Genomic DNA, 57,671 nt, shown 5'->3' on the forward strand with positions numbered 1-57,671 from the left:
GCCGATGGTACTGCACTCGGGAGGGTGTGGGAGAGTAGGACACCGCCGGACAATCTTTCAGTTCAGGGCCACCCTTCGGGGTGGCCCTGAACTGCGTTACGGCCCATTTTGGGGCTCACGAGCAGCCACCCGCCGCGCTCCGCCGCCGCCAACCCCGCTGACGCCCCACTTACCGGAGCAGCTTGCCGAGGGGTACACCGACTCACGGCGGCACGCACTCAGCGGGACCAACGACCACGGCGAGAGCCCCGACATTTCTGGTGGCGACGGGCGGTCAGGTTCGCCCGACCTAATTCGCCCCGAGCCCCATGCGGCCGCGCGGCGGTTGGCCGGTGACCTGCTCACGGCCCTGCCGGTCGCTGCCAACCAGCGCGGGTGGCCCCAGGTCGTTCGCCGGGTGGGGACCGGCTTGGCCTTCCCCGACAGCCGCGACCACGTCAACTCGGCACCTACGAGGGCCGTGACGCGGTGCGCGTACGACATGGGGAAGCCCCGCCGGCGACGTCGCCGGCGGGGCTTCCCTGAGCGGTAGTCAGGCGGCCGTCAGGACGGCTCGCGACCGCAGATGAAGCGCGGCTCGGCGGAGTAGCGCCAGGTGAACTTCTCCCGCTTCACGACCTTGCCGTCCTTCTTGAACACCCGGTAGGCGTCCTGGGTGAAGCCCTGGCTGCCGCCGGCCGGGATGCAGGTGGGGCCGGGCTCCAGGTAGACCGTCTTCGGCTGGGTGATGTTGCGGCGCGGGGTGTACTCGGTCTTCACGCTGTCCCAGATCTTCGTGCTCCAGATCGACACGGTGATCGAACTCGACGTGTAGGAGGTGTCGATCAGCACGCCGTGCTCGGTGTTGTTGCGGAACTTGAAGTCCAGGTCCGGCCAGAAGATGGTCGACTCGATGACCGCCGGGTAGCGGCTGAACCAGTACGAGTGCGGCTTGTGCTCGACGTCCTCCAGCCCGGCGTAGTACGTCGCGTTGAACAGCGTCGTGGTGAACTGCGAGGTGCCGCCGCCCACCCCCGGGACCAGCTTGCCGTCGAGGATGACCGGGGCGTCCCGGTAGCCCTGGGCGTAGCCGCGCTCGCCGGTGTGCCCGTTGAGGGAGAACGTCTCGCCGGGCAGCACCACCGTGCCGTCCACGTCCTTCGCGATCGTGACGATGTTCTGGCTGCGCGGCGAGGAGAGCCCACCGGTGAAGTGTGTGGTGAAGGTGGAGACCCGCTCCTTGATGCCCAACCCGCCCAGCTTCGCCGCGGTCAGCTCCGGCTCCGCCGGCTTCAGCTCGCCGGTGACCTTCCGGTCGTCCGCCCTCGGCAGGACGGCGAGCAGGTCGCGGCCGAGGGCCGCACTGTCGAGCTGCTGCCCGGGCTTGCCGTCGACGACCTTCGGCTTGCCGCCGGAGATGGTCATCCGGGCATCCCTCGGCGGCACCTCGATCGCGGCGAGGTCGTCGCCGAGCGCGGCCCGCAGCCGCTTCACGTCGACCTGCGGGGTCAGCTTGCCGGCCTTGTCGGCGGTGAACCGCAGGCTCCGCGCGATCGCCTTCGGCGGGATCTGCACCGAGCCCTTGCCGGTGGTCAGCGTGACCGGGGCGGCGACGGCCGGCTTCGCCAGCTCGGCGACCAGCCGGTCCACCTCCTCGGCGGTGGTCGCCGGGTGGGACTCGACCAGCGGCACGGTCACCGGCTGGCCGGCGAGCCAGCCCTCCCGCACCACCTGCGCGGAGCGTTCCGGATCGAGGGCGAGGCTCGGCTTCGGGTGCACCGCCTTCGGCGTGGTGCCCTTCCAGGTGATCGCCGGCATGGTCATCTTCCGGCCCTGGTCGCCGACGACCTTCTCGAGGGCGGCGTCGAGCCGGGCGGCGTCCACGGTCACCACCGGCTGCACCGCCCGGGACCCCACGAGCCGGTCGACGGCGTGCGCGTCGGCCTCGGCCGCCGCCGCCACGGTGGCGTCGACATCGACCGCCAGGCCGACGGTGGCCGAGTCGATCGTGGCGGTCCGCTCGCCGACGCGTACCGACAGCGGGGCGTTGAGCGCGGCGGCGCGGCGTTCGAGCTCCGTCCGCAACTCCCGGGCGGCGTCCGCGCGGCTCCGGCCGCCCAGCTCCGCGCCGAGCACCGTCGTCCCGCGCGGCACGTCACCGGCATACGCGTAGGCGCCCGCCCCCGCCACGGAGGCCAGCACCGCCGTGGCGGCCCCGGCGGCCAGCAGCAGGCGGACCCGGCGGGACCGTGACCCGCCCGGTCCGCCCGCCGGCGCGACCGGCTCCGGCTCGTCACCGGGCCAGGTCACAGCCTTGACCTGCACGGTGGGCCGGTCGTCGGCGGGTGGAGTCTTCTCGCCGTACAGCGTCACGGTCACCTCGATCGGACGTACCACAACGGGGGAGCGCGCCTCCTCCCGGAAGACACCTACGGTAACCGGCGCCCCGGCGGGGCGGGAGTCAGCGCCCCACCCGTCGCTCGCGGCGTGTCGCCCGGCGTGTCGGGGGACACCGGCCGGTGGCCGGGCGGGGCGGCGGGCATGGCACGGTAGGGAACATGGGAGCGGACGAGGCGGTCCTGGCGTACGGGGGCGGTTGGCTGGACCGGGCGGGGGAGCTGCGTGCCGACCCGGAGCGGCTCGCCGCCCTGCTGGCGGACCCGGCGAGCACCCTGCTGCCGCTCTGGCGGGACCGCTGCCTGGTCGCGGGGGACGTGCCGGTGCGGCTGACCGGGGAACGGGCGGCCAAGGCGCTCACCGTCGCCGACGAGACCGTCTTCCTGGGCATGGACGAGGGCTCGGCCGTCTTCGCCGTCGACCTCTCCGGGCTGCCCGAGGCCGCCGCCGTCGAGGTGGCGGCGGCGGGCGCCGCCGTGGACGTCCGGGCGCTGGTCGGCCGGCTCGACCCGGCCGGGGCGGCCGTCCAGGCGTACGCGCGGGGGCTGCTGCACTGGCACCGGCAGCAGCGCTTCTGCGGCACGTGCGGGGCGTCGACCGTCGCCCGGGGCGGCGGACACGTCCGGTCGTGCGCGCGGGCGGACTGCGGCCGGCTCCTCTTTCCCCGGATCGAGCCGGCCGTCATCGTGCTGATCGAGGCGCCCGGCGTCCCCGACCGTTGCCTGCTGGCCCGGCATGCGGGCGCGCCCGAGGGGGCGTACTCGACGCTCGCCGGCTTCGTAGAGGTGGGCGAGAGCCTGGAGGACGCCGTCCGGCGGGAGATGGCGGAGGAGGCCGGGGTGACGGTGACCGACCTGGCGTACGTGGGCTCGCAGGCGTGGCCGTTCCCGGCCGGCCTGATGGTGGGCTTCCGGGCCACCTCCGCGTCCGAGGAGGTGCGGGTGGACGGCGAGGAGCTGCTGGAGGCGCGCTGGTTCACCCGGGACGAGCTGCGCGAGCGGGCGGCCGCCGGACGGCCGCTGGGCCGCGCCGACTCGATCGACCACCACCTGCTGCACTCCTGGCTGACGGCCGGGGCCTGACCTGGCCAGCTCCCCCAGCGCGCCGTGCCCACCGCCGGTGTTTCAGCGGACGAGCACGGCGACGGGCGCGGACGGCGTGCCGGTGTCGATGCCGTCGGTGGCGGCGACCCGGAACTCGTAGCGGTGCCCACGGACCAGCAGCACGGCGGTGAAGTCCGTTCCACCCACCGGCACCGGGTCCGTCCGCCATTCCCCGCCGGCCGTGACGTCGCGGACCTGGACGCGGTAGGCGAGGCCCGGCCCCGCCGGACGCCAGCTCAGTCGCGCCTCGCCGTTGCCGGCCGCCGTCGCCGCCAGCCCGGCCGGTGTGGGCAGCCGGGGGATGGCCCGGACCGGCCTGCTCTGCCGCCCGGCACCGGCCTGGTTGGCCGCGGCGACCACGAACTCGTACTCGTGTCCGTTGCGCAGCTGGCGGATGGTGGCCTCGGTGCCCTGCACGGGCACCTCCTCCTCGGTGAACTCCCGCTCCCCGGCGGTGAGGTCCCGCCGGTAGACGCGGTGCCACCCGCCGGGACTGGTCGAGCGCCAGGTCAGCTCCACCTCGGCCGTGCCGACCTTCGTCACCCGCAGATCGGTCGGCACCACCTTCGGCGCGCTGAAGGTCGCCCGGGCCCGCACCGGCGGGGAGAGCGGTCCCTCGCGGTCGCGGTCCACCGCGCTGACGGTGAACTCGTAGTCGTGGCCGTGCTCGAGGTGGCGGGCGAGGTGGCTCGGTCGGCTCTCGAGTGCGGGTGGGCCGGGTCGGCTCTGGCCCGCCGTCACGTCGCGCCGGTAGACCCGGTAGGAGACGCCGGGACCGAGGTTGGCCCAGCCCAGCCGGATGTCGCCGTCCGGCTGGGCCTGTGCGGTCAGGCGGGCCGGCGCGGCCGGCGGGCTGACCGAAGCGGTGGCCCGGACGGGCGTCGAGGGCGGGCTGTCCCCGCCGCCGCCGACCGCGACGACGGTGAACTCGTACGTCCGGGCGTGCCACAGCGAGCCGACGGTGGCGCTGGTGCCGGTGAACGTGCCGACGAGGGCCGGTTTCCGCTGCCCCGCCGTGACGTCACGCTGGTAGAGCCGGAACACCTGGACGAACGGGACCGGCTCCCAGTGCACCGCGACGTCCCCGGTGCGGCCGGCCTCGGCCCGCACCCCGCTCGGCGGCGGGGGCGGGGGCACGGTGGCGGTCATCCGCGCCACCGGCGAGGGAGGGCCCTCGCCCCGCCGACCGACGGCGGTCACCCGGAACTCGTACTCGTGGCCGTTGACCAGGAAGTCGGCCGAGGAGCGGGGCTCGGCGGACGGCTCGCCGATCCGCACGAAGTGGGTCTGCCCGGCGGTCACGTTCCGACGGTGCACCAGGTAGCGCAGCTCGTCATCGACCGGGACGGGACGCCACCGCAGCTCGGCGTTGCCCGCGCCCCGCGCCTCGGCCGTGATTGCCGCCGGCGCGGGCGGCACGTCGGCCCGGTCCGGCCGGGGGCGGGGCCAGTCGACCTCGACGAAGCGCGGCCGGTAGAGGCCGGCGTCGGCGTACGTCACCGCGTCGTCGACGTTGTTGACGTTGTAGGAGATCAGCAGCTTGCCCGGACGAGCCAGGTCGGGGTGCAGGTCGGCGTCGTAGACGAGATGCCCGGCGTCCGTCTCGGGCGCGCGGTGCAGGTAGTCCGGCCCCTCGAACGGACCCGTCGGCCCACCCGCCGTGTACGCCACCACGTCGGCGCTGAACACCAGGTTGTTCTCGTGGGTCACGAGCACGTACCGGTCGCCGACCCGCTGCACCCCGTACGACGTGCCGACCCCGCTGAGGATGCGGGCGGACCGGTCCGCCGCGGGCGCCCAGCCGGTGCCCGTCCAGAACTCCCACGGGCCGTTCAGGTCGGTCCCGGCGACCCGGGCGAGATGCGCGAACTTCGTCTCGCCGCTCGCCTCGGTGCCGTAGATCAGGGTGTGTCCGCCATCGCGGAGCAGGCTGGAGCCCCACGAGATGCGCTCTCCCAGCGGCAGCGGCCGGACCGCTGTGGGTGTCATGCCGGGCAGTGCGAACGTCGCCAGCGAGGTGCCCAGCAGGACGTGGTCCAGCGGGCCGTCGCCCGTCCGGCGGTAGCGGTTGACCAGCACCTGGAGGGTCTCGCCGACGACCTGGGCGTCGCCGATCCAGTAGAACTGGTCGGCCGCCGGCGGCGGCACGAGCGAGGCGGGGTCCTCGACGGTGCCGCCGTGCACCGTCTCGCGCAGTTCGTCGCCCTGCTGCACCACGGCCGAGTTGTTGATGAACGACGCGGTGCGGGGGCGGGAACCGTCCGGGCCCACAGGGCCGAGGAACGTGTCGGAGAAGAGCCAGAGGAGCCGGCCGTCGGGGAGCCGGACCGAGGCCGTCCGGTCGGCGCCGTTCCACCGGCCGGAGGTGTCGCCGTACCGCTCGAAGAGGGCGGTGAGCCGGTCGGCCGACATGCCGCCCTCGGCCCGTGCCCGGCCCGGTACGCCGGCCGTCAGGGTGAGCGCCAGCGCGGTGGCGTAGAGAACGAGCAGCCAGCGGGCGTGGGTGCGGGCTCTCCCTGGACCGGACCCGGTCGTGGCGGTGCCGACGCTCACCAGAAACCCCCGTCTCCTGGTTATCCGTCCCGCACTGTGACATGTCCTCCCGCTTGGGTGGTAGTGGCCGTACGGGTGCGTTTCGACCTGCTGCCCCGTTCGTGGGCCAATGTCAGGAGTCCGGTGGCGACGGCGGTGACCGCCGCCGTCGCCAGGGCGGCCCCGGCGATCCCGGCGACGGTCCGCGGCACGACGGTCGCGACGGCAGCCACGAAGATCACCGTGGCCGTCCACAGCGGCGCGGCGGGCCACCGGACCGACGCCGCGACCCGGGCATTGACCAGGATGAACACGACCGCGTACAGGGCGCCGGTGGCGGCGAAGAGCGGGGCGTAACGACCGGCCGCGGCGTAGTCGGGGCCGCCGGCCAGGCGGAAGGCCAGCCCGCCCGCGAGCGCCGAACCGAGCACCAGCACCGCCCCGGCGCCGGCGACCAGGGCCAGCGCGGCGACCAGGGCCCGCCGGTCCCCCTTGGCCAGGCGGGGCAGCACGAGCACGGTCACCACCTGCGGCGCCCACAGCGCCCCCTTGGTCAGCACGGTGCCGACGGCGTAGGTGCCGGAGACGTCCGGCGGCAGGAAGCGGCGGGCGAGCAGGAGATCGGCGTACGAGACCACCAGCATCGCCAGGGTGGCGCCGCTGGCGGTGAGCACCGTCCGGGTGGCGAGGGAGGGCACGGCCGGGTCGATGCCGGCGCCCCGGTTGAGGCGCACCAGCAGGGCCAGCACCAGCACCGAGGTGAGCGCGCCGGCCAGCAGCGACCCGGTGAGCCCGCCGCCGAGCGAGAGCCCGGCGACCATGCCCCCGTAGCGACCGGCGCCGAGCAGCGCCATGCCGCCGGCGAGCCGCAGGAAGCGCTGGTCGCCCTGCAACTCGCCGAGCCATCGGCCGGCCGCCACGACCGCCACGGTCAGCACGCCGAGCAGCAGCACCGCCGGGGCGGTCAGCCGGAGTTGGACGGCGGCCACCGGCAGCGTCAGGGCGAGCAGCGCGGCGGTGACGAGCACCGTGAGCAGGGCCGGCCGGGCGGTGGCGGCGCGACCGTGCCGGGCCCGGTGCACGGCGACCGCGATCTGGAGCCCGGTGCTGGCCACGCCGCCGATCGCAGCCAGCGCCAGGAGCGTGGCGAGCGCGCTCAGCTCCGCCGGATCGAGGTGCCGCGCGCCGAGGACGGGCACCACGTAGGCCAGCCCGTTGACGAACACGCCGGCGAGCGTCACCGCGACGCCGGCGGTGCCGAGCCCGGTCGCGCGGCCGGGCTTCTCCGAATCCGTACCCATCAACCGTCCCGTGTCGCCGGCACTCCCGGCTGTGCAACGGGCGCGCGTACAGTGGCGCCACGCCGGTGCCACGCCGGTCAGCGTAATGAGGAGGTCAACCCTGCGGGAGAGGTCGATGCTCGTCGGGCTCGGGCTGGCCGTCACCCTGCTGGTGCTGGCTCCGCTGGCGGCACCCGGTTACGTGCTCAGCTACGACATGGTCTTCGTGCCGCACCAGCCGTGGCGCGCCGAACTCGTCGCCCCGTCCGACTCGCTGCCCCGGGCGGTGCCGTTGGACGCCCTGGTGTCGCTGGCGAGCCAGGCGGTGCCCGGCTGGCTGGTGCAGCGGCTGGCGCTGGTCGCGGTGCTGCTGCTCGCCACCGTCGGCGCCGGGTTGCTGGTGCCGGCCCGGCACCCGGTCACCCGGCTGGTGGCCGCCGTCGGGTACGGGTGGACGCCCTACCTGGCGGAGCGGCTGCTGATCGGGCACTGGGGCCTGCTCCTGGCCTACGCGTCGCTGCCCTGGCTGGTGCTGGCGGTGATCCGGCTGCGGGCCGGTCAACGGCGGGCGCTGCCGCTGCTGGTGCTGGCGGCCGCCCTCGCCGCGGTGACCCCGACCGGCGGCCTCATCGCCCTGGCGGCCACCGTCGTGCTGGTGCCCCGGCGCGGCGGGGGCCGGGTCGGCGCGATCGCGATCGCGGTGGTGCTGCTGCTGAACGCCCCCTGGCTGGTGGCCGCCGCCCTGACCAGGGCGGACGCCCGGACCGACCCCGACGGGGTGGCGGCGTTCGCGGCGCGGGCGGAGAACTGGAGCGGAGCGCTCGGAGCCCTGGCCGGCACGGGTGGGATCTGGAACGCGCAGACCACACCGGTGAGCCGGTCGTCCCCGCTGGCGCCGCTGGCCACCGCCGTCGTGCTGGCCCTGGCGGTCCTCGGCTACCGGGCGCTGCGCCACCGGTGGCCGGACGGGTTCTGCGGCCGGCTGGCCGTGCTGGCGGCCGGCGGGTTCCTGCTCGCCGCCCTGGGCGTGCTGCCCGGCCTGGGCGCGTCGCTGGAGTGGCTGGTGGCCACGGTGCCGGGAGCCGGGGTGCTGCGCGACGGGCAGAAGTTCCTCGTCCCGTACGCCCTGCTGGTGGCCGTGGGGTTCGCGCTCGGCGCGGAACGGCTGGCCGGGGCGGCTGGCCGGGTCGGGCGGGCCGGCGCGGGCGCGGTGCTGGCCGGGGCGCTGGCGCTGCCGGTGGTGGTCCTGCCGGACCTGGCGTTCGGCGCGGCCGGCCGGCTGCGGCCGGTGGCCTATCCGGCGGACTGGGACGCCGTCGCCGCCCGCCTCGACGGCCAGCCGGGCGAGGTGCTCTCGTTGCCACTGGGCTCCTACCGGGCGTATCCCTGGAACGGCGGCCGGACGGCGCTCGACCCGCTGCCCCGCTACGTCGACGCCGAGGTCCTCGTCGACGACACGCTCTGGGTGGGCACGAGCGAGGTGAGTGGGGAGAACCGGCGCGTCGCGCAGGTGCGGCAGGCGCTCGACTCCGGTGCCCCGGTGCGGGCCACCGGGGTGCGCTGGGTGGTGGTGCAACGGGTGGCCGGCGGGCAGCGGACGGACCCGGCGACGCTGGTCGGGCTCCGCGAGGTGTACGCGGGCGAGGACCTGACCCTGTACGAGAACCCGGCCGCAAACGGCGCCGGCACGCGGTGAGCTGCCGAGGGATTCCCCCTGCCAGGCCGGAATCGATCGTCCTCGCGGCCCTCCCCACCGACGCTACTTGGTGGTAACGTCCCGCGCACGCAGCTCACGAGGAGGAAGTCAGCACCATGCGCAGTGCTCTCTCGTTGGTTCTCGCCGGAGTGATCGCGGTCGCTCTCGGCGTCTTCGGGTCGGTGGCGCTGGCCACCACCCTCACCGGCACCTCGTCGTCCGAGGCCGCCAAGGCCGAGCAGGCCGCGCGGACCAGCTCGGACGGCGGTGGCGGCGGCGCCAACAAGCCGCTGGTCTACGGCACGAGGTAGGACGGCTCCACCGGTTCCATCTGCTCCGCCGGCACCACGCTCCGAACGTTCGCGGCCCTCGTCACGAGGGCCGCGAATTTTTCGCCCGAGATCGGCCAGGTGAAGCGGGCAGCGTGCGCCCGCGCCGCCGTGCCCATCGCGGTGCGCCGAGCGTCGTCGGTCAGCAGCAGTCGCACCTTGGCGACGAAGTCGTCGACACCGTCGGCGAGCAGGCCGGTCTCGCCGTCGACGAGCGCCTCCTCGACTCCGCCGGCACCGCGGAACGCCACCGTCGGCGTACCGACCGCCCCGGCCTCCACGATGGTCAGCCCCCAGCCCTCCTTGAGCGAGGGGGTGAGCGCGACCCAGGCGCTGGCCAGCAGCTCCCGCTTCTCGGCGTCACTGATGAAGCCGGTGAACCGGACCCGGTCGGTGACGCCCAACTCCTCGGCGAGCTGGCGCAGCTGCGGCTCCCACCAGCCCTGGCCGGCGACCACGAGGGTGAGCCCCGGCAGCTCGCCGGTGAGCCCGGCAACCGCGTGCAGGGCCAGCTCGACCTGCTTGTGCGGCACCAGCCGACCGAGCACCACCAGGGACGGCTGCGGGGTGCGCGGCACCGGCCCCACTGTCATGTCGGGGGTGCCGTTGTGCACGATGGCGACCCGGGACGGGTCGATGCCGAGGGTGGCCAGTTCCCGCCGGGTGGCCGCCGAGACGGTCACGTACTGGCAGCGGCGGTAGACGCGCGGGGCGAGCCAGGACTCGACCCACCAGCCGAAGCCGGCCAGCCAGCGGCCCAGCACCACCGGCCACTGCTCACGGTGCACGTGGTGCACGAGTGCGATGACCGGCCGGCGGGCGTACAGGGCGGACAGGAAGGGCAGGCCGTTGCCGACGTCCACGATCAGATCGGGGCGACCGCCCCGGCGCCGGGTCAGCGGCCCGAGGCCCAGGGCGCCGGCCAGGTAGACGAGCGCGGCACGCAGGTAGACGGTGTGCCGGCCGCCGCGCCGCAGCACGCGTACGCCGGCGGCGGTGACCTCCTCGGCGGGGCCGGCGGAGTGGGTGGCGCAGAGCAGGGTGGCCCGGTGGCCCCGGCGTACGAGTTCACCGGCGATCCGCTCGACGTACACCTCGGAACCGCCGCCCTCCGGGTTCCGGGTGTCGCGCCAGTTGAGGAAAAGTACGTGCCGGGTGGCGGCAGGCGGTGCTTCCACACTTACTCCTACTGCCGAGTAGTCTTCGCGTCGCGTCACACTATGGGCTTCGTCACGGCCCCCGCAATGCCCGATCGGAGGCGAAATGCAGCAGGCGCCGGCCCGCCCGGAGCTGACCGACCGACCGGACGCCACATCGAGAAGGGTGTGGCGTCTGCGCTTGGTCGCGGTCTGTCTCGGTTTGTCGGCCCTGGCGTTCCTCCAGGACCCGGGCATGATCGTCATCGACACCAAGGTGGACCTGGCGGTCGATCCAGCCGGATGGCTGAGCCGCGCCCTGCACGTCTGGGACCCGGACGGAACCTTCGGCCAGCTTCAGAATCAGGCGTACGGCTACCTCTGGCCGATGGGCCCGTTCTTCCTGCTCGGCGAGGTGCTCGACATCCCGGCCTGGGTGGTGCAGCGGCTCTGGTGGGCGCTGGTCATGACGGTGGCCTGCACCGGCGTGGTCCGGCTGGCCGAGCGGCTGCACATCGGCACGCCGGCCGCCCGCCTGCTCGCCGGGGTGGCCTTCGCGCTCTCCCCCCGGCTGGTCACCGAGCTGGGCCCGATCTCGGTGGAGGCCTGGCCGAGCGCCCTCGCACCCTGGGTGCTGGTGCCCCTGGTGGGGCTGGCCCGAGGCGGCTCCGTACGCCGGGCGGTGACCCTGTCCGCGCTGGTCGTGGCGTGCGCCGGCGGCGTCAACGCGACGGCGGTGCTGGCCGTCGTGCCGCTCGCCGGTCTGTGGCTGGTCGGCCTGCACCCGTTCCGGCTGCGGGTCCGGGCGCTCGTCGCCTGGGGGCTGGCGGTGGGTGCCGCCACCGCCTGGTGGCTGGTGCCCCTGCTGCTGCTGGGCCGGTACAGTCCGCCGTTCCTGGACTACATCGAGACGGCGCCGGTCACCACGGCCCCCACCGACATGACCACCGTGCTGCGCGGCGCCTCGCACTGGCACGCGTACCTCAACGGCGCGTACGGGCCGCCCTGGTCGGCCGGCTGGCGGCTGGCCACCGAGCAGCCGCTGGTGATCGCCACCCTGGTGGTGGCCGGCCTCGGCCTCGCCGGCCTGGCCCGGCGCGGGATGCCGCACCGGCGCTTCCTGGTCACCGGCCTGCTGGTCGGGCTGGCCCTGGTCGGGCTCGGCCACGTCGGCGCTGTCGACGGGTTCGGCGCCCAGACGCAGCGGGACTTCCTCGACGCGGCCGGCGCGCCACTGCGCAACGTGCACAAGTTCGACGTGGTGCTGCGACTGCCGCTCATCCTCGGGCTCGCCCACCTGCTGGGGCTGGTGGCACGGGCGGCCCGCGCGGGCGACCGGCCCGACGTGAACCCGGGCCTGCCCCGCCTGCTCCAGCCGGTGCGGCTGCGCGCCACGCTGGTCACCGGCGCCGCCCTCGTCGCGGTCGCCGGGGTGGCCGCCCCGGCGCTGGCCGCCGGACTGCCCGCGCAGGGCAGCTTCCGGGAGGTGCCCGGCTACTGGCACCAGGCGACCTCCTGGCTGGACAGCAACCTCGGCGACGACCGGGTGCTGGTGGTGCCCGCCGCCCGCTTCCCCCGCTACCTGTGGGGCAGCCCGAGCGACGAGGTCACCCAACCGCTGTTGGAGAGCCCCTGGGCGGTACGCAGTTCGGTGCCGCTCACGCCGCCGGGCACGATCCGGCTGCTCGACGCCGTCGAGTCGGCGCTGGCCAACGGCGAGGGTTCCGCCGGGCTGGCCGACCTGCTCGCCCGCTCCGGCGTGCGGTACCTGCTGCTCCGCTCCGACCTCGACTACGGGCGCTCGGGCGCCACCCAACCGGTGGTGGTCCGGCAGGCACTGCAACGCTCGCCCGGCATCCGCCCGGTGCGGGCCTTCGGACCGGAGGTCGGCGGCGGCCAACTGCCCGGCAACTTCGTCGACCACGGGCTGGACGTGAAGGTCCGGGCCCTGGAGGTGTACGAGGTCGCCCAGCCGGTCAGCCCCGTCGTCGCGTACGACGCGAAGGGCCTGACCACCGTGGTGGGCGGGCCGGAGTCGCTGCTCCAGATCGCCGCTGCCGGCCGGCTCTCCGACGCCCCGACGGTGCTCGCCGGGGACCGGCCGGCGGGACTGGCCGACGGCCCGGTGGTGCTCACCGACGGGATGCGCCGGCGCGAGGTCGCGTTCGGGCAGCCGCACGACAACGCCTCGGCGACCATGACGTCGGCCGACGAGGCGAGGCTCGGTGCGCCCGCGCGGGACTACCTGCCGCCGTGGGGCGAGGGCCAGGCGACCACCGTGCGCTACCTGGGCATCGGGTCGGTCACCGCGTCGAGTTCCTGGTCCGACGCGCAGCCGCTGGTCGGCGGCCGGCCGGCGCACCAGCCGTACGCGGCGCTCGACGGCAACCTCGCCACCGCCTGGCGCTCGGCGCCCGGGACGGTCACCACCGCGCAGTGGCTGGAGGTGGAGCTGACCGAGCCGCAGGTGGTCCGCGAGGTGGGCATCGTCTTCGACACCGGCGCCGACTCCCTGCCCACGAAGATCACCGTCAGCGCCGGCAACCAGCAGGCGGTGGTGGAGAACCCGGGCCAGAGCGTGCAGGTCACCGTGCCCGCCGGCTATCCGACCCGGCGGGTGCGGATCTCCATCGACGAGGTCTTCGACATCCGGGCCGGCTTCGGCGGCGTCGGCATCGCCGAGATCACCATCCCGGGCGTGCGGGCCGAGCGCACCCTGGCCGTGCCGGCGCCCCCGGCGACCGCCGCCCCGGCCTCCGTGGTGCTCACCGCCGCCGCCGGTGCCGCCCCCTGCGTCTTCGACGAGGGGCGGCCGATCTGCGACGGCGGGCTCGTCCGGGAGTCCGAGGACGGCGACCGGATCGACCGGACGTTGAGCCTGCCGGTCGCCGCCGGCTACGACGTCGCGCTACGGGTGCGCCCGCGTGCGGGCGGCGCGCTGAACGCGCTGCTCGACGGCGGTGGCGCGGCGGCCGTCGCGCGCGGGGTCACCCCGGTGGTCGCCGCCTCCAGCGTCGGCGTCTCCCACCCCGCGGCCCGGCCGGGCGCGGTGGTCGACGGCGACCCGGCGACGACCTGGTACGCCGCCAGCTCCGACCGGCAGCCGTGGCTGCGCCTGACCTGGCCGAAGGCCCGCCAGATCGCCGGGCTGAAGGTGACCCTGCCGCCCACCGCGGCGGCGGCCCGCCCGTGGCAGGCGACCGTGATCGGAGACGGCGGCATGCGCGGCGGCGTCTTCGACGAGGGCGGCAGCCTGGTCTTCGACCGGCCGCTGAAGACGGACGAGATCACCGTGCTGATCTCCGACGTGGTGCCGGCCAACACCTTCGACCCGTACCGGCGGCTGTCACAGAGCCTGCCCGTCGGCGTCGGCGAGCTCACCGTGCTGCCAGACGGACCGGTGCCCCGCAACGACCCGGAGGCGCGCGTCACGCTCCCCTGCGGCAGCGGGCCCACCGTCGAGGTCGGCGCCGTGCGGCGCCGGACGGCGCTGGTCGCCAGCCGGCGGGAGCTGGCGGAGCTGCGCGAGGTGGACGCGCTCCTGTGTGACGCCGGAGCGAAGGATCCGCTGCCGCTGGCCGGCGCAGAGGTGCGGGTGGTGGCGGCGGCGAGCCGCCTGGCGACGCCCACCCGGCTCGTCCTGACGCCGCACGCCGTGGTCCCGGGGCCCACCGACGGCAGCGCGGCCGGCTCGGCGGGCGTCGCCGGCTCGGCGCAGGTCCCCGACGCCGTGCAGACCCCCGTCCGGGTGGACGGCTGGTCGGCCACCCGACGGTCGCTGCACCTGGACGGGTACCCGGGCCAGCGGGTGCTGGCCCTGCGGGAGAATGCGAACGCCGGGTGGGAGGCCACCGCCGGCGGCGAGCGACTCACCCCGTTCGTGGTGGACGGCTGGCAGCAGGGCTGGCTGGTGCCGGCCGGGTTCTCCGGCGAGGTGCTGCTGCGGTTCGCCCCGGACGACGGGTACGCCCTGGCGCTGGGCGCCGGCGCGATCGCGCTGGGCGGGGTCGCGCTGGCGGCCCTGATCCCGAGCCGGGGCGTGCCGGCGCCGGCGACGGGGCCGCCGCGTCGACGCCGGCACCGGCTGCTCGCCCTGCTGTTCGGCGGGACTGCGCTGCTGCTGGTCGGCGGCCTGGCCGCGGTCGCGGTGGCGCTGCTGGCGGCGGCCGGCGTGGTGGCCGGCCACGCGCTGACGCCGCACCTGCACCCACCGGACCGGCGCGGGCTGCGCCGGCTGTACCGGGTGGCCGGGCGCTGGCTGCCGGTGACCTGCTTCGCGCTGGCCGGCTGGTACGCGGTGACCCGGGGTGGGCACACCGACGCGGCGCCTCAGTTGGCGGCGGTCGCCGCCGTGACGGTGCTCTGGTTCTCCCTCGTGCTCCCGCGCCGACGCGGCCGGGGGGCGTTCCAGCGCTGGAAGGGGCGCTCGACGGCGTAGTAGCTGACGGCGGCGAGGACCAGCCCACCGGCGACGGTGAGCAGGAAGATCTCGCCCGTGTCGCCGGTGAAGTTCGGCCGGTCGCCCACGATGTAGACCCCCTCCAGCACGAACGGGTGCCAGAGGAACAGCCCGTAGGACACCCGGCCGAGCCACCGGCCGACGGCGCCGCCGAGGACGGCCTTGGTGCGGGTGGCCGGCCCGAACGCCACCGGCAGCACCACCATCACCGCCACCAGGGCGTACAGCGCCATCTTCAGCCCGAACTCGGCGGCGGTGGGCTCGGCCAGGTCGCGGGGCCCCACGATCGGCGTGGTGGCCACGGCCAGGGCGGCCAGCGCGACCGACCAGCAGGCCAGCGGTGCGGCGCCCAGGTCGTCCAGCCACCGCCAGCGGTGACCGGTGCCGGTGCGCAGCGACACGTGGACGGTCGCCAGCGCCATGCCGGCGCCGAACCAGCCGGCGTACGAGGGCAGCCACATGGTGTGCAGGCCCAGGTCGAGCAGGCCTGTTCCCATCAGGGCCACCCAGCCGACGGTGATCGCCAGCCCCGCCGCCACGATGAGGACGGTGGACCGGCCGGGCCGCCAGCGCCGCCGCATCAGCAGCACGGCGAGCAGCGGCAGCAGCAGGTAGAAGGTCGCCTCGGTGGCGAGGCTCCAGGTCTGGCTCAGGCCGTGGCGCAACTGCCGGGGCTCGTAGATCTGGGTCAGCGTCAGGTGCCGCCACCAGTCGCCGGCGGAGGCCGGCTGATTCTGCGGCAGCACCAGCAGGCAGACCACCACGGTCAGCCAGTAGGCGGGCAGGATGCGGGTGGCGCGGCGCCACAGGTAGCGCCGGGCGGAGGGGGACCGCTGCCCGGTGGCCGACGAGTGGGCGTACGGACGGAAGAGCAGGAAGCCGGAGAGCACGAAGAAGACGGCGACGCCCACGTCGAGGCGGGACAACCAGCTGCCCAGCCCCGAGTCGCCGGTGTTGGCACCGGTGGCGAATCCGACGTGGTGCCCGACGACGGCCAGCGCGCCGATCACCCGTACGGCGTCCAGCGCGGGCAGTCGGCGGAGGTCGTGATCCGGAGTTGGGGCAGACATCAACCGTCCAGAGGGTCGCGTGAATATGTAACCCGGGAGTAACCTGCGGCCAAGTTTAGGGACAGGACCGCTCGCCGGACACCGGCTGACTGTCTTTGTTAGGAGGATCAGTGAAGGCTCGTCTGGGCGCCGTGCTGTTCGGGATAGGCGTCTTGTGTCTCGTGCTCGCCGCGGGGGCGGCGTTCTTCGTGGCACCGACGGTGACGAAACTGCCGTACGACCTCAAGTTGTGCAATGCGGAGGGCAAGCCCGAGGGCTGCCTGAAGCCGAGCGTCGCGGTGGCGGAGAACGCCAAGTTCCTGCAGCTCAAGAAGGACGCCCCGCCGACCGTGCAGACCGGCAGGCTGGAGTCCACCACCGAGGTGGCGCCGCAGGCGGGCAGCACCGAGGCGGAGATGACCGGCGACCTGGAGGGCAAGGCGGTCGTCTGGGGCGCGTACGGCACGGTGAAGTGGGTCCAGACCGGCGAGGTGATCAGCCAGTACTCCGCGGAGTTGGCCCTGGACCGGAAGACCGCCGCGGCGGTCGACTGGGACAAGCAGTTCCTCCAGGCCGACGGCCCGGAGGGGCCGAGCGAGGTCACCTTCGGCGGTCAGACCTACAAGTTCCCGTTCAACACGGAGCGGAAGGACTACGAGTACTTCGACCGTGACCTGCGCAAGGCGCTGCCGATCCGCTTCGACGGCACCGAGAAGATCAACGGTACGGAGGCGTACCGGTTCCAGCAGGTCATCGAGGAGACCGACCTGGGCATGCCGGCCGAGCGGGTCGGCGCCCTGCTCGGGGCGTTCGCGCCGGGCGCGAGCAGCGGCAAGGTGATGTACAGCAACACCCGCACCATCTGGGTCGAGCCGGTCAGCGGCAACTTCGTCAAGGTGCGCGAGCAGCAGAAGAAGACGCTGGTGCCGGACCAGGGCGCGAGCACCCCGTTGCTGGACGGCGACTTCGTCTACACCGACCAGACGATCGCCAACAGCGTCGAGTCTGCCGGGAACAACCGGGACAAGCTGCTGCTGATCGGTCGGACCATTCCGCTCGTGCTGACGGTCGTCGGCGCTCTTGCGCTGATCATCGGGCTCTGGCTGGTGCTGGCCGGACGCCGGGCCACCGCCGCCGCGCGGCACCGCGCCGACGGCGACGCCGACGTTGCCACGGCGCCCGCCCAGCGGGCGTCGTCCGAGCAGGTCACCTCCGGGGCGCCCGTGCGCGACGGCGAGGCCGGACACCGGTAGCGGACACTCCGGTCGGCGTCCAGGTGCGGGCGTCGGTCACCGGCAGCAGTTGACAGGCCGCCACCGTCGTCCCCCGTCCGGGGGCGACGGTGGCGGCCTGTTGTGCGGGAGGCCTCGCCGTTACTGAACCGTAACCTGAATCGCGGCTCGTCACGGACGGTCGTGCGCGAAGGGTGGCGTGCCCGGTTTGCGCGAGAATCATTGATCAATGTCCATGGATGCGGGGGTTCGGTCGCGTTGGCTCACTACTCCGCGTGACCTTGGCTGTGGCGGTCGGCAATCCGGGCCTTGTGACCTGCGTCCTCGCGCGGCATCATCGTCCCAGTTCCTACTCGCCGGTAACTGTGGCAGCCCGGTACGGGGCCGTCGCCGATCGACCGGTGACCCGCGCGCCATCCCTGAGGGGAGGAACCGTGCAGGACCGGTTCGACGACCCGGGCCGCCACCGGTGGCGGCGCTTCGCCGCGCTGCTGGTGTCCGACGGGACGACCCACCCCGTGGCAATCTCGGGCATCCGCAGCGCCACGCTCTTCTGACCTGAATTCCGGGACCGCGGCTTGTGCTCCGTGGGCCCGTTCCAGCTCCGTCCCCTCTGGCCCGCCAGGAGGCGTACGTGACGACCGACGATCCGCAGCGGTCGGACGCCGAACTCGTGTCCGCCGCCGTCGGCCCCGCCGAGCCCGTGCTGGCCGTGCCTACCGGCGCCGTGCCGGCCGGCACGAGACCTGCCAATGCCATGCCGGCGGCCGGGTCGATGCGATGCGACGCGAGGCCGCGCGACCCCCGTCCGTACGTGGTGCTGCCGGTGCTGCTCGGCCTTGCCGCCGCCGTGGCGCTCGCCGCGCCCGGGCCGACGCCGGTGCGCGCCGTGGCGCCGCCGACTCCCGCCTGCCCGACCACAACTCCCGGCCAGGGCGGAACGCAGCCGGCCCCGAGCGGCACGCCGGGCGGAACGCGACCCGCGCCGAGTGGCACGCCGGGCGCGTTGCCGGGCCCGACCGGGACGCCGGCCCCGACCGGGACGCCGGCCCCGACCGGGACGCCGGGCGCGACGCCGGCCCCGACCGCCCCCGGCCCGTCCTCGTCTACGGGCGGCGGAGGCGACGCCGGGCGCGACATCCTCGACGGTATCGGTGACCTTTTCGATCGCGGCTGGCAGGACGACGAGGAGTTGGCCCCCGGGGCGACGCCGTCGTCCACGCCGGGCGTCCGTCCCACGGCCTCGCCGGGCGTCCGTCCCTCGGCCACGCCGAGCGTCCGTCCCTCGGCCACGCCGAGCGTCCGTCCCACGGCCTCGGCCCCGGGTCGGCCTGCGGCTCCCGGCCGGGGGTGCGCCCCGGCCGGCCCGGAGCCGAGCCGACCCGGGCAGGTGGTGGCGGGCGAACCGCTGCCTCGGATCCCCGCCGATCCGGGACAGCCGGTGGTGGCGGCGGTCCCGTCGAAGCTCACCGGTTCGAAGGTGACCATGGACGGGCTGCGGTTCGAGGGCATCGTCGACCTGCCCACCGCCGACGGCAGCCTGAAGGCACTGAAGTTCTCCATGGACCGCGCGGTCACCGACGATTTCCTGCTCCGCGCGCCCGCGCCGGCCGGCCGGACGATGCGGTTCGCCACGGACCGGCTGACGGTCCGGGGGGACGTCGCCTTCTATGCCACCCGGTTCGTCGGGCGGCTGCTCGGCGTCAAGATCACGCTGACCCCGGACCTGCCGTTCCCCGACGGCCTGCCGATCACGTCACCTGTTCCGATCACCTTCACCGAGCCGGTCATGGAACTGGCGTTCGTCGACAGCGACACGCTGACCGCCACGCCGGCGTTGAAGCTGACCCTCTCCTGACCTCACCCCACCACCACCGACGGTGCGGGGCCGGCGTCCCGCCGGCCCCGCACCGCCGACCTCAGAGTCGGCCGAGCGCCTTGCGCAGCGGGTCGAGCCCCAGCGAGCCGAGGTCGAGCGCCTGCCGGTGGAACTCCTTGAGGTCGAAGTCGGCGCCCTTGCGGGCCTTCGCCTCGTCGCGGGCCTGGAGCCAGATCCGCTCGCCCACCTTGTAGGAGGGGGCCTGCCCCGGCCAGCCGAGGTAGCGGTTCAGCTCGAAACGCAGGTTCTCCTCCGGCACCCGGCAGTGCGCCCGCATGAACTCCCAGCCCAGCTCCGGCGTCCAGCGCTCGCCGGGGTGGAAGCCGAACGGGTTGTCCTTCGGGATCTCCAGCTCCAGGTGCATGCCGATGTCGACGATCACCCGGGCGGCCCGGAACGCCTGCCCGTCGAGCATGCCGAGCTTGTCGCCCGGGTCCTCCAGGTAGCCCAGCTCGTCCATCAGCCGCTCCGCGTAGAGCGCCCAGCCCTCGCCGTGCCCGGAGACCCAGCAGAGCAGGCGCTGCCAGCGGTTGAGCAGCTCGGCCCGGACGGCCGTCTGCGCGACCTGGAGGTGGTGACCCGGCACGCCCTCGTGGAAGACGGTGGTCACCTCGCGCCAGGTGGAGAAGTCGGTGACGCCCTGCGGCACCGCCCACCACATCCGCCCCGGGCGGGAGAAGTCCTCGCTCGGGCCGGTGTAGTAGATCGCGCCGTCGCTGGTCGGGGCGAGGCAGCACTCGATGCGGCGTACCTGCTCCGGGATGTCGAAGTGGGTCCCGTGCAGGTCGCCGATGGCCTTGTCGGCGAGCGCCTGCATCCAGTCCCGGAACGCCTCCTTGCCCCGGATCGTCCGGGCCGGGTCGGCGTCCAGCGCCTCGACCGCCTCGTCGATGGTGGCGCCGGGGCCGACGATCAGGCCGGCCACCGCGCGCATGTCCGCCTCCAGCCGGGCCAGTTCCTCGAACCCCCAGGCGTACGTCTCGTCGAGGTCGACCCTGGCGCCGAGGAAGTACTGCGAGGCCAGCTCGTAGCGCTCACGGCCCGCGGCCTGCTTCTCCCGGCCGAGCGGGGCCAGCTCGGTGCGGAGGAACTGGCCGAACTCGGCCGTCGCCGCGGTGGCCGCCGCCGCGCCCCGCCGCAGCTCGGCGCCGAGGGTGCCGTCGGCGCCCAGCCGCTCGACCATCCCGTGGAAGAAGTTGTCGCCGTCCGGGTCGACCCAGATGTCGCACTGCTTGGCGACCTCGACCAGCTGGACCCGGGCACTGACGTGGCCGGCGGCGGCCGCCTCGCGCAGCGTCGCCTTGTAACCCTCCAGGGTGCTCGCGAAGCGGTTGAGCCGGGCCGCCACGTGGGCCTTGGCGTCGTCGCCCTCGGTCGGCATCAGGTCGAAGACCATGCGGACCTCGTGCAGGCCGCTGGAGATCACGTTGACCTCGCTGCTCGCCTCGCCGGCGTCGTAGCGGGCGAGGTCGAGGCCGAGCCGCTCCTGCATGGCATCCTTGGCGGTCCGCTCCGCCTCCGACTCCGGCTCGGTCACCTCCAGGTCGGCCAGCGTCCGCCGGATCAGCTCCGCGCGGGCCGTGTATCCGTCGGGCGACAGGTCGTCGAGCTGGTCGTCGTAGCCGGCGATGCCGACGTAGGTGGCGCCGATCGGGCTCAGCGGCGCCCACTCGGCCACGTAGCGGTTCGCGAGGTCATCGATTCGTCCCACGCTGCGACCCTACGTGAGGGCACCGTCAAGTTGTCGAACGCGTTCTGCGTGTTCAGGGCAGCAGGTCGGCGGGGTCGACGTCGATCGGGAACGGCAGGTCGGCCGAGAGCCGCCGCCCGCCGCCCGCCCTGGCGCCAGGCGGTTTCTGTGGTGGTCGACACGGCGTCCGAAAGTCGCGGGACTTCGTCGTACGGCTGCGGCAGAGTGTCAGGGGTGACAGTGGATTCCACTCCTGACCGGGCGGCGCTGCGGAGCTGGCTGCCCGGGTTCCTGGCGCTGGCCGCCATCTGGGGCTCCAGCTTCCTGTTCATCAAGATCGGCATCGGGGAGTTGCATCCACTACACCTCACCCTCTACCGGGTCGCCGCCGGCGCGGTGACCCTGCTGCTGGTGCTCGCCGTGCTCCGCGACCGCCTGCCCGCCGAGCCCCGGGTGTGGGCGCACCTGACCGTGGCCGCCGCGTTCGGCGTCGCCGTGCCGTTCACCCTCTTCGGCTACGGCGAGCAGCGCGTCGAGTCGATGCTCGCGGGCATCTGGAACGCCACCACCCCGCTCATCGTGCTGCCGCTGGCCGTGCTGGTGTTCCGCACCGAGCGGCTCACCACGCGCCGGGCGGTCGGGATGGCGCTGGGCTTCGCCGGGGTGCTGGTGGTGCTCGGGGTATGGCAGGGCGTGGGCGGCGCCCACTTCACCGGGCAGCTCATGTGCCTGGGCGCGGCCGCCTGCTACGGGGTCGCCATCCCGTACCAGAAGAAGTTCGTCGCGGGCAGCACGCACTCCGGGCTCTCGCTCTCGGCGGCGCAGCTCCTGGTCGCGACCGCCCAGCTCGCGGTCGTCGCGCCGTTGGTGGCGGGGGCGCCGCCCGCCCCGACGGGCCTCTCGGCCGAGGTGCTCGCCAGCGTGCTCGCCCTCGGGGCGCTCGGCACCGGCCTCGCCTTCGTCATCAACCTGCGCAACATCCGGGTCGCCGGGGCGAGCACCGCCTCCACCGTGACCTACCTGGTGCCGGTGTTCGCGGTGGTGATCGGCGCCCTGGCCCTCGACGAGCGGCTCACCTGGCACCAGCCGGTGGGCGCGCTCATCGTGCTGTTCGGCGTCGCCATCTCGCAGGGCCTGATCGGCCGCCGCCGGCCCGCACCCGCTGGCCTCACCGAGCCGTCCGCGCCCGCCGGCGTGATCGAGTCGACCGCTGCCGCTGCCGCTGCCGCTGCCGCTGCCGCTGCCGCTGCCGCTGCCGTCGCGCCGGCCGCTGCCGTCGTGCCGGCCGGCGTCGCCGCGCAGGCCGCGCCGTCCGTGCCGGCTGCCCGCCGCTGAGCGATCCCGCCCGTCACCCGGCCTTCGCCCGTCGCCGCCTGCCGTCCGCCGTCCGCCGCCTGCTGTCCGGCGCGCCGCCTGCCGCCTGCCGTCTCGGCGGACGGGTGGAACACCATGGGTGTCAACGCCCGCCTTTGACAGCCATGGTGTTCCACTCGTGGACGTGGCGGGACATGCCGTGGGCCGGCGACCTTCAGGAGCGGCGCAGTTCGTTGCCGCACGCGCTGCCGCTTCGCACCCGTCCAGGCGCGGTCACCGCTCCGCCGCCCGTAAGTGACGGCCGGACCGCCTGTGAGGTCGGCCGCCAGCCAGGGCGAGCAGTCAGGGCGAGCAGCCAGGACCTCAGCGGGCGGAGCGGGCCCAGTCGACCAGCCGGTCGGCGTCCCAGGTGTTGACCACCCGGTCGGCGGGCACCCCGCACAGGGCGGCGCGCTCGCAGCCGAACCGCTGCCAGTCGAGCTGGCCGGGGGCGTGCGCGTCGGTGTTGACGGCGAAGTCGCAGCCCGCCTCCAGCGCCCGGCGGATCAGCCGCTTCGGCGGGTCCTGCCGCTCCGGGCGCGAGTTGATCTCGACGGCCACCCCGTGCTCGGCGCAGGCGGCGAAGACGGCGTCGGCGTCGAAGTCGCTCTCCGCCCGGGTACGCGGGCGGTGCGCCCGGTCTCCCGGCCCCTTCACCCCCGCCGGCCGGGACGACACCATCCGTCCCGTGCAGTGGCCGAGGATGTCCAGGTGCGGGTTCGCGATCGCGGTCAGCATCCGCCGGGTCATCTTCGCCCGGTCGTCGTTCAGGCCGCTGTGCACCGAGCCGACCACCACGTCGAGGCGGGCCAGCAGCTTCTCGTCCTGGTCGAGCGACCCGTCGGCGAGGATGTCCACCTCGATGCCGGTCAGGATGCGGAAGCCCTCCGGCAGCGCCTCGTTGACCTTCGCCACGTGGTCGAGCTGCTTACGCAGCCGGTCGGCGGTCAGCCCCCGGGCCACCTTCAGGCGGGGCGAGTGGTCGGTCAGCACCACGTACTCGTGGCCCAGCTCGACCGCCGCGAGCGCCATCTCCTCGATGGGTGAGCCGCCGTCGGACCAGTCGGAGTGGGTGTGGCAGTCGCCGCGCAGCGCGGTACGCAACGCGGTGGCCGCCTCGTCCAGGTCCGTGCCCTCGGTGGCGAGCAGCCGACGCAGGTAGACCGGCTCCTCGCCGGCGAGCGACTCGGCCACGCAGCGGGCGGTGACGTCGCCGACCCCGGACAGCTCGGTGAGCTTGCCGGTGCGGGCCCGCTCGGCCAGCTCCCTCCCCGGCAGCGCGCCGAGGGCCGTGGCCGCCGAGCGGAACGCCCGGACCCGGTAGGTCGCCTCGTTCGCCCGCTCCAGGAGGAAGGCGATCCGGCGCAGGTCGGCGATGGGGTCCCGGGCGCTCATGCCATGGAAAATACGCCCCCGCGCCGCCGGTCGTCGGACGACCGGCGGCGCGGAGGCGTACGGAATCAGGAGTGCGGCAGCTTCACCAGCGACCTGTCGCCGATGCCGAGGGTGGTCGGGTTGTTCCCGATCGCCGACCAGACCTCCACCCGCACGGTGCCGTTCGACAGGCTGCCGAGGGCGCCGGTGGCGGAGTGCAGGCCGCTCTGCTGGGTGTAGCGCTCGTACCCGGGAACCGGGTCGGTGGCGAAGTAGCGGTACGTCTCCACCCGCTCCCAGCTGCCGTTGCCGGTCAGGTCGTAGGAGACCCGCACCTGCACCCCGTTGCCGACCGCGTTGCCGGCGTCGAGGAACAGGTCGAACGTGGTCTGCCCGCCGCCGTACGCCAGATCCAGGCCCGTGGCGGTGAACACCTGCGGGTTGGTCGGCGTGCCGTCGCGGTTCGCGCCACCCGCGCCGGCCACCGTGACGGTCGCCGGGCTGCCGGCCGCGGCCAGCCCGCCACCCGGCAGCAGGTACCGGGTGGGGAAGTCCGACGACGGCGGCGGGGTGGTGGGCGGCGGGGTAGTGGGCGGCGGCGTCGTCGGCGGGGGCGTCGTCGGCGGCGGGGTGGTGGGCGGGTTCGTGCCCGACACCCCGCCGGTCGCGGTGCCACCGCTCCAGGTGTACGCCCCGCTGGTGGCCGTCTTCCCGGCGGGCACGGCGAGCCGGGTGCCGTCGGAGAACGTGACCGTCAGCGGCGCGGCGGTGATGTTGCTCGCCACGTAGGTGCGCGCGCCGTTGCGCTGGAACACCGCCGCCAGCGGGTGGTTGGCCGTGACCGGGGTGTGCACCGTCCCGAGGGCCGCGAGGTTGCGGATCCAGTGGAAGGTGTGCGCCCGGCTCTCGCCCTCCTCCGGCGTGTACCCGGGGTTCGCGCGGAGCTTCGCCAGCGCCGCGTCCGGGTCGCCGAGCGCCAGGAACTGCCAGAGGATGTCCTGCCACACCGTCGGTTCGCCGCCGTTGTTGCGCACCAGCTCCTGGTAGTTGGCGCGGTTGGACGCCGGGTACTGCCCGAGGTAGAGGTGCCCGCCCGTGACCGGGAGCATGTTGATGCCCTGGATCATCTCCGGGTCGGCGCTGAACCAGGTGGCGTACGCGCCGCCGTCACCCCAGACCATGCCGACCGTGGAGTGCCCGAACGCCGCCGGGTAGTTCTCGTTCGTCACGTCGAACCAGTACTCGTGGATCGCCGCGGCCTGGGTGGTGTGGATGAAGATCCCTGCGTCGCGTACGGCGGTGTTGCCGGTCGCCTGCCCCCACTGGATGAGGGCGTTGGCGAAGTTCATCCCCTCGGACGAGGACTCCTGGTTGTTGCCGGCGTGGAACGAGCCGTGTCCGGCGGCCCAGTCGTGCCCGGCGTAGATGTCGAAGTCGCGCAGGTACGGGAAGCGGTTGTCCGTGCGGTCGTAGTTGTTCGCGTCCCGGATCAGCAGGTCGATCATGCCGCCGTACTGGTCCTGCCGGGCCCAGGTCGGGTCGAACTTGGCCAGGGTGGCGGCGGCGGCGATGTAGTAGCCGTAGTGGAAGTGGTGGTCGTTGAGTTCCTGGTCGGAGCCGTAGGAGGCCGGGTAGCCGATCAGGGTTCCCCAGTTGCGGTCGTAGTGGAAGACGCCCTCGGTCTCCCCGGGCGTGGCGGTGAGCCAGTCGTTGAGGGTGCTCCGGATGGCGTTCAGCGCGGCGGTACGCGTCTCGGCGTCGCCGACCTGGTCGGCGATCTCGGCGATCCGGGCGGCCCGGCCCAGGCCCTTGCCCGTCCAGTAGGTGTCGGTGCCGCGCTGGTCCATCGGGTTGCCCCGGACGGCCGCCAGGTGGTTGCGCAGCGTCGTCAGGTCCGCCCCGGTGCCGGTGGCGACGGCGGGGACCTCCGGCAGTACGCCGTTGAACTTCATCGAGGTGCGGAACGCGTCGACGCCGGTGAGCACCTTCATCCGGCCGCGCGCCGACGGGTAGGTGAGCGCCAGCGGGGTGGCGCCGGTCAGCGACCGCCACTGGTGCGGGTAGAGGCTGACGACCGTACGGTTCGCCGTGCCCTCCCGGGCGGTCGTGGTGAAGGCGTACGTGGTGTTGACGGTGCTGGTCGCCTGGTCGTAGGCGTACGAGACCCGGGTGCCGGTGACGTGGGCGTGGGCGTACTGGCCGTAGGTGGTGGCCAGCCCGGCACGGGACGCGGCGTCGGTGCTCGGCGTGGTGGGCAGCAGGGCGACGGAGAAGTAGCCCTTGCCGGCCAGGGTGGAGGTGATCCGTCCACCGTTGACGGACCAGGTGGCGCCGGTGGGCGCGTACGCGACGTAGTCGTGCCCCCGGACGGTGAAGCCGATCGTGGCGCCGCTGTTCGACCAGACCGTGGGGCTGCCGCCGGTGGCGTTGATCAGGGCGTTGCCGCCGCTGGTGCGGAAGTACGCGAACGGCAGCCCGTGGCCGATGGTGGCCCGCATGGTCCGGGTGCCGTCGGCCCAGTACGGGGTGACCGTCCAGTCGGTCCAGCCGTCGACCTTGACGACCGGGGCGGCGAGCGCGGCGATGCCGACGCGGATGTCCTCGGAGTACGTGTACTTGAACTCGCCGACGCCGGTCGCGGTGCCGCTGATCGTCGGGGTGGAGGTGGCCGAGATCCCGAGGCCGTCGCCGGCCGGCTGGTAGGAGGCCGGGTGCGCGTGCAGCGGCTCGCTGTAGGAGCAGTTGGTCCGCTTCCACAGCAGCGACGACCACCAGTCGTTGGTGGGTACCGGCCCGGGGGGCGCGTCGGCGGTGGCGAACTGCCGGGGGTTGGTGGTCATGTCTCCGCAGCCGGTGGGCAGGGGGCCCACGCGGTCGGTGGTGTAGCTGCCGGCGCCGACGGTGGCGGCCTGGGCGGGGGTGGTGGTCACGACGGCGAGGCCGCCGAGGGCGAGGGCCAGGGCGGAGGTGGCCGCCACGGCCCAGGTGCGGCGTGTCGCAGGAGGTGTCACAGTGCCTCCGGTCGGGGAGCGCCGGTCGGGGACGGGCGCGTTCTGCGAGCGAATTGTGTGGAAAGTGGTCTCAGAGAGCGCTCTCTTGCAGCGGGACGCTAGCCCAGGGCCGAGACTTCCGTCAATGTTTCCCAGCGATGAAGCGCTGATGACGACAAACCGGAGCGGGTCGTCAGGCGGTCGGCGGCGCCTTCGGGCAGCCGTGCCGGCGGTGCCAGGCGGCCACCTCGGCGGCCGGCTCCTTGTTGCCCTTGCGCCGCCACGAGTCCAGGTACGGCGCCGGCCAGACCACGCCCCGGCGGATCCACCAGCCGTCCCGGCCAGTGCACGGCGGCGAGATGCCGAAGTGCAGGTGGCACACGTTGTTCGCGTTCCCGGTCCGGCCCACCTCGCCGAGCCGCTGCCCGGCGCGCACCCGCACCCCGGCGTCGATGCCGTCGGCGACGCGGCGCAGGTGCGAGCCGTAGTAGCGCACCCCGTCGTCGCCGAGCAACGACACCGACAGCCCGCCGTTGTGCGGCCCCCGCGGCCCGCGCCTGTCGAACCGGTCGACCCGGCTGACCTCCAGGAGGACGCCGTCGGTCACCGCCACGACCGGCTCGCCGCAGTCGGCGAAGATGTCCGTCCCCGGATAGGCCGAGTGGGTCGGGTGGTAGGCGACCTTCGCCGCGCGTACCGGAAAGACGTGCGGCAGCCCGGCGCGGGTCGGCGCGGTCGACGGGCCGGTCGGGGCGGCGGCGCCGGTCGGGGTGGCGGCCGGCGGCGCGGGCTGCCCGGCCGTCGCCGGCAGGCTCGGCCGGGGTGCGCCGGGCGTCGTCCCGGGCCGCGTCGTCGCGCAGCCGGCGGCCAGCACCGGCACCAGCACCAGCAGGACCGGGTACGCCGGACGCGCGCGGCGTCCGATCGTCGGCGAGGGCATCCGGTCATCCTCGCAGAGTCGGTACGGTGGTGGAGGCGCGCGGCAGAAGGGGAGGGGTCGATGACGACCGGACGGTACGCCTTCCCGCCCGAGCCGGACGCCGGGTTCCGGCCGGCGCCACGGGTCCCCTCGGGGCTCTTCCCGTCCGCGCCGCCGTCCCAGCCCACCTACCGCGAACCGCACCCGGTCACCGGCGCGGGCGTCGCGTCCGGCGCCGCCGTGGCGACCGTCTGGCTGCTCCTGTTCGGCCTGCTCGGCCGCGGCGTGCCCGGGTACGCCTGGTGGACCCTGCTGGCCGGCGGCCTGGCCTGGCTGGCCGCGCTGCTGCTGGTCCGCGCGGGAGACCGGGGCGTGGCCACCGGCATCGCGATCGTCACCGCCGGCGGGTGGAGCATCGCCGCCGCCATCGTGGCGGTGCGGTGGGTGTCGAGCGGGGACTGGCCGCTCTGGTGAGCCCGGTGCGGCCCGTCCCGCCCGGGCCGCGACCCGCCTGCCGGCGCCCGGTGCGTCGGGCCCGTGGCTGCGCTGCGTCGCGGGTCGGCTGCGCAGCGAATCCCGCCTTGACGTGGCCGCCCGAACTCGGCACCCTCGGCGTTATGGCCTGGACCACTCCGCGGCTCGATCCCGAGCGCAGCCGCCGTCGCCAGCAGCTCCTCGCCGAGTTGGCGGGCGCCCGGGCGGTACGCCAGCGCGTACGGCCGCAGCGGGTGCGCAGCGAGCGCCTGCGGGAGCTGATCGCCACCCGCCGCCGGGTCGCCGGCTGACGACCGGCAGACTTTCCCCAGGATTGACCGGCCCTTCGGGGCGTTGACCGGTCGCCTGCCGACCCGACCGGCTAACGTGCACGCGTAACGGGTCGGCCTGCCGAGGCTCTTTTGGGGGAACCGTGTCGTACTTCGCTGCGGCCGTCGTACGTGACGACAGCGGTTGGACGGCCGCCGAGGTGAACCTGCGGGGGGTCACCGACATCGAGGACGTCGCCGACCGGCTGCGCGACGTCGACTCCGACGCCGACCTGTCGCTGCTCTTCGTCGAGGCCGACGACACGTACCTGGTGCTCATGCGCCTGGACGAGGGGGAGGACCTGCGGGTCTTCGGCTCCGACTCGGCCTACGCGGAGGAGTCCCGGCTGGGCGCCCTGCTGGTCGGGGACCTGAAGACCTCGGTGACCGGGCTCGACGACACCGACGAACCGCGCCCGTCCGGCCGCGGCGACGACGACACCGAGCAGCCCGCCGTGGACCCCGAGGCCGACCCGGTCGGCGAGGCGGACCTCCTGGCCGACCTGGGCATCCCCGCGCAGAAGCTGCTCAACCTCTGCGCGCAGGAGGGCATGATGCCGGCCGACGTCACCGCCGAGGTGTGCCAGGTGCTCGGCTGCGCCGACGAGGTCGAGGAACTGCGTGAGGTCTGAGCCGCCCGGGCCCGGCCGGGCCGGTACGGGCGGCGCCGAGCCGGCCGACGCCACCGACCCGGCGCTGGGCACCGTACGCCCCGGTCAGCCGACCCCGGGCTCGGCGGGCCGGGTGGGGCCCGGCGCCCACGAGGGGCTGGCCGAGCCGGACGGTGCCGGCCGGCGGCAGCGGCACGAGCTGTGGATGCGGCGGGCCCTGGCGGTCGCCGTGACCGGCCCCGACAGCCCCGCAGACACCGGCCCCGACGCCGCCGACGACATCCCGGTCGGCGCCGTGCTCTACGGGCCGGACGGCGCCGAACTGGCGATCGGGCGCAACGAGCGGGAGCTGACCGGCGACCCGACCGCGCACGCCGAGGTGCTGGCGTTGCGCCGGGCCGCCGGACGGCTCGGCCGCTGGCGGCTCGACGGCTGCACCCTGGTCGTCACCCTGGAGCCCTGCACGATGTGCGCGGGCGCGCTGGTGCTGGCCCGGGTGTCCACGGTGGTCTTCGGCGCCTGGGAGCCCAAGACCGGGGCCGCCGGGTCGCTGTGGGACGTGCTGCGCGACCGCCGGCTCAACCATCGGCCGGAGGTCTACGGCGGCATCCTGGAGTCGGAGAGCGCCGCCATCCTGCGCGCCTTCTTCCGCTGACCCTCAGGCGTCGGCCGGGGCGGGCCGGAGCAGGGTCGCGGCCACCGCGCGGGCGGTGTCGGTCCACGGGGTGGGGCGCAGGGTCGCCGGGTCGAGCCGGACGATCGCCCGCGCGCCCTCCGCGTGCACCGTGCCGCCGTCCACCGACTGGAACCGGTAGGCGTACCGGGCGCTGCTGGTGCCGAAGTGGTCGAGCCAGAAGTGCACCGCCACGGGTCCGGTCCCGGTGACGGGCGTGCGGTAGCTGATGGTGAACTCGCGTACGGCGTGGAACACGTCTGGTGCGCTCTGCCGCCCGGCCTGGAACGCGACACCGTGCTCCGCCCAGTACCCGGTCAGGGCCCGTTCGAGCAGCACCGCGTACCGGGCGTTGTGCAGGAGGCCGAACGCGTCGAGGTCGTCGAAGTGCACCGCGACGTGCGCGACGTGACCGAACTCGACGGCGGGCTGGTCGACGATGGCGTGGCTCATGAGATGCCTTCCGGTAGCAGGGTCGGATCGGGGCACAGTGCCCGCAGGCGGTTCAGCAGGCCCTGGCGGGCGTGCCGGTAGGCGGTGTCGGGGTCCAGCAGCCGGGAGCGCATCGCGGCGGTGATCCCGAGCGCGTCGATCTCGTACGCCAGTTGCGCGACGTCCACGTCGGCGGGCAGCTCGCCGGCGGCGACCGCCTCGCGGACGAGCTGTTCGAGGAACGCGGTCCAGCGGCCGAACACCTCGGCGAGACGGTCCCGGACCGGGCCGGGACGCGCGTTGTACTCGAAGTCGGCGCTGGCGAAGAAGCAGCCGCCGGGGAGCACCCGGGCGGCGAAGAAGTCGATCCGGGCCTGGTGCAGCGCCCAGAGCCGCCGTACGCCCCGGGGGGCGCGCAGGGCCGGCTCGATGACCCGTTCCCGCTGCTGCTCGACCGCCCGGTCGACCGTGGCGAGCTGGAGCGCCTCCTTGGAACCCCAGTGCGCGAAGAGGCCGGACTTGCTGACGCCGAGCGCGTCGGCGAGCTGGGCCAGGGAGAGCCCGTGCAGGCCGACCTCGGTGGCGAGGACCACGGCGGCGTCCAGCGCGGCGGTGCGGGTCCGATCACCCCGCGCGACGCGTCCGTCGACTGTCATGGCCAGAGGCTAATGAATAAGCACGACCGTTCGTATAGTTTCTCGACGTGACCGTGGTCACGAAACAGCGACGCCGCCCGCCATCCGGGGACGGACGGCGGGCGGCGGCGGGCCGACGAGGATCAGGCGACGATCGTGTCCAGGGCGATCTCGACCATCTGGCTGAAGGTCTGCTCCCGCTCCTCGGAGGTGGTCTTCTCGCCGGTCTTGATGTGGTCGCTGACGGTCAGCAGGGTCAGCGCGCGGGCCTTGAACCGGGCGGCGATCGTGTAGAGCGCCGCCGACTCCATCTCCACCGCCAGCACGCCGTAGTCGGCGAGGCTGTCGTAGAGGTCCGGGCGGTCGGTGTAGAAGGCGTCCGCCGCCAGGATCGGCCCGACCCGCATCGCGATGCCGCGCCGCTCGGCCACCTCGACCGACGTACGCAGCAGCCCGAAGTCGGCCACCGGGGCGTAGTCGATCAGCCCGTCGAAGCGCATCCGGTTCATGTTCGAGTCGGTGGACGAGCCGATCGCCGCGATCACGTCGCGCAGCCGCAGGTCCTCGGACAGGGCCCCGCAGGAGCCGACCCGGATCAGGCTCTTCACGCCGTACTCGTTGACCAGTTCGTGGGCGTAGATCGAGGCGGAGGGCATGCCCATGCCGGAGCCCTGGACGGAGACCTCGACGCCGTTGTGGCGGCCGGTGAAGCCCAGCATGCCCCGGACCGTCGAGTAGCACTGCGCGCCCTCGAGGTAGGTCTCCGCGATCCACTTGGCCCGCAGCGGGTCGCCCGGCATCAGGACCCGCTCGGCGATCTCTCCCGGCTTCGCGCCGATGTGCGTACTCATGGCAAGGATCCTGCCAGGCCGCCCCGGGGCGTACCGGTTCGGCGTCCGAACCCGGGGTCATGTACCCTTCTCGGCGGTGGCGTGTCCGAGTGGCCTAAGGAGCACGCCTCGAAAGCGTGTGAGGGTTTACGCCCTCCGCGGGTTCAAATCCCGCCGCCACCGCTCGTGACATGCGAGAACGCCCGGTCGATCCGCGAGGATCGCACCGGGCGTTCCCACATGCCGACCCAACGCCTCCCCGCACCCTGCCTGCGTGCCTCCCGCCCCCTGCCTGCGCCGATCATGCAGTTGTGGTGCTCCGCGAAAGGGGCGTATGGGTGGCTATTGCCCACCACGAGTGCATGATCGACGCCGTGGATGGGCGGGGGGTTAGCGGCGGGTCAGTTCCTTTTCCAGGCGGGTGATGAGGGTCTTGCGGGACTTGCCGTCGCGTTCGCGGCGCAGGGCGGACTTCAGTTGGCCCTTGTCGAGGTCGCGGACGAGCTTGGCCGCCTCGGCGACCGGCAGCTCCGACAGTTGCTCGGCCGACGTGGCGTTGCGGCGGGCGCGTTTGGCCGGTCCGGTGTTGGCGACGTACTGCCTGCCGGACCTGGATTCCTTCCGCTTCTTGGCGTCGGTCGCCCGCCTCTCCTTCTCGGAGAGTTCCTTCCAGGCCTGTTCGGGCAGGTAGCGACTCGTCTCGTCGCCGTGCCGCGCCCGGGTGTCGCCCTCCTTGGTCTGCCAGTGCTCGCCGCCCCAGCGCTGGAGGGACTTCTGCCGCTCGTCCTTCGGGCCGACGAAGCCCCCGCCTCGCCTCTTGTACTCCTGGGTGACCAGCTGCGACTTACGCGCCGACCACTGTCCCGGCCGGCCGCCCTTGTCGGAGGCCTTGATCTCTTCCTTGACCTGCTCCCTGAGTTCGGGCTTCGTGTACCGCGCCATGCCCGGCGGTTACCCGGCGACCTGCGGCTCATGCTTCCGCGTGCCGGGGTGCCGGGGTGCTGCTCGAGTCCCCAGCCGCACCTCGACCTCGTTGTCGGCCCACAGCGCGGTCACCACGGCGATCCGGGTCGCCGTGGTGACCGCTAACCAGCACGTCCGGGCACGCCGATTCGGTGCGCGGGAGGACACACGGCCCGGCGGTCGAATGTAATGATGTCCTCCGATGGCGCCAGAGATGGCGTCTCCACGGGGGATCGTCCAACGGAGACAGCACGACCAGCCCGGAGCAGAGCGCCGGACCGGTCGTCGGCTGCTCTGCTTCCTCGTGTCCGTTCTCACCTCGACCCACCCTGCCAGGGCGGGTCGCCCCTCAGGAGGAAACGTGCACGAAAAGCGCTCACACCGCCGCCAGTTGTTCCGGGCGGCTGCCGTCACCGCCGGTACCGCCGTCGCCGCGCCGCTGCTGGGGGGCGTCACGCCCGCGCAGGCCGCCGCGCTCGCCACCACCGGCGCCATTCCCTGGGTCGGCCCGGCCGGCTCCGGTGCCCCGTTCGAGGTGAACGAGACCTTGGGTGCGCAGGCCGCCATCAACGCGGCGCTGGGCACGAGCAGCCGGCGGGCCGTCTACGTCGCCCCCGGCAGCTACAACCTGAAGGCCCCGGTGGTGCTCGGTGACCGGCAGGCACTGATCGGCGCGGGCCCGTTGGTCACACTGCTGACCGCAGCCGCGGGCTTCAGCGGGGCGGCCCTGGTGGTCAACCCGTGGTCCGGCACCCTCGCCGGCGGGACTCGACAGTGCGTGACCGACATCGGGCTCGACGGCGTGAACCGGGTGGCCAACGGCGTCAACTTCCAGATGAACACCGAGCCGGACCTGTACGGGCCGGATCCGGCGCCATGGCTGACCCGGGTCTTCGTCACCCGGACCACCGGCGACGGGTTTCTCCTCGGCGGCACGTACGCGGGTGGGCAGCGGGAGTTCAAGCTCACCGACTGCCGGGTCGAGAAGGTGGGCGGCTGGGCGTACAACTTCCAGTCGTCGGACGGGTTCATCAGCGGGTGCTCGGCCCAGGGTTGCGCCGGGGGCGGCTACCTCCTCGGCGGTGGCAACATCAAGATCTGGGGCAGCAAGGCGTACGGCATCGGCACCGCGGCCACCTCTGCCCCCGCGTTCCGGATCGACTCCGCGCGGGCGACCGTCGTCGGCTGCGAAGCCCAGGACACCATCGGCAACGGCTTCGAGATCCGCGCCGCCAACGCGACGCTCTCCGGCTGCACCGCCGACTCGACCGGGCGCGGCGGCACCGGCGTCGACTCGGAGTCTGCGGGCTTCTACGTGGCCGCGTCCGCGGTGAACCTGGACGGTGGCGCGTTTCAGCGGACCAGCGGCGGCGCGAAGTGGATCGTGAGCACGGATCCGGGCATGCGGTGCGCCCTGTACCTGGCCCCCGGCGTCGACTTCCTCTCCGTACGGCTGGTCACCGGGGCGGGCCGGCCCACGCCGTTCCAGCGCCTGATCACCGGCACGGTCGGCGCTGGTTCGTCGGTCTCGGTCCTCGGCTGACCGGGTAGGCCGCGGGGCCGACCTCACCGTATCGACCCTGCGGCCGCACGACTCCCGTCGGGCCCGGTCAGCCGGCGAGCCGCCTGTCGAAGCCGTCCCGGCGGGCCGAGCGTCGAGGGTCGGCCAGAACCGCCGGTGGGTGAACGCGTACGTGGGCAGGCCCACGGGGCCGTCGTGCTGGGTGGGATCTGGTTGTGGCGGTGTCGTTCAGCAGGGGCTGTGGCCCTCGTCGAAGAGGCGCTGGGCCCAGTCTGCGTACCCGGCGATGATCTTCTTCACCGCCCGCCCGTCGTGCAGGAAGAGGTACGCCCGGTCGCCCTGCCGGGCGAGCAGCCCGTCGAGCCGGTACGTCCCCTGTGGAGCGTCCAGCTCCCGCAGGGACGGGTAGCGGGTGCGGACCTCGTCGACCGGCATGCCGGCGGTGACCCCCTGCGGGGTGCGCGTCGCCTCGCCGAGCCAGAGCAGCACCAGCCGGTCGTCGACGAAGATGGGACTGGTCGTGTCGTACCCGGCCAGCGCCGGGCCGCAGGCGTCGATGTCGGAGCGCAGGATGCCCCGCCGGGTCAGCTCGTCCTCGGTGTCGCCGAACTCGACGTCGCGCAGGCCGTTGAGGTCGACCACCTCGACGGCCCCGACGGGCCGGCCGTCCAACTCGCGCAGCGGCGGGTGCACGCCGCTGCCCGAGACCCAGGCAGCCGTCGTCAACGCGGCGATAAAGCCAAATTGTCGCAATTTCATGGAATCCCCCAGTCCCCAACGGGACCGGGCCGTTCAGGTTGCTGCCCGCCCGCAGATTGCCGGTTTTCCCATTCCTCGGCCAGCTCGTCCCAGTAGTCGGCGCTCAGCCGTCGGCGCCCGTGCGCCAGCCAGCCGGCGGTGCTCCGCTCGACGTGCAGGCCCAACTCGGCGAACGGGTCGATCCACGCGCCGGGCTCCGCCCCGAGCCGGGCGAGCGCCGCGTTCAGCGGCCACTCCGGGCGCGGTCCGTCGAAGAGGCGGTCGAACCCCGGCCCCCAGCTCACCTGGCCGCCGAGCCACACCAGCGCCGACTGGTAGCCGGCGCCGCCGAGGAACTCCGCCTCCAGGTACGCCACCGGACCCGTCCGCGACCAGCGGGCGAGGGCCTCGGTGAGGGACGCCGGGAGCACCAGGTGGAACGGCTCCTCCGGGGACCGCTCCGCCGTCGAGTAGTCGGGCGGAGCCCCGGTCAGCTCCTCGACCAGTTGCGGGGTGACCGGCAGCAGCGCGAAGTCCTGGCGCAACTCGCCGAGGACCGCGTGGTCCAGGTCGGCGGTGTGCTCGCGGAGCAGCTCGGCGTCCGCGACGACCGCGCTGAGCTGGTAACCCATGGGAGCCCTCCGCCGTCCACAGCCTGTGGATGGAACATGTGTACGACGACTGTCGCCTCCGCCGCCCTCCGCACCGTACCCAATCGTCCCCTTCCGGCACCGCCCCGCGATGCCGCGCTCCCGGCCCCTTCCCGGGCGTCCTGTTCCACTCGCCGGCGGCTTCCGCACCCCGGCCCGCCTGCGGGGACGACCGACCGGCGAAGGTCAGCGCAGCAGGTTGACCAGGGCGGCGAGCCCGACGACCACGATCGTGGCGCGCAGCGCCACCGGCGGGAGGCGGCGTCCCCACCGGCCGCCGATCAGGCCGCCCACCACGGAGCCGACCGCGATCAGCAGCGCCGGCTGCCACGCCACGTTCCCCACGATCACGAACATGATCGCCGCGACCCCGTTCACGAGGCCGGCGAGCAGGTTCTTCACCCCGTTGACCCAGCGCAGGTCGGCCGAGAGCAGCACGCCGAGCAGCCCCAGCAGCAACACGCCCTGGGCGGCGCCGAAGTAGCCGCCGTACACCCCGGTGCCGAAGACGCCGAGCAGCAGCAGCGGCCCCGCCCGCCGTACCGCCTGACCGCCCGCCGACGACGCGCCCGCGTCGTCCGCGACCGGCCGTCGGTGGGCCAACGCCCGCGCCAGTCGCGGCTGCACCACCACGAGCACCAACGCCAGGACGATCAGCACCGGCACGATGGCCCGGAACGCACCGGGCGGCAGGAGCAGCAGCAGTACGCCGCCCGTGACACCGCCGAGCACGGCGGCGAGACCCAGGCGAGCCAGCAGCCGGCCGTGCCCGGCCAGTTCCTGCCGATAGGCGTACGCCGCGGTGAACGACCCCGGCACCAGCCCGACGGTGTTGGACACGTTCGCCACCACGGGCGGATAGCCGAGGGAGAGCAGGACCGGGAAGGTCACCAGCGTGCCCGAGCCCACCACCGCGTTGATGGCTCCCGCCGCGACCCCGGCGGCCAGCACGGCCAGCCCGTCGACGACGTTCAGCGTTGCGTTCACCTGTGTCCGCGCTCTCCCCGGGCCGGTCGACGCCCGCAGGTCGCCGCCGCCTGGTTGTCTCGCTGTCGGATGCGGCTGTCAGCGTAGGACGCGGGCGGTGCTTCCTGATCGACGTGCGGCAGGGATCACGCCGTGACCAGTAGCTTCGTCGGCGGCGTTCATCTCTGCGGTGGGCGCGGTCGCCGGGGCCTGGCGTGGCGGCGGCGCAGCCAGCGGGGCAGGCGATGCCGGGGCACGAACATGCCGATGTCGTCCGCCGCGTTGTCGGCGTAGCCGCGTAGCTGACAGCCGCCGAGCGGGGTGCGGTCGCGCAGCGCGCCCCGGAGCAGCGCCAGCGACTCGGCGTCGACGTCGCGGTGCAGGCGCCCGAAGTGACCCAGCGACTGCAACGCGTTCGCCCTGGTCTGCGCGTCTCGCGACCGGAGCCCGCGCTTGATCCTGGGAAGGACGACGGCAGGCGGGTGGAACTCGTCCAGCACCAGCCAGAGAAGCGCCGGCCCGGCCCCGGGCTCCGTACGCTCCAGGGCCGCGTCGACCTTCTCCGGGCAGTCGCATTCGTCGAACTTCGGGTCGGTCGCCCGCTCGCTCACCCGGCATCGACGCCGGACATCGCGACCAGTTGCGTCCAGAGCAGCCAGCGCGGGATCCTGCCCATCCGGATCACCCCTTCCGGCGTCACCTGTCGAGAGGCGCAACCGCCACCGACCGAACGTCGACGAGGCATCGACACAGGTCGGAGGAGCGTAACCAGTGGGCCGCCGTGGCGCACGGCAGAAACGATGCGAGGGCCGTCCCCGATAGGGTCGGCCCTCGCGTTCGTGCTGCTCAGCGAGCGGAGGATACGAGATTCGAACTCGTGAGGGTGTTAACCCAACACGCTTTCCAAGCGTGCGCCCTAGGCCTCTAGGCGAATCCTCCGCAGACGAGGATACAGGTCCCCGGCGGGTGGGCCACCCCACCACCCCCTGAAGATCGACGCGGCGTCGGGTAGGGTTGGCGGTACCTCCCGTGCGGCGGTATCTCGTGAACCTCCCCAGGGCCGGAAGGCAGCAAGGATAAGCGGGCTCTGCCGGGTGCACGGGAGGCCTTTTTGTCTCCGGGTCCCGGTAACGTCCCTGCGGGTCAGGTCACGGGGTGGTGGGTGGTCACCCGCGCCCGACCGGCGCAGAATGGCTCGGTCGAGAGGAGGCGGGACGAGTGGCACTGGCGCTCTACCGCAAGTACCGGCCGCGTACCTTCGCCGAGGTCATCGGGCAGGAGCACGTCACCGAGCCGCTGTCGCAGGCGCTGCGCAGCGGACGGCTCAACCACGCCTACCTCTTCTCCGGCCCACGCGGCTGCGGCAAGACCTCCAGCGCCCGGATCCTGGCCCGCTCGCTGAACTGCGAGCAGGGCCCGACCCCGGAGCCGTGCGGGCAGTGCGACTCCTGCCGCGAGCTGGCCACCGACGGCGGCTCGATCGACGTACTGGAGATCGACGCGGCCAGCCACGGCGGCGTCGACGACGCCCGCGAGCTGCGCGAGAAGGCGATCTTCGCGCCGGCCAAGAGCCGCTTCAAGATCTACGTCATCGACGAGGCCCACATGGTCTCGTCGGCCGGCTTCAACGCCCTGCTCAAGCTGGTCGAGGAGCCGCCGGAGTACGTCAAGTTCATCTTCGCGACCACCGAGCCGGAGAAGGTCCTCGGCACGATCAAGTCGCGGACCCACCACTACCCGTTCCGGCTGATCCCGCCGAAGGTGCTCCGGCCCTACCTGGAGCAGCTCTGCGAGGCCGAGAACGTCGCCGTCGAGCCGGCGGTCTTCCCGCTGGTGGTGCGCGCCGGCGGTGGCAGCGCCCGGGACAGCCTCTCCGTGCTCGACCAGCTCATCGCCGGGGCCGGGCCGGAGGGCGTCACCTACGCCCGGGCTGCCGCCCTGCTCGGCGTGACCGACGCCGCCCTCATCGACGAGATGTGCGACGCGCTGGCGGCCGGGGACGGCGCGACGGCGTACGCGACCGTTGACCGGGTCGCCGAGGCCGGGCACGACGCGCGCCGGTTCGCCTCCGACCTGCTGGAGCGGCTGCGCGATCTCATCGTGCTCCAGCAGGTGCCCGACGCCGCCGCCAAGGGCCTCATCGACGGCCCGGCCGACCAGATCGAGCGGATGGCCGCCCAGGCCCAGCGGCTCGGCCCGGCCACGCTGTCCCGCTGCGCCGACATCGTGCACAACGGCCTGGTGGAGATGCGCGGCACGACCGCGCCCCGGCTGCTGCTGGAGCTGATCTGCGCCCGGATGCTGCTGCCCGGCGCCGACGACAGCACCGGCGGCCTGCTCCAGCGCCTCGAACGCATGGAGCGCCGGCTCACCCTCGCCGGCACCGACGCGCCGCCGGCCGCCGCCGGCCCCGAGCCGGTCGCCGCCCCTCCTCCCGTACGCCCCGAAGCTCCCGCCCCGACCGCGGCTGCCGCCGCGCCCGACCCGTCGCCCGCCGGCCCGCCGGCGGCTGCCGGCGCCCAGTCCGGCGCTGCGGCTGCCCGCGCGGCGGCTCTTGCCGCCACCGGTTCCCGTACGGCGCAGGCAGCCCCGGGCGCCACGGAGCCGGTGGGCGCGCCCGCCAGTGGGCCGCCCGCCGATGCTTCCGCCCGCCGTCAGGTGCCGGCCTCGGCGGTGCTGCCCGACCCGGCCACCCCCGCCCCGCCCCGCCCCGGCGCGGCTGCGGCGGGCCCCCTGGACGCCGTCGCGGTGCGCCGGGTCTGGCCGGACATCGTCGCGAAGGTCAACCGGATCAAGAAGCCGGCCGCCGCGCTGATGCGCGACGCGGTGGTCCGTGACGTGGACGGCGACACCCTGGTGCTGACCGTCAAGTCGCCGGTGCTCGCGCAGATGATGGGCAACCACACGTCGGTACTGGCCGACGTGCTCTACGAGGAGTTCGGTGGCCGCTGGCAGATCCGCTGCGAGGTGGCCGGCGAGCGGGGTGGCACGTCACTCGGTGGCTCGTCCCGTCCCGCCGCTGCGGCCCGCCCGGCATCCCCGCCGTCGGCCGCCCCCGCCCACCAGGACCGGACCGACGCTGGCCCGTCCGGCACCGGCCCGTCTGGTGGTGGCGAGGGCGGCGGCGGCCCGTTGGGTGGCGGCCCGTCCGGTGGCGGTGCGGGCGGTGGCATGTCCGGTGGCATGTCCGGTGGCCCGACCGGACCAGGCGGCCTGGCCGGCTCAGGCGGCCTGGCCGGCTCAGGCGGCCTGGCCGGCTCAGGCGGTGCGAGCGGCCTGGCCGGCTCAGGCAGTGCGAGCGGCCTGACCGGCCCAGGCAGTGCGAGTGTCCCGGCCGCCTCAGGCGGTCCGAGTGGCCCGACCGGCGCGAGCGGCCCGGGCGGCCCGAATGGACTCAGTGGTGCGGCCGGCGGGCCTGGTGGCGCGGGGGGTGCTGCGGGCGGCCAGGGCGGGGCGGCCCGGCCCACCTTCGACGCTGGTGCGTCGGGCAGCGGTGGTGCTGCCGCCGCTGCCGACGTCGCCGAGGACTGGCCCGAGCCTGCCCGCCCGGGTGGCGCGGCCGGAGGCGGCGACGACTGGCCCGAGCCCGCCCGCCCGGGTGGCGCGGCCGGGGGTGGCGACGACTGGCCGGAACCGGCTCGGCCGGGTGGCGCGTCGGCCGCCACGTCGACCAGCGGCACGGCAGCCGCTGCCCCGGCGGCGACCGGCCTGCCCGGCGCGGCGGCGACCACCTCGCCGGCGACCACCCGGCCGGCGAGCGCCGCCACGGCGTCGGCGACCGCCACGACCGCCGTACCCAAGCCGGCCGGTCCCTCGGGTGCGCCGCAGCAGGCCGCGCCCGCCAGCCCTCCGGTGAGCAGCGCGATCGCGGCGGCGCGGGCGGCTGCGGCGGGACGTGGTGGTCCGCGTACCGGCCAGCCGGTGCGGAAGACCGCGGACGCCGACTGGGCCGGCGAGCCGCCGTACGACCCGGACTTCGACGGCCCGGTGCGCGGCGGCGGCGGACGCCCCGGCGGTGCCCGGCCGGCGGCCCCGAACTTCGAGGGCTTCGACCCGGGTGACGAGCCGCTGGACGAGGTCATCGACGAGCAGACCGCGCGGGAGTCCAGCGAGGAGCAGGCGGTACGACTGCTCCGCGAGGCGTTCGGCGCAGAGAAGATCGACGAGATCGACGCCCGATAGCCCCCCAACGCCAACGCCAACGCGACCCGCGCAGATCTTGGCAGGAATCGGCCCCTCTGGGGGCGCTCCGGTACCAAGATCTCTGGAGACGGCGACGGCGACAGCGATGACGCGGCGGGCGCGGTGGCGGTGGGAGCGGTGGCGCAGGGCAAGGGCGCGGGTGCGGCGGTCGAGGCAGGCGGTCAGGCGGGTCGGGTCGGTCAGGGGCAGGCAGCCGGGCGGGTCGGGGCGGGGTTAGACGGGCCAGGCCGGGAGGCCGTGGGGGTGTGCCTCGGCCAGCAGGCGTTCCGGGCCGGTGCCGAGCCGGGCGCGGAGCTGGAAGTCGTTGCGGGCCTCCCGCGGGTGCGGCTCGAAGGAGACATGGGCGACCGGCGCGTCGGTGCCGTCGGCGGCGGCCAGCCGGTCCAGCTCGGCGGTGACCCGTGCCCACTCCTCGGCCGGGACGTACTGGCGCATCACCGAGTGCCACACCACGGTCAGCGTGCCGGGGCGCGGGGTGATCCCGGCGAGGAAGTCCGCCGCCCCCGCCGCGACGACCCGGGCCGGCAGCCGCGCGGCCAGCTCCAGCGCGCCGGCCAGCCGGGCCGCGCGGGCGGTGTGCTCCGGCCAGAGGTACGCCCGCAGCGCCAGCGCGCCGTCGGAGTCGCCCGGCTCGAGCGGGCTGACGTCGCAGCCGAGCCGCTCCACCACGGTCAGCTCGGGGTACGCCTCGGCCGCCGACCGTAGCCAGTCGGGCACCCCGCCCCGCCAGCCGTCCGGCAGGCGTACCGGGGAGTCGGCCGGTCCCCAGGCGAAGCCGGCGGCCTCGACGCGGAACCGGTCGGCTCGCAGGTTCAGCCCGGCGCTCGCGCCCAGCTCGACGAGGCGCACCGGCAGCCCGCCCACCTCGTGGACGGCGTGCAGCAGGCCGGCGAGCAGCAGGTTGGCCCGGCCGACCTCGTTGGTCTGGGGCGGTCGGCGCAGCCAGCCGCGCAGCGTGTCGTGCTCGGCCTCGACGACCGCCCGGAACGCGGCCCAGCAGGCGGGGGCGTCCGCCGCCCGGTACGCCCCACCCGCGCTCGGGTAGAACCGGGCCAGCCCGGGTGCCCGGCCGGACAGCACCAGCGCGTGCACCCCGCCGAGCAGGCGTAGCGACACGAGGGCGTCGGCGTCGCTGTCCTCGTACCCCTTGATGACGGTGGCGCACGGGCCGCCTGCCCGCACGTCACCGGCGGCGCGCGCCAGCAGGTGGGCGTAGAGGGCGGCGTCCATGTCGGCGCAGGCTCGGGCCTGTCGTTCCATGGCCGCCGCGGCCTGTTCCCGGGACATCCGCCACCTCCGTCCGGTCGGTCCCGTGATCGTGCGCCCGGACCCGGCGCGAGGGAAGCACCGGGCGGGGCGAGGCTGCTCACAGCCGATAGGCTGAGCGGCGGCCGAGCAGACGAGTGCGAGAAGGAGCCATCCGTGCGCCCAGGTGGACAGCCGAACATGCAGCAGATGCTGAAGCAGGCGCAGAAGATGCAGCAGCAGATCGCCAAGGCGCAGGCCGAGCTCGCCGAGGCGGAGCTGACCGGCACCGCCGGCGGGGGCCTGGTCACCGCGACCGTCGCGGGCACCGGCGAGCTGAAGTCGATCAAGATCGACCCGAAGGCGGTGGACCCGGAGGACGTGGAGACCCTGGAGGACCTCGTCGTCGCGGCCATGCACAACGCCGCCGAGGCGGCGCGGGAGCTGACCGAGAAGAAGATGGGCCCGGTCACCGGCGGCATGGGCGGCCTCGGCCTGCCCGGTTTCTGAGCGGCAGATGTACGAGGGCGCCATCCAGGACCTGATCGACGAGCTGGGGCGGCTGCCGGGCGTGGGCCCGAAGAGCGCACAGCGGATCGCCTTCCACGTCCTGTCCGCCGACCCGGCCGACGTCAACCGGCTGGCCGGGGCGTTGCGCAAGGTCAAGGAGCTGGTGCGGTTCTGCACCAGTTGCTACAACGTGGCCGAGTCCGACCGGTGCCGGATCTGCCGCGATCCGCGCCGCACGGACGAGGTGCTCTGCGTGGTCGAGGAGCCGAAGGACGTGGTCGCGATCGAGCGGACCGGGGAGTTCCGGGGCCGCTACCACGTGCTCGGCGGGGCGATCAATCCGCTGGAGGGGATCGGGCCGGACAATCTGCGCATCCGCGAGCTGATGGCCCGGCTCAGCGACGGCACCGTGCGGGAGCTGATCCTGGCCACGGACCCGAACACCGAGGGCGAGGCGACCGCGACGTACCTGGCGTTGATGGTCAAGCCGATGGGCATCTCGGTGACCCGGTTGGCGAGCGGTCTGCCGGTCGGCGGCGACCTGGAGTACGCCGACGAGATCACCCTCGGCCGCGCCTTCGAGGGCCGTCGCGCCGTCTGACGTTTCCGCTATGGTCGGCACCCGATTCGGGTGCCGACCATCGTCGTACGGGCACTGTCGGATCCACTGTGGGGTCTGACATCGCAGCGATGCAGGCGACGATCGATGTAACAAATCGGCATCGCCCAACCCGGACATAGCGCCCCTTTGTCGGCGGTCCGGAACAGCCGCTGAGGCGGTGCGCATCGGTTAAGACACGATCCGGTACCAACCGGTTCCGCGACGGTTTCCCGCCGGTCCGAACGGCGGCTAATGTCACGGCGATCGGTGACCCCTGTCACCACGATTGTCCGTAACCCCAAGGACGAGGTGAAGCACCCATGCGTGCATCCAGGCCGAAGGTCGCCCTCGCGGCCGTCGCGGTCGCGGCCCTCGCGGTAGCAGGCTGCGCCGAGAGCAACCGCGATGACAGTTCCGGCGGTAGCAAGAAGGACACCCTCGTCTTCGGCGTAGCCGGAGATCCGAAGGTGCTCGACCCGAGCTTCGCCAGCGACGGTGAGTCGCTGCGCGTGGCGCGTCAGGTCTTCGAGACGCTGGTCCGTCCGGAGGAGGGTGGCACCAAGGTCACCCCCGGTCTGGCCGAGACCTGGACCCCGGACGCCGCCGGCACCACGTGGACCTTCAAGCTGCGCTCCGGCGTGAAGTTCCACGACGGCACCGAATTCAACGCCGAGGCGGTCTGCAAGAACTTCGACCGCTGGTACAACGCCAAGGGCCTCATGCAGAGCCCGGACGTGACCCCGTACTGGCAGGACGTCATGGGCGGCTTCGCCAAGAACGAGAGCGCGGACCTGCCGCCGAGCCTCTTCAAGTCCTGCACCGCCAAGGACGCCACGACCGTCGACCTGGCCTTCACCCGGGTCTCCAGCAAGATCCCGGCCGCGCTGATGCTGCCCTCGTTCTCGATGCACAGCCCGACCGCGCTGGAGAAGTACGACGCCAGCAACGTGGGCGGCACCGCCGAGGACATCAAGTACCCGGCCTACGCCACGGCGCACCCGACCGGCACCGGCCCGTTCAAGTTCAAGTCCTGGGACGTCGCCAACAAGACGCTCACCATCGAGCGCAACGAGGACTACGCCGGCACCAAGGCGAAGCTGAAGACCCTCATCTACAAGACGATCTCGGACGAGAACGCGCGCAAGCAGGCGCTGCGCTCCGGCGACATCCAGGGGTACGACCTGGTCGGCCCGGCCGACGTCGAGCCGCTGAAGGGTGAGGGCTTCAACGTCCTGACCCGCCCGGCGTTCAACATCCTCTACCTGGCCATGAACCAGAAGGGGAACCCGAAGCTCGCCGACGTGAAGGTCCGCCAGGCCATCGCGCACGCGCTGAACCGGCAGGCTCTCGTCGACTCGAAGCTGCCCCCGGGCGCCAAGGTCGCCGACAACTTCATGCCGGACACCGTCGAGGGTTGGAACGGCGACGTCACCAAGTACAACTACGACCCGGCGAAGGCGAAGGCGCTGCTGGCCGAGGCCGGCGCGACGAACCTGACCCTGCGGTTCCACTACCCGACCGAGGTCACCCGGCCGTACATGCCGAACCCGAAGGACATCTTCGAGCTGCTCTCGGCGGACCTCAAGGCGGTCGGCATCAACGTCCAGGCCATCCCGCTCAAGTGGAGCCCGGACTACCTGAACGCCACCACCTCGGGCAACAAGCACGACCTGCACTTCCTCGGCTGGACCGGTGACTACGGCGACGGCTACAACTTCATCGGCACCATGTTCGACCGGCCGAAGGCCGAGTGGGGCTTCACCAACAAGGCCCTGTTCGACCAGTTCAAGGACGCGGACAGCACCGCCGACGTGGCGGCCCGGACCGAGAAGTACAAGGCCCTGAACAAGGCCATCATGGACTTCCTGCCCGGCGTCCCGGTGTCGCACTCGCCGCCGGCGATCGTGTTCGGCAAGGACGTGACCGGGGTCAAGGCGAGCCCGCTCACCGACGAGCGGTTCTCCACCGCCGAGTTCAAGTCCTGATCTGACGCTCCGAGTCGTGGGCGGGCGCTGTTTCGGCAGCGCCCGCCCACGACCCTCCGTACCCCTTTCGAGGCCGCCGTGTTCCGGTTCATCGTCAGACGCCTGCTTCAGCTGATACCCACGCTGTTCGGGCTCTCCCTCCTGCTGTTCATCTGGCTCCGCCGACTGCCCGGCGGTCCCGAGACCGCCATCCTCGGTGAGCGCGGGACGCCCGAGATGCGCGCCGCGATCCGGCGCAACATGGGCCTCGACGAGCCGATCCTGGTGCAGTACGGCCGGTTCGTGCGGCGGCTGATCCGCCTCGACCTGGGCACGTCGACCTCCACCAAGCGGACGGTGGTCACCGAGTTCGTCGAGCGCTTCCCCGGCACGGTGGAGCTCTCCGTCACGGCGATGCTGATCGCGGTCGGCGTCGGCATCCCGCTGGGCTACCTGGCGGCCCGGCGCCGCGGCCGGATGCTGGACCACCTCTCGGTCGGCGGCTCCCTGATCGGCATCTGCATCCCCGTCTTCTTCCTCGCGTACGTGCTCAAGGCGATCTTCGCGGAGAACCTCGGCTGGTTCCCGGCGAGCGGCCGGCAGGACCCGACGCTCGGGGCGACGCGGGTCACCAACTTCTTCGTCCTCGACGGGATCATGACGCGGGAGTGGGATGCCGCCGCCGACGCGCTCTGGCACCTGGTGCTGCCGGCCGTCGCGCTGGCCAGCATCCCGCTGGCGATCATCGTCCGGATCACCCGTGCCAGCGTGCTGGAGGTGCTCAACGAGGACTTCGTCCGCACCGCCGAGGCGAAGGGCCTGACCGAGAGCACGGTCCGGCGCCGGCACGTGCTGCGCAACTCCATGCTGCCGGTGGTCACCTCGATCGGCCTGCTCACCGGCGGCCTGCTCTCCGGCGCGGTGCTGACCGAGACCGTCTTCGCCTTCAGCGGCATCGGAGCCTTCATCTACGAGGCGATCAGCCAACGTGACTATCCCGTGCTGATGGGCTTCATCCTGATCATCGCGGTGGTGTACGTGCTGGTGAACCTCCTGGTCGACCTCTCCTACAGCCTGATCGACCCGAGGGTGAGGGTCCGATGACGATCACCGGCGGCACCAAGAAGGAAAAGATCGACCGGCTCGCCGAGCTGGCGGCCCGGGAGGACGAGCGCGGCGTCAGCCTCTGGAAGGAGGCGTTCCGCCGGCTGCGGCGCAACCCGGCGGCGATCGTCGGCGCGGTGATCCTGAGCCTGTTCCTGCTGGTCGCCATCCTCGGGCCGTTCTTCGTCCCGCACGCCCCCGACGCCCAGCTCTGGAAGAGCGAGATCCGTCTCGGCGACTTCCCCGGCTTCCGGGCCGAGAACTGGTTCGGCGTCGACCACATCGGTCGCGACGAGTTCAGCCGCATGATCGTCGGCGCCCGGCAGACCCTGCTGGTCGGCGTGGTCTCCACCCTGATCGGCCTCGCGGTCGGCTCGCTGATCGGCGGGATCGCCGGCGCGGCCGCCGGCCTCGGCGGCCGGTGGGGCCGGGCGGTCGACAACGTGCTGATGCGCTTCGTCGACATGCTGCTGGCCATGCCGAGCCTGCTGCTGGCGATCAGCATCGCCGCCCTGCTCGGCGCCGGGCTGACCACGGTCATGATCGCGGTCGGCGTGGTGTCGGTGCCGGTCTTCGCCCGGCTGCTGCGCGGCTCGATGATCTCCCAGGCCAACAGCGACTACGTCCTGGCCGCCGTCTCGCTGGGCGTGAAGAAGCCGAAGATCGCGCTGACCCACGTGGTGCCGAACTCGCTCGCCCCGGTCATCGTGCAGGCCACCCTCACCCTGGCCACCGCGATCATCGAGGCCGCGGCGCTCTCCTTCCTCGGGCTCGGCAACAACGACGCCTCCATCCCCGAGTGGGGTGTGATGCTCGCCGACGCGCAGCAGTACCTCGACTCCGCGCCCCGGCTGGCGATCCTGCCCGCCCTCGCCATCATCGTCACCGCGCTGGGCTTCACCCTGCTCGGCGAGGCGATGCGCGAGGCACTCGACCCGAAGCTGCGGAAGTAGGGCCCGGTGAGCGCGAGGAGTGAGCTTGCGAGCCCCGCAGTCGCGAACGAAAGGCGGGCCCGACATGGCTCTGCTTGATGTCGAAGATCTCTCCGTCACCTTCGCCCGGCGCGGTCAGCGCGCCGTGCACGCCGTCGACGGGGTCTCCTTCTCCGTCGACGCGGGCGAGGTGGTCGGCCTGGTCGGCGAGTCCGGCTGCGGCAAGAGCGTCACCTCGCTGGCGATCATGGGCCTGCTGCCCAAGCAGCCGGGCCTGCGCGTCGGCGGCAAGGCGGTCTTCGACGGCACGGACCTGCTCCAGCTCGACGACCGCTCCCGGCGGGACATCCGGGGCCGCGACGTCGCGATGATCTTCCAGGACCCGCTCTCGTCGCTGAACCCGGTGATCCCGATCGGGTTGCAGGTGACCGAGGTGCTCACCCGGCACCGGGGGATGAAGGGCGCGGCGGCCGAGAAGGAGGCCGCGTCGCTGCTCGACCGGGTCGGCATCCCCGACCCGAAGCGGCGGCTGAAGGAGTACCCGCACCAGCTCTCCGGCGGCATGCGCCAGCGCGCCCTGATCGCGATGGCGGTGGCCTGCCAGCCCCGGCTGCTGATCGCCGACGAGCCGACCACGGCGCTGGACGTCACCATCCAGGCGCAGATCCTGGAGCTGCTCAAGGAGCTGGTCCGGGAGTCCGGCACCGCCCTCGTGATGATCACGCACGATCTGGGCGTGGTCGCCGGCATGTGCGACTCCATCAACGTGCTCTACGGCGGCCGGGTGGTGGAGACGGCCCGCCGGCGCCCGCTGTTCCGCGAGCCCCGGCACCCGTACACCGTGGGGCTGCTCGCCTCGGTGCCGCGCCTGGACGCCGGGCGCGGCGAGCGGCTGAACCCGATCCCGGGTTCGGTCCGCGACCTGCTGCCCTGGCCGGACGGCTGCGCCTTCGCGCCGCGCTGCACCCGCCGGGTCGACGAGTGCGTGGGGGAGCCGCCCGCGCTGGTGCTCGCCCACGACGGCCGCAGCTACCGTTGCGTCAACCCGGCGCCGGTGCCCGGCACCGCGCCCCGGCTGGCCACCAGCAGCACCGCGCCTGCGGGGGCGCCGGCCGCCACCAGCGCCGCCCCGGCGGAGGCGCCGGCCGCCACCGCTCCGGCGGCGGAGGCGACCGCGGGCCAGGTGCCCGCCCCGCGCGAGGAGGAGAAGCCGTGACCGAGAGCGAATTCCTCGTCGAGGTCCGCGACCTGAAGGTGCACTTCCCGATCCGCCGGGGGGTGATCTTCGACCGGACGATCGGCCACGTGAAGGCGGTCGACGGCGTCGACCTCAGCATCCCGCGCGGCAAGACGTACGGCCTGGTCGGCGAGTCCGGCTGCGGCAAGTCGACGCTGGGGCGGGCGCTGCTCCAGCTCACCCCGCCCACCGGCGGCGAGGTCCGGTTCGACGGTGTCGAGCTGACGAAGCTGCCGGCGGGCAGGCTGCGGTCGATGCGCCGCCGGATGCAGATGATCTTCCAGGACCCGATGTCGAGCCTGGACCCCCGGCAGAACGTCGAGTCGATCCTCACCGAGGGCCTCCAGGCCCACGGCATCGGCGGCAACCGGGACGAGCGGCGCCGGGTCATCGGCGAGACCCTGGACAAGGTCGGCCTGCCCCGCTGGGCGCTCTCCCGCTACCCGCACGAGTTCTCCGGCGGCCAGCGGCAGCGCATCGGCATCGCCCGGGCGCTGGTGCTCGGGCCCGACCTGATCGTCGCCGACGAGCCGGTCTCCGCGCTCGACGTGTCGATCCAGGCCCAGGTGGTGAACCTCCTCGACGACCTCCAGGACACCCTCGGCCTGACCTATCTGGTGATCGCGCACGACCTCGCGGTGGTCCGGCACATCTCCGACACCGTCGGCGTGATGTACCTGGGCGCGCTGGTCGAGGAGGCGCCGAGCGACCGGCTCTACACGGAGCCGATGCACCCGTACACGCGGGCGCTGATGTCGGCGGTGCCGGTGCCGGACCCGGACGTGGAGGACCGCCGCGAGCGCATCCTGCTCGCCGGCGACCTGCCCTCGCCGGCCAACCCGCCGGCGGGCTGCCGGTTCCACACCCGCTGCCCGTGGGCGCAGCCGACCCGCTGCGCCGACGAGCGGCCCGCGCTGCGGGACGTCGGCGGCAGCCGGGTCGCCTGCCACTTCGCCGAGCGGATCGCCAGCGGGGAACTGCGCCCGCACAAGGTCAGCGTGCAGCTCACCCGGCCGGTCGGCGAGGGCGAGGAGCCGCACACCGTCTCCGCCCCCAACGAGCCCGGCTCGTACGTCTGATCCGCGTCGCGGACGCGGCCCCGGTCGAGGGGCCGCGTCCGGGCGGTCGGCGGTCAGCCCTCCGGGCGGTGCAGGAGCGCGACCGCGATGCCGTGCACCGCGTCCAGCCCGGCCGGGTCGGCCAGCGCGACCGTGCCGCCGGTGACCCTGTACCACTCGTCGGCCTCCCGGTACTGCACCGTCAGCGTCACCTGGCCGTCGGCGTACGCGGTGCGCAGGGTCAGCTCGCCGGTGACCACCCCGACCTCGTCAGTCATCACCCCGCCCGGGCCGGGCACGACGTCGGCCGTACGCTCCCGCGCGGCGGTCGACGTGCCCTCGGCGTCGGCGGCCATCCCGGCCCCCGGCACGCCGCTGGTCGTGCCGGCCGCGCCGTCCGCCGTCATGCCGGCCGTGGTCGGCCCGGGCGGCGCGCTGCCGGTGGCCGCCGCCGCGTCCTCCCCGGTGGCGTCCGGCGTCTGCTCCGGGGCGGGGGTCGCCCCGGCTCCGGTCACGGCTTGCTCGCCCATGTGCAGCCCTCCAGCATGTCGGTCAGGGCGGCCTTCTCGGCACTGGTCACCGTCAGCCGCCAGTGGTGCTTGACCGTCACCCAGTTGTCGGCGTACTGGCACCAGAACGACCGGTTCGCCGGCTTCCACTGGGACGGGTCCTGGTCACCCTTTGCCCGGTTGGAGGACGCGGAAACCGCGATGAGCTGCGGCCGGTCCAGGTCGTTGGCGAACTCGCCACGCTTCGCGTCGTCCCACTCGTCGGCGCCCGAGCGCCAAGCGTTCGCCAGCGGCACCGTGTGGTCGATGTCCACGTCGGACGGGTCGGTGAACGCGCGGCCGTCGTAGACGCTCTCCCAGTGGCCGCCGACCACGTTGCAGCCGGAGAGCTTGATGTCCTCCCCGTCGCGTTTCAGCACGCTGTCGCGTACGTCGCAGTTCTTGCCGGTGTCCCGCCAGTGCGGGAAGCGGCTGCGGCTGTAGCCCTTCATCGACCCGGCGGTGGCCACGGTGAGTTGGGTCAGCTTCTGCGCGGCGTTGCCGCCGCTACCCCCGCTGCTCGGCGCGACGTCCGGCTCGTCGACGGCGACACAACCGGCCGCGCCGAGCGCCAGCGCCGCGGCGAGCGCGGCCGTCACTGCGGCGCGCGGTCCTGATCTGGTACGCACAGACGACACCTCTCCAGCTTGCGGGCTCCCGGCGATCCCGCACAGTACCCGGGCCCGCTTTCGGCGATTCGTGGCGTCTCTCATATCGTGCGGGGCAGATTGGACGCCATGACCGAAACCACGCCCGCGCTCCGGCTGGGCACCGCGCACGGGCGGGGCACCCTGCTCGCCGCCGTCCTCGCCTCCGGCATGGTCTTCCTCGACACCACCGTGGTCAACGTGGCGCTGCCCCGCCTCGGTGCGGACCTGGACGCGACCGTCGCCGGTCTCCAGTGGACGGTCAACGGGTACCTGCTCATGCTGGCCGCCTTCGTCCTGCTCGGCGGCGCGCTCGGCGACCGCTTCGGGCGGCGGCGGGTCTTCCTGCTCGGGGTGGTCTGGTTCACCCTCGCGTCGCTGCTCTGCGGCCTGGCCCAGGGCACCGAGTGGCTGATCGCGGCCCGGTTCCTCCAGGGCGCCGGGGGCGCGCTGCTCACCCCCGGCTCGCTGTCGGTGCTCCAGGCCAGCTTCCACCCGGACGACCGGGGCCGCGCCATCGGCGCCTGGTCGGGGCTCTCCGGCGTCTCCACCGCGCTCGGCCCCTTCCTCGGCGGCTGGCTGGTCGACGCGCTCTCCTGGCGGTGGATCTTCTTCCTCAACCTGCCGCTGGCCGTGCTCGTGGTGCTGGCGGCGCTGCGCTGGGTGCCGGAGAGCCGGGACGAGGCCGCGTCCCGCACCGGGGGGCCGGGACGACACCGCCGCCGGTTCGACGTGGCCGGCGCGCTGCTCGGCGCGCTCGCCCTGGCCGGCGTCACGTACGCGCTGATCGACGCCCCCGTCCGGGGCCTCGACTCGGTGCCGGTGCTCGTCGCCGTGCTGGCGGGCGTGGTCGGCGCGGTGGCCTTCGTGCTGGTCGAGCGGCGCCGGGGGGACGGCGCGATGCTGCCCACCGGCCTGTTCGGCAGCCGGCTCTTCTCGGTGCTGAACGTCTTCACCGTGCTCGTCTACGCGGCGCTCGGCGGCTTCACGTTCTTTCTCGCCGTCTACCTGCAGAACGTGGTCGGCTGGTCGGCGCTGCTCACCGGGGTCGCGCTGCTGCCGATGACGGTGCTGCTGCTGGTCGGCTCGGCGCGGGCGGGCGCGCTGTCGGCGCGGATCGGGCCGCGGCTGCCGCTGGCCGTCGGGCCGGTGGTCGCCGCCGCGGGGCTGGTGCTGCTGCGCGGCGTCGGCCCCGGCGCGTCGTACTGGCGGGACGTGCTGCCCGGGGTGGTGCTCTTCGGGATCGGGCTGACGCTGGTGGTGGCGCCGCTGACCGCCTCCGTACTGGCCGCTGTCGACGACCGGTTCGCCGGCGTGGCGAGCGGCTTCAACAACGCGGCGTCCCGGGCGGGTGGTCTGCTGGCGGTGGCCGCGCTCCCGCTGCTGGTCGGCCTCTCCGGCTCCGGCTACGCGCAGCCGGCCGCGCTGACCGGCGCGTACCGGGGCGCGATGCTCTGGTGCGCCGGCCTGCTGCTGGCCGGGGCGGCGATGGCCGCCCTGCTCATCCACCGCCCACCGAAGCGGTAGGAAGGGCAACCTGCCTCAGCGGGCTGGCTGCCCTTCCTTACCCGGAAGTCAGGCGCGGGCGCGGTTGACGGCGCTCGTCACGGCCTTCACGGAGGCGGTGACGATGTTGGCGTCGGTGCCGACGCCCCAGACCGTACGACCGTCGACCTCGCACTCCACGTACGCGGCGGCCTGCGCGTCCCCGCCGGAGGAGAGCGCGTGCTCGTGGTAGTCGAGCACGCGTACCGCCACGCCCACCGACTGGAGCGCGTTGACGTACGCGTCGATCGGGCCGTTGCCGACGGCGGTCAGCGAGCGGGGCTCCCCGCCCAGGCCGACGCGGGCCTCGATCTCGACCTTGCCCTCGGCGGTGCCGATGGCGTAGCCGTCCAGGGCGAGCGCCGGGTCGACCTGGTGGTCGATCAGGTAGTGGGTGGCGAAGATCTCCCACATGGTGCCCGGGTCGACCTCGCCGCCGTCGTGGTCGGTGACCTGCTGGACCACGCCGGAGAACTCGATCTGGAGCCGGCGCGGCAGGTCGAGCTGGTGCTCGCTCTTCATGATGTACGCGACGCCGCCCTTGCCGGACTGCGAGTTGACGCGGATGACCGCCTCGTAGGTGCGGCCCAGGTCCTTCGGGTCGACCGGCAGGTAGGGCACCGCCCAGGTGTGCTTGTCGATCGGCACGCCGGCCGCCGCCGCGTCCTTGGCGAGCGCGTCGAAGCCCTTCTTGATCGCGTCCTGGTGGGAGCCGGAGAAGGCGGTGTAGACGAGGTCGCCCGCGTACGGGTGGCGCTCGTGCACCGGGAGCTGGTTGCAGTACTCGACGGCGCGCCGCACCTCGTCGATGTTCGAGAAGTCGATCATCGGGTCGACGCCCTGGGAGAAGAGGTTCAGCCCCAGCGTCACCAGGTCGACGTTGCCGGTGCGCTCGCCGTTGCCGAACAGGCAGCCCTCGACCCGGTCCGCGCCGGCCAGCAGCCCCAGCTCGGCGGCGGCGACGCCCGTGCCCCGGTCGTTGTGCGGGTGCAGGCTCAGCACCAGGCTGTCGCGGCGGGGCAGGTGCCGGTGCATCCACTCGATCGAGTCGGCGTAGACGTTCGGCATGGCCATCTCGACGGTCGCCGGCAGGTTGACGATCAGCTTGCGGTCCGGGGTCGGGTCGATGACCTCGATGACCTTGGCGCAGACCTCCAGCGCGTACTCCAGCTCCGTGCCCGTGTAGGACTCGGGCGAGTACTCGTAGTGGATGTCCGTGTCCGGGGTGTGGATCTCCGCGTACTTGCGGCAGAGGCGCGCGCCCTGGGTGGCGATGTCGGCGATGCCGTCGCGGTCCAGCCCGAAGACCACCCGCCGCTGGAGCGTGGAGGTCGAGTTGTAGAAGTGCACGATCGCCCGCCGCGCGCCGCGCAGCGACTCGAAGGTCCGGTCGATCAGGTGCTCCCGGCACTGGGTGAGCACCTGGATCGTGACGTCCTCCGGGATCAGGTCCTGCTCGATGAGCTGGCGTACGAAGTCGTAGTCCGTCTGGCTGGCCGAGGGGAAGCCGACCTCGATCTCCTTGTAGCCCATCTGCACGAGCAGCTGGAACATCCGGCGCTTGCGCTCCGGCGACATCGGGTCGATCAGCGCCTGGTTGCCGTCGCGCAGGTCCACCGCGCACCAGCGCGGCGCGGCCTCGACGTGCCGGGTCGGCCAGGTGCGGTCGGGCAGGTCGAGCCGGAACTGCTGGTGGTACGGCTGGTAGCGGTGGTACGGCATCCGGCTGGGGCGCTGCCGGGCGATCGGGTCGGTCTCAGCGTCGGCGATGGGTTGAGCCATGACGGAGTGCTCCCTGGAACATGTGGCGTCAGCAATCGGAAGGTGTCGGCCAGGTGCCGGGCGACGGTGCCCGGGCGGTTGCCGATGGGAAGTTTCGGATGTGCTGGACGGCGCGGTTCGACTCCGCGACGAGGTGCCGGCCTTCAGGCCTCGTCGCGGCGACCAAGGAGAAGGTACGCCCGCCACATGACCAGGTAACCCTACGTGGCGGGCCGGGGTGCGGGAAGGCGGGTCCGGACTATGAGACGCACTTCGCAGCCTGGCTGGTCAGCAGGAGTTCGGCCAGGGGGAGCCGGCGACGCAGGCCGGTCTCGGAGCGCAGCAGGTCGGCGGGGAGGCTGAGCGGGTCGCCGAGCTGCCCGACGGCCGCCACCACGTGCGGTCGTACGTCCGCCGGCAGGTCGAGGTCGGCGGCCAGGCCGGCGTGGTCGAGGTCGTGCAGTTGGCGTACGTGCAGGCCGAGCGCGGTGGCCTGCACGGTGAGGTGGGCGACGGCCTGGCCCAGGTCGTACGCGTGCCCGGCGGATCCGGTCCGGTGCGCGCCGAGCAGCAGGGCGGCGGCGCGCTGCGCCCACCGCTGGTCGGCCTCCGGCAGGTTGACCAGGATCCGCTTGAACGTCTCGTCGTCGCGGTGTCCGAGCGCGAACCGCCACGGTTGGGCGTTGCCGGCCGAGGGGGCCCAGCGGGCCGCCTCCAGCAGCGCGGACGCGTCCTCGCGGGACAGCTCCGCCACCGGGTCGAAGGACCGGGGGCTCCAGCGGAACGCGAGCAGCGGGGTGAGGTCGGCCATGGGACAAGTATCCCGTAAGGGCGATTCAGTGCTTAAGGGCGGGATGTCCGAATGTGGCGAACGGCACCGTAACGTCACGGGCGGTCACGGCGTTTCCGCGCTCGGGCTCGTGGTCGCCTCCGCGGTCGGGTCAGGAGCCGCCGTGCCGAGCGGCTCGGCGTCGACCACCGGCCCGGCCAGCTGCACGGTGGCCGGGGCGGGCGCGGGTGTCCCGGCGAGGATCAGCGTGCCGGACGCGGTGCGTACCGCCGTGGGCGTGCCGTCGGGGCCGTAGCAGTAGATTCCGACGTCCAGCGGCGCGTTGATCGACGCCGAGGTGGTCTCGACCGAGTAGCAGGCGCCGGACGCGCCGGGTGGCGGCTCGGCGGGGGAGACGGCGAGCGGGGCCCGCCGGTCGGTCAGCACGTCCAGCCAGTCGGTGAACGGGTGCTGCACCCGGGGGTCGAGCCGGCGGGGCACGGCCTCGTCCCGGTCGCCGAGGCGTACGCAGACCGCCGGCTCGGGCCGGGCGGCGGACGGCAGGGCGCACTGGAACAGCCCGTCGGCGGTGGCGGCGAACGAGACGTCGGCGGTCCCGCCGAGCGCGCCGCCCGGCACGTCGACCCGCCAGCTCCCGTCGTTCGCGCTGGTCACCAGGATCGTCCGGTCGGGGGACTCCGGGGCGCGCAGCGTGTAGCTGGCGACCAGGTGCCGGTCCTGCGCGGCGGCTGCGAGCGCCGCCAGCTCGTCGCGCGCCGCGTCCACCCCCGCCGGCACCGGTGTCGAGGTGGGCGTCGGCCGGGTGACCGGTTCGTCGGCGGTGCAGGCGACGAGGAGCGCGGGCAGGGCGAGCGCGAGCGGACCGGCCAGGCGTCGGGCCGGGCGCACCGGCGGGCGCGCGGGCTTCGCGGGGGGACCGGCCGGGCGGAGATGGGCGTGCACGGGGCCATTCTGCGGCCCGGAAACGACGCGCGGGGCCCTGCCACGCGCGGCGCCCCCGGCGTGTCGCGCACCACTCCGCCCCGGGCCGCCGGGCCGGATCGTGGGATCACCTGACCCGGCCGAGTCGCCCGACCGATACCCTGGGTGCGTCTGACACGCGCCGCCGGCTGAAATCCGGCGGCGTCGGCACGCTCAGGGTCGTCGCTGGGAGGGAGTGCACCGTCGTGGCACTCGTGGTGCAGAAGTACGGCGGGTCCTCCGTCGCCAACGCGGAGCGGATCAAGCGGGTGGCCGAGCGCATCGTCGCCGCCCGCAAGGCCGGCGACGACGTCGTCGTGGTCGTCTCCGCCATGGGGGACACGACCGACGAGCTGCTCGACCTGGCCAACCAGGTCAGCCCGCTGCCGCCTGGCCGCGAGCTGGACATGCTACTCACCGCCGGGGAGCGGATCTCCATGGCGCTGCTCGCCATGGCCATCCACAACCTGGGGTACGAGGCCCGCTCGTTCACCGGCTCGCAGGCGGGCGTGATCACCACGTCGGTGCACGGCCGGGCGCGGATCATCGACGTCACGCCGGGGCGGCTCAAGGGCGCGCTCGACGAGGGCGCGGTGGTCATCGTCGCCGGCTTCCAGGGCGTCTCGCAGGACACCAAGGACGTCACCACGCTGGGCCGGGGTGGCTCCGACACCACCGCAGTGGCGCTCGCCGCCGCGCTGCACGCGGACGTCTGCGAGATCTACACCGACGTGGACGGCGTCTTCACCGCCGACCCGAGGATCGTGCCGAACGCGCGGCACATCACCCAGATCACCTACGAGGAGATGCTGGAGCTGGCCGCCTGTGGCGCCAAGATCCTGCATCTGCGCAGCGTGGAGTACGCCCGCCGGGCGGGGTTGCCGATCCACGTCCGTTCGTCATACTCGACCAACACCGGCACGATGGTCACCGGATCGATGGAGGACCTTCCCGTGGAGCAGGCACTGATCACCGGGGTCGCGCACGACCGCAGCGAAGCCAAGATCACGATCGTGGGGGTGCCCGACGAGCCGGGCGCCGCCGCGCGGATCTTCGACACCGTGGCCGGCGCCGAGATCAACCTCGACATGATCGTGCAGAACGTCTCCACCGAGGGCACGGGCCGCACGGACATCTCCTTCACGCTGCCCAAGGCCGACGGCCCGACGGCCATGGCCGCCCTCAGCAAGATCCAGGAGTCGGTCAAGTTCAAGGGCCTGCTCTACGACGACCACGTCGGCAAGGTCTCGCTGATCGGGGCGGGAATGCGCTCGCACCCCGGCGTCGCGGCCGGCTTCTTCGCCGCGCTCGGCGCGGCCGGGGTGAACATCGAGATGATCTCCACCTCGGAGATCCGGGTCTCCGTGGTCTGCCGCGACACCGACCTGGACGCCGCCGTACGCGCCATCCACGAGGCCTTCGACCTCGGCGGCGACACCGAGGCCGTCGTCTACGCGGGGACGGGACGGTAGCCCCCGTGTCGCCGCTGCCCACCCTGGCCGTGGTCGGGGCGACCGGTGCCGTCGGCACGGTGATGTGCGAGCTGCTCAGCGGCCGCAAGAACGTCTGGGGCGAGATCCGGCTGCTCGCCTCCGAGCGCTCGGTCGGGCGGCGGGTGCGGTGCCGGGGCGAGGAGTTGACCGTCCAGGCGCTGACCCCGGAGGCGTTCGACGGCGTCGACGTGGCCATGTTCGACGTCCCGGACGAGGTCTCCGCGCGGTGGGCCCCGATCGCGGTCGGCTGCGGGGCCGTCGCGGTGGACAACTCCGGCGCCTTCCGGATGGACCGCGACGTCCCGCTGGTGGTGCCGGAGATCAATCCCGAGCAGGTACGCAACCGGCCGAAGGGGATCATCGCCAACGCCAACTGCACCACGCTGGCGATGATCATCGCGATCGCCCCGCTGCACCGCGAGTACGGGCTGCGCGAACTCGTGCTCGCCTCCTACCAGGCGGCCTCCGGCGCCGGCCAGAACGGCGTGGACACCCTGCACGCCCAGCTCACCAAGATCGCGGGAGACCGGGTGCTCGGCTCCCGCCCCGGCGACGTACGCCAGGCGGTCGGCGACGACGTGGGCCCGTTCCCCGCGCCGCTGGCGCTCAACGTGGTGCCCTGGGCGGGTTCCCTGGTCGACGCGGGATGGTCGTCCGAGGAGATGAAGCTGCGCAACGAGTCGCGCAAGATCCTCGGGCTGCCCGACCTGAAGGTCTCCGCCACCTGCGTACGGGTGCCGGTGGTGACCGGCCACTCCGTCGCGGTGCACGCGGTCTTCGCCACCGAGGTCGACGCCGAGGGCGCCCGCGAGGTGCTGCGGAACGCGCCCGGGGTGATCCTGGTCGACGACCC

The 57,671-nt window shown here is 73.6% G+C and carries 46 protein-coding genes, 2 tRNA genes, 1 other RNA gene and 1 pseudogene (1 of these 50 running past the window's edge); 26 read left to right on the plus strand and 24 right to left on the minus strand.

From position 1 onward, the window contains the following. Positions 1–543: 543 nt before the first annotated feature. Positions 544–2,358 (minus strand): VanW family protein, encoded by a 1,815-nt coding sequence (locus EV374_RS22180; RefSeq protein WP_132238399.1) that lies wholly within the window; start codon positions 2,356–2,358, stop codon positions 544–546. A gap of 179 nt (positions 2,359–2,537) precedes the next feature. On the opposite strand from EV374_RS22180, the gene nudC reads away from it, so the two are divergent. Next, the gene (nudC, locus tag EV374_RS22185; protein WP_132238401.1) at positions 2,538–3,458 is read left to right on the plus strand and encodes an NAD(+) diphosphatase; all 921 of its coding nucleotides are present in this window, start codon (positions 2,538–2,540) and stop codon (positions 3,456–3,458) included. A 42-nt stretch (positions 3,459–3,500) separates the two neighbouring features. Here the strand turns inward: nudC and EV374_RS22190 are convergent, their stop codons facing one another. After that, positions 3,501–6,032 (minus strand): fibronectin type III domain-containing protein, encoded by a 2,532-nt coding sequence (locus EV374_RS22190; protein ID WP_132238403.1) that lies wholly within the window; start codon positions 6,030–6,032, stop codon positions 3,501–3,503. A gap of 20 nt (positions 6,033–6,052) precedes the next feature. Beyond that, positions 6,053–7,312: a polysaccharide biosynthesis protein gene (locus EV374_RS22195; RefSeq protein WP_132238405.1), complete on the minus strand. Its 1,260-nt coding sequence runs from the start codon at positions 7,310–7,312 to the stop codon at positions 6,053–6,055. A gap of 85 nt (positions 7,313–7,397) precedes the next feature. Between EV374_RS22195 and EV374_RS22200 the strand changes: the two are divergent. Both EV374_RS22200 and EV374_RS22205 read left to right on the plus strand, forming a co-directional pair. Further along, a pseudogene (locus EV374_RS22200) lies at positions 7,398–8,963 on the plus strand (MmpA family trehalose lipid delivery protein); the annotation flags it as partial. A 140-nt stretch (positions 8,964–9,103) separates the two neighbouring features. Further along, positions 9,104–9,298 carry a hypothetical protein gene (locus tag EV374_RS22205; RefSeq protein WP_132238409.1) on the plus strand — a complete coding sequence of 65 codons (195 nt, stop codon included), beginning with the start codon at positions 9,104–9,106 and terminating at the stop codon, positions 9,296–9,298. On the opposite strand, the gene EV374_RS22210 is transcribed toward EV374_RS22205, so the two are convergent. Beyond that, positions 9,283–10,494 (minus strand): glycosyltransferase family 4 protein, encoded by a 1,212-nt coding sequence (locus EV374_RS22210; RefSeq protein WP_486485891.1) that lies wholly within the window; start codon positions 10,492–10,494, stop codon positions 9,283–9,285. The genes EV374_RS22205 and EV374_RS22210 overlap by 16 nt on opposite strands. Positions 10,495–10,579: 85 nt before the next feature. On the opposite strand from EV374_RS22210, the gene EV374_RS22215 reads away from it, so the two are divergent. Continuing rightward, a complete protein-coding gene (locus EV374_RS22215) occupies positions 10,580–14,890 on the plus strand; it encodes an alpha-(1->3)-arabinofuranosyltransferase (RefSeq protein ID WP_132238411.1) in 4,311 nt (1,436 codons plus the stop codon). Here EV374_RS22215 and EV374_RS22220 read toward each other — a convergent pair. Then, positions 14,782–15,981, minus strand: a complete 1,200-nt coding sequence (locus tag EV374_RS22220; RefSeq protein ID WP_132238413.1) for an acyltransferase family protein — start codon at positions 15,979–15,981, stop codon at positions 14,782–14,784. The two genes, EV374_RS22215 and EV374_RS22220, sit on opposite strands and share 109 nt — an antisense overlap. 110 nt (positions 15,982–16,091) lie before the next feature. On the opposite strand from EV374_RS22220, the gene pgfA reads away from it, so the two are divergent. From pgfA to EV374_RS22230, 3 genes are all read left to right on the plus strand, one after another. Then, positions 16,092–17,213 (plus strand): cell envelope lipid trafficking protein PgfA, encoded by a 1,122-nt coding sequence (gene pgfA, locus EV374_RS22225; protein WP_165947874.1) that lies wholly within the window; start codon positions 16,092–16,094, stop codon positions 17,211–17,213. 413 nt (positions 17,214–17,626) lie between these two features. Then, positions 17,627–17,749, plus strand: a complete 123-nt coding sequence (locus EV374_RS33550; protein WP_486485892.1) for a hypothetical protein — start codon at positions 17,627–17,629, stop codon at positions 17,747–17,749. Positions 17,750–17,826: 77 nt separating this feature from the next. Continuing rightward, on the plus strand, positions 17,827–19,050 hold the full coding sequence (locus EV374_RS22230; RefSeq protein ID WP_132238417.1) for a hypothetical protein: 1,224 nt from the start codon (positions 17,827–17,829) through the stop codon (positions 19,048–19,050). A 61-nt stretch (positions 19,051–19,111) separates the two neighbouring features. Here EV374_RS22230 and EV374_RS22235 read toward each other — a convergent pair whose 3' ends face one another. Beyond that, entirely contained in the window at positions 19,112–20,782 is a 1,671-nt protein-coding gene (locus EV374_RS22235) for a DUF885 domain-containing protein (RefSeq protein WP_132238419.1), read from the minus strand. A gap of 213 nt (positions 20,783–20,995) precedes the next feature. Between EV374_RS22235 and EV374_RS22240 the strand changes: the two genes are divergently transcribed. Beyond that, positions 20,996–22,096 carry a DMT family transporter gene (locus tag EV374_RS22240; protein ID WP_132238421.1) on the plus strand — a complete coding sequence of 367 codons (1,101 nt, stop codon included), beginning with the start codon at positions 20,996–20,998 and terminating at the stop codon, positions 22,094–22,096. A gap of 342 nt (positions 22,097–22,438) precedes the next feature. On the opposite strand, the gene EV374_RS22245 is transcribed toward EV374_RS22240, so the two are convergent. The 3 genes from EV374_RS22245 to EV374_RS22255 form a co-directional block, all read right to left on the minus strand. Beyond that, positions 22,439–23,509, minus strand: coding sequence for a PHP domain-containing protein (locus tag EV374_RS22245; RefSeq protein WP_132238423.1), 1,071 nt, complete (start codon positions 23,507–23,509; stop codon positions 22,439–22,441). A gap of 65 nt (positions 23,510–23,574) precedes the next feature. Beyond that, a complete protein-coding gene (locus EV374_RS22250; protein ID WP_207914461.1) occupies positions 23,575–26,499 on the minus strand; it encodes a glycosyl hydrolase in 2,925 nt (974 codons plus the stop codon). Between the two features lie 172 nt (positions 26,500–26,671). Next, entirely contained in the window at positions 26,672–27,418 is a 747-nt protein-coding gene (locus tag EV374_RS22255) for a M23 family metallopeptidase (RefSeq protein WP_132238425.1), read from the minus strand. Between the two features lie 60 nt (positions 27,419–27,478). Between EV374_RS22255 and EV374_RS22260 the strand changes: the two genes are divergently transcribed. The 4 genes from EV374_RS22260 to EV374_RS22270 all read left to right on the plus strand — a co-directional run bounded on the left by EV374_RS22260 (position 27,479) and on the right by EV374_RS22270 (position 29,466). After that, complete coding sequence (locus EV374_RS22260; RefSeq protein ID WP_132238427.1) at positions 27,479–27,871, plus strand: hypothetical protein; 393 nt, start codon at positions 27,479–27,481, stop codon at positions 27,869–27,871. Positions 27,872–28,014: 143 nt separating this feature from the next. After that, the gene (locus EV374_RS32720) at positions 28,015–28,182 is read left to right on the plus strand and encodes a hypothetical protein (RefSeq protein ID WP_165947875.1); all 168 of its coding nucleotides are present in this window, start codon (positions 28,015–28,017) and stop codon (positions 28,180–28,182) included. A 122-nt stretch (positions 28,183–28,304) separates the two neighbouring features. Beyond that, entirely contained in the window at positions 28,305–28,832 is a 528-nt protein-coding gene (locus EV374_RS22265) for a tRNA adenosine deaminase-associated protein (protein WP_132238429.1), read from the plus strand. 184 nt (positions 28,833–29,016) lie between these two features. Further along, the gene (locus tag EV374_RS22270) at positions 29,017–29,466 is read left to right on the plus strand and encodes a nucleoside deaminase (protein ID WP_207914472.1); all 450 of its coding nucleotides are present in this window, start codon (positions 29,017–29,019) and stop codon (positions 29,464–29,466) included. Positions 29,467–29,469: 3 nt separating this feature from the next. Here EV374_RS22270 and EV374_RS22275 read toward each other — a convergent pair whose 3' ends face one another. From EV374_RS22275 to deoD, 3 genes are all read right to left on the minus strand, one after another. Then, positions 29,470–29,937, minus strand: a complete 468-nt coding sequence (locus EV374_RS22275) for a thioesterase family protein (RefSeq protein ID WP_132238433.1) — start codon at positions 29,935–29,937, stop codon at positions 29,470–29,472. Continuing rightward, on the minus strand, positions 29,934–30,572 hold the full coding sequence (locus EV374_RS22280; RefSeq protein ID WP_132238435.1) for a TetR/AcrR family transcriptional regulator: 639 nt from the start codon (positions 30,570–30,572) through the stop codon (positions 29,934–29,936). The genes EV374_RS22275 and EV374_RS22280 overlap by 4 nt, the downstream gene beginning before the upstream one ends. Positions 30,573–30,694: 122 nt before the next feature. Then, positions 30,695–31,402, minus strand: coding sequence for a purine-nucleoside phosphorylase (gene deoD / locus EV374_RS22285; RefSeq protein WP_132238437.1), 708 nt, complete (start codon positions 31,400–31,402; stop codon positions 30,695–30,697). Between the two features lie 75 nt (positions 31,403–31,477). Between deoD and EV374_RS22290 the strand changes: the two genes are divergently transcribed. Beyond that, positions 31,478–31,564 (plus strand) — tRNA-Ser (locus EV374_RS22290). 207 nt (positions 31,565–31,771) lie between these two features. Here EV374_RS22290 and EV374_RS22295 read toward each other — a convergent pair. After that, on the minus strand, positions 31,772–32,323 hold the full coding sequence (locus EV374_RS22295) for a DUF5872 domain-containing protein (RefSeq protein ID WP_132238439.1): 552 nt from the start codon (positions 32,321–32,323) through the stop codon (positions 31,772–31,774). Between the two features lie 382 nt (positions 32,324–32,705). Between EV374_RS22295 and EV374_RS22300 the strand changes: the two genes are divergently transcribed. Beyond that, positions 32,706–33,887 (plus strand): right-handed parallel beta-helix repeat-containing protein, encoded by a 1,182-nt coding sequence (locus tag EV374_RS22300; protein ID WP_132238441.1) that lies wholly within the window; start codon positions 32,706–32,708, stop codon positions 33,885–33,887. 207 nt (positions 33,888–34,094) lie between these two features. On the opposite strand, the gene EV374_RS22305 is transcribed toward EV374_RS22300, so the two are convergent. The 5 genes from EV374_RS22305 to EV374_RS22325 form a co-directional block, all read right to left on the minus strand. Continuing rightward, positions 34,095–34,625 carry a polysaccharide deacetylase family protein gene (locus EV374_RS22305; protein WP_132238443.1) on the minus strand — a complete coding sequence of 177 codons (531 nt, stop codon included), beginning with the start codon at positions 34,623–34,625 and terminating at the stop codon, positions 34,095–34,097. Then, positions 34,622–35,236 carry a hypothetical protein gene (locus tag EV374_RS22310; protein ID WP_132238445.1) on the minus strand — a complete coding sequence of 205 codons (615 nt, stop codon included), beginning with the start codon at positions 35,234–35,236 and terminating at the stop codon, positions 34,622–34,624. The genes EV374_RS22305 and EV374_RS22310 overlap by 4 nt, the downstream gene beginning before the upstream one ends. A 204-nt stretch (positions 35,237–35,440) precedes the next feature. After that, complete coding sequence (locus EV374_RS22315) at positions 35,441–36,241, minus strand: sulfite exporter TauE/SafE family protein (protein WP_486485893.1); 801 nt, start codon at positions 36,239–36,241, stop codon at positions 35,441–35,443. Positions 36,242–36,399: 158 nt separating this feature from the next. Beyond that, positions 36,400–36,831: a hypothetical protein gene (locus EV374_RS22320; protein WP_132238447.1), complete on the minus strand. Its 432-nt coding sequence runs from the start codon at positions 36,829–36,831 to the stop codon at positions 36,400–36,402. A 243-nt stretch (positions 36,832–37,074) separates the two neighbouring features. Further along, a tRNA-Ser gene (locus tag EV374_RS22325) sits at positions 37,075–37,159 on the minus strand. An 82-nt stretch (positions 37,160–37,241) separates the two neighbouring features. On the opposite strand from EV374_RS22325, the gene ffs reads away from it, so the two are divergent. Continuing rightward, an RNA gene (ffs, locus tag EV374_RS22330) (signal recognition particle sRNA small type) lies at positions 37,242–37,331 on the plus strand. Positions 37,332–37,438: 107 nt separating this feature from the next. After that, entirely contained in the window at positions 37,439–40,402 is a 2,964-nt protein-coding gene (locus tag EV374_RS22335; protein WP_132238449.1) for a DNA polymerase III subunit gamma and tau, read from the plus strand. 234 nt (positions 40,403–40,636) lie between these two features. On the opposite strand, the gene EV374_RS22340 is transcribed toward EV374_RS22335, so the two are convergent. Next, the gene (locus EV374_RS22340; RefSeq protein WP_132238451.1) at positions 40,637–41,710 is read right to left on the minus strand and encodes a DUF2332 domain-containing protein; all 1,074 of its coding nucleotides are present in this window, start codon (positions 41,708–41,710) and stop codon (positions 40,637–40,639) included. Between the two features lie 159 nt (positions 41,711–41,869). Between EV374_RS22340 and EV374_RS22345 the strand changes: the two genes are divergently transcribed. From EV374_RS22345 to EV374_RS22375, 7 genes are all read left to right on the plus strand, one after another. Further along, complete coding sequence (locus EV374_RS22345; RefSeq protein ID WP_233600326.1) at positions 41,870–42,178, plus strand: YbaB/EbfC family nucleoid-associated protein; 309 nt, start codon at positions 41,870–41,872, stop codon at positions 42,176–42,178. A gap of 7 nt (positions 42,179–42,185) precedes the next feature. Then, positions 42,186–42,779 (plus strand): recombination mediator RecR, encoded by a 594-nt coding sequence (gene recR / locus EV374_RS22350; protein ID WP_089003014.1) that lies wholly within the window; start codon positions 42,186–42,188, stop codon positions 42,777–42,779. Positions 42,780–43,099: 320 nt separating this feature from the next. Beyond that, complete coding sequence (locus EV374_RS22355; RefSeq protein WP_132238453.1) at positions 43,100–44,764, plus strand: ABC transporter substrate-binding protein; 1,665 nt, start codon at positions 43,100–43,102, stop codon at positions 44,762–44,764. 78 nt (positions 44,765–44,842) lie between these two features. Then, on the plus strand, positions 44,843–45,847 hold the full coding sequence (locus EV374_RS22360; protein ID WP_132238455.1) for an ABC transporter permease: 1,005 nt from the start codon (positions 44,843–44,845) through the stop codon (positions 45,845–45,847). Beyond that, a complete protein-coding gene (locus EV374_RS22365; protein ID WP_132238457.1) occupies positions 45,844–46,800 on the plus strand; it encodes an ABC transporter permease in 957 nt (318 codons plus the stop codon). Before EV374_RS22360 ends, EV374_RS22365 begins: the two co-directional genes overlap by 4 nt. Before the next feature lie 64 nt (positions 46,801–46,864). Then, complete coding sequence (locus EV374_RS22370; RefSeq protein WP_132238459.1) at positions 46,865–47,995, plus strand: ABC transporter ATP-binding protein; 1,131 nt, start codon at positions 46,865–46,867, stop codon at positions 47,993–47,995. Continuing rightward, the gene (locus tag EV374_RS22375; protein ID WP_132238461.1) at positions 47,992–49,095 is read left to right on the plus strand and encodes an oligopeptide/dipeptide ABC transporter ATP-binding protein; all 1,104 of its coding nucleotides are present in this window, start codon (positions 47,992–47,994) and stop codon (positions 49,093–49,095) included. The genes EV374_RS22370 and EV374_RS22375 overlap by 4 nt, the downstream gene beginning before the upstream one ends. Positions 49,096–49,148: 53 nt before the next feature. On the opposite strand, the gene EV374_RS22380 is transcribed toward EV374_RS22375, so the two are convergent. Both EV374_RS22380 and EV374_RS22385 read right to left on the minus strand, forming a co-directional pair. Beyond that, positions 49,149–49,604: a hypothetical protein gene (locus tag EV374_RS22380; protein WP_132238463.1), complete on the minus strand. Its 456-nt coding sequence runs from the start codon at positions 49,602–49,604 to the stop codon at positions 49,149–49,151. Then, positions 49,586–50,251, minus strand: coding sequence for an HNH endonuclease family protein (locus tag EV374_RS22385; RefSeq protein WP_132238465.1), 666 nt, complete (start codon positions 50,249–50,251; stop codon positions 49,586–49,588). The genes EV374_RS22380 and EV374_RS22385 overlap by 19 nt, the downstream gene beginning before the upstream one ends. Positions 50,252–50,359: 108 nt before the next feature. Here EV374_RS22385 and EV374_RS22390 point away from each other — a divergent pair, with 108 nt between their 5' ends. Beyond that, positions 50,360–51,796 carry an MFS transporter gene (locus tag EV374_RS22390; RefSeq protein ID WP_132238467.1) on the plus strand — a complete coding sequence of 479 codons (1,437 nt, stop codon included), beginning with the start codon at positions 50,360–50,362 and terminating at the stop codon, positions 51,794–51,796. Positions 51,797–51,844: 48 nt separating this feature from the next. On the opposite strand, the gene leuA is transcribed toward EV374_RS22390, so the two are convergent. From leuA to EV374_RS22405, 3 genes are all read right to left on the minus strand, one after another. Continuing rightward, positions 51,845–53,596 carry a 2-isopropylmalate synthase gene (leuA, locus tag EV374_RS22395; RefSeq protein WP_132238469.1) on the minus strand — a complete coding sequence of 584 codons (1,752 nt, stop codon included), beginning with the start codon at positions 53,594–53,596 and terminating at the stop codon, positions 51,845–51,847. 238 nt (positions 53,597–53,834) lie between these two features. Then, entirely contained in the window at positions 53,835–54,386 is a 552-nt protein-coding gene (locus EV374_RS22400; protein ID WP_132238471.1) for a nitroreductase family protein, read from the minus strand. 84 nt (positions 54,387–54,470) lie between these two features. Further along, on the minus strand, positions 54,471–55,307 hold the full coding sequence (locus EV374_RS22405; RefSeq protein WP_486485894.1) for a hypothetical protein: 837 nt from the start codon (positions 55,305–55,307) through the stop codon (positions 54,471–54,473). Positions 55,308–55,531: 224 nt separating this feature from the next. Here EV374_RS22405 and EV374_RS22410 point away from each other — a divergent pair, with 224 nt between their 5' ends. Continuing rightward, positions 55,532–56,797, plus strand: coding sequence for an aspartate kinase (locus tag EV374_RS22410; protein ID WP_121401692.1), 1,266 nt, complete (start codon positions 55,532–55,534; stop codon positions 56,795–56,797). Between the two features lie 5 nt (positions 56,798–56,802). After that, positions 56,803–57,671 carry the 5' portion of an aspartate-semialdehyde dehydrogenase gene (locus EV374_RS22415; protein WP_132238473.1) on the plus strand. Its footprint extends 193 nt past the window's final position, so only the first 869 of its 1,062 coding nucleotides appear in the window; its start codon is at positions 56,803–56,805; its stop codon lies off the right edge, out of view.

It is taken from the genome of Micromonospora sp. CNZ303 (assembly GCF_004345505.1).

Coding starts and splice junctions, on each gene's coding strand:
- nudC (WP_132238401.1), top strand. CDS start 2,538: ATGGGAGCGGACGAGGCGGTCCTGGCGTACGGGGGCGGTTGGCTGGAC.
- EV374_RS22195 (WP_132238405.1), bottom strand. CDS start 7,312: ATGGGTACGGATTCGGAGAAGCCCGGCCGCGCGACCGGGCTCGGCACC.
- EV374_RS22205 (WP_132238409.1), top strand. CDS start 9,104: ATGCGCAGTGCTCTCTCGTTGGTTCTCGCCGGAGTGATCGCGGTCGCT.
- EV374_RS22215 (WP_132238411.1), top strand. CDS start 10,580: ATGCAGCAGGCGCCGGCCCGCCCGGAGCTGACCGACCGACCGGACGCC.
- EV374_RS22220 (WP_132238413.1), bottom strand. CDS start 15,981: ATGTCTGCCCCAACTCCGGATCACGACCTCCGCCGACTGCCCGCGCTG.
- EV374_RS22245 (WP_132238423.1), bottom strand. CDS start 23,509: ATGAGCGCCCGGGACCCCATCGCCGACCTGCGCCGGATCGCCTTCCTC.
- EV374_RS22255 (WP_132238425.1), bottom strand. CDS start 27,418: ATGCCCTCGCCGACGATCGGACGCCGCGCGCGTCCGGCGTACCCGGTC.
- EV374_RS22260 (WP_132238427.1), top strand. CDS start 27,479: ATGACGACCGGACGGTACGCCTTCCCGCCCGAGCCGGACGCCGGGTTC.
- EV374_RS32720 (WP_165947875.1), top strand. CDS start 28,015: ATGGCCTGGACCACTCCGCGGCTCGATCCCGAGCGCAGCCGCCGTCGC.
- EV374_RS22270 (WP_207914472.1), top strand. CDS start 29,017: ATGCGGCGGGCCCTGGCGGTCGCCGTGACCGGCCCCGACAGCCCCGCA.
- EV374_RS22275 (WP_132238433.1), bottom strand. CDS start 29,937: ATGAGCCACGCCATCGTCGACCAGCCCGCCGTCGAGTTCGGTCACGTC.
- EV374_RS22280 (WP_132238435.1), bottom strand. CDS start 30,572: ATGACAGTCGACGGACGCGTCGCGCGGGGTGATCGGACCCGCACCGCC.
- deoD (WP_132238437.1), bottom strand. CDS start 31,402: ATGAGTACGCACATCGGCGCGAAGCCGGGAGAGATCGCCGAGCGGGTC.
- EV374_RS22295 (WP_132238439.1), bottom strand. CDS start 32,323: ATGGCGCGGTACACGAAGCCCGAACTCAGGGAGCAGGTCAAGGAAGAG.
- EV374_RS22305 (WP_132238443.1), bottom strand. CDS start 34,625: ATGAAATTGCGACAATTTGGCTTTATCGCCGCGTTGACGACGGCTGCC.
- EV374_RS22310 (WP_132238445.1), bottom strand. CDS start 35,236: ATGGGTTACCAGCTCAGCGCGGTCGTCGCGGACGCCGAGCTGCTCCGC.
- EV374_RS22340 (WP_132238451.1), bottom strand. CDS start 41,710: ATGTCCCGGGAACAGGCCGCGGCGGCCATGGAACGACAGGCCCGAGCC.
- EV374_RS22345 (WP_233600326.1), top strand. CDS start 41,870: ATGCAGCAGATGCTGAAGCAGGCGCAGAAGATGCAGCAGCAGATCGCC.
- recR (WP_089003014.1), top strand. CDS start 42,186: ATGTACGAGGGCGCCATCCAGGACCTGATCGACGAGCTGGGGCGGCTG.
- EV374_RS22355 (WP_132238453.1), top strand. CDS start 43,100: ATGCGTGCATCCAGGCCGAAGGTCGCCCTCGCGGCCGTCGCGGTCGCG.
- EV374_RS22365 (WP_132238457.1), top strand. CDS start 45,844: ATGACGATCACCGGCGGCACCAAGAAGGAAAAGATCGACCGGCTCGCC.
- EV374_RS22370 (WP_132238459.1), top strand. CDS start 46,865: ATGGCTCTGCTTGATGTCGAAGATCTCTCCGTCACCTTCGCCCGGCGC.
- EV374_RS22380 (WP_132238463.1), bottom strand. CDS start 49,604: ATGGGCGAGCAAGCCGTGACCGGAGCCGGGGCGACCCCCGCCCCGGAG.
- EV374_RS22390 (WP_132238467.1), top strand. CDS start 50,360: ATGACCGAAACCACGCCCGCGCTCCGGCTGGGCACCGCGCACGGGCGG.
- leuA (WP_132238469.1), bottom strand. CDS start 53,596: ATGGCTCAACCCATCGCCGACGCTGAGACCGACCCGATCGCCCGGCAG.
- EV374_RS22400 (WP_132238471.1), bottom strand. CDS start 54,386: ATGGCCGACCTCACCCCGCTGCTCGCGTTCCGCTGGAGCCCCCGGTCC.